At 46.3% G+C, this 57,671-nt stretch carries 54 protein-coding genes and 2 pseudogenes (1 of these 56 cut by a window edge); 28 read left to right on the plus strand and 28 right to left on the minus strand.

From position 1 onward, the window contains the following. The 5 genes from mrdA to IE165_RS06340 all read right to left on the minus strand — a co-directional run. Positions 1-1,081: the 5' portion of a penicillin-binding protein 2 gene (gene mrdA, locus IE165_RS06320; RefSeq protein WP_189625760.1), read on the minus strand. It extends 881 nt beyond the left edge of the window; only the first 1,081 of its 1,962 coding nucleotides appear in the window; the start codon lies at positions 1,079-1,081; its stop codon lies off the left edge, out of view. A gap of 25 nt (positions 1,082-1,106) precedes the next feature. Continuing rightward, a complete protein-coding gene (locus IE165_RS06325; RefSeq protein ID WP_189625761.1) occupies positions 1,107-1,634 on the minus strand; it encodes a rod shape-determining protein MreD in 528 nt (175 codons plus the stop codon). Further along, the gene (gene mreC / locus IE165_RS06330; RefSeq protein ID WP_189625762.1) at positions 1,627-2,463 is read right to left on the minus strand and encodes a rod shape-determining protein MreC; all 837 of its coding nucleotides are present in this window, start codon (positions 2,461-2,463) and stop codon (positions 1,627-1,629) included. Before mreC ends, IE165_RS06325 begins: the two co-directional genes overlap by 8 nt. Before the next feature lie 95 nt (positions 2,464-2,558). Further along, complete coding sequence (locus tag IE165_RS06335) at positions 2,559-3,581, minus strand: rod shape-determining protein (RefSeq protein ID WP_189625763.1); 1,023 nt, start codon at positions 3,579-3,581, stop codon at positions 2,559-2,561. Positions 3,582-3,731: 150 nt separating this feature from the next. Continuing rightward, a complete protein-coding gene (locus tag IE165_RS06340) occupies positions 3,732-5,393 on the minus strand; it encodes a M1 family metallopeptidase (RefSeq protein WP_189625764.1) in 1,662 nt (553 codons plus the stop codon). A 259-nt stretch (positions 5,394-5,652) separates the two neighbouring features. Here IE165_RS06340 and IE165_RS06345 point away from each other — a divergent pair, with 259 nt between their 5' ends. Then, the gene (locus tag IE165_RS06345; protein WP_189625765.1) at positions 5,653-5,817 is read left to right on the plus strand and encodes a hypothetical protein; all 165 of its coding nucleotides are present in this window, start codon (positions 5,653-5,655) and stop codon (positions 5,815-5,817) included. Between the two features lie 15 nt (positions 5,818-5,832). Here the strand turns inward: IE165_RS06345 and IE165_RS06350 are convergent, their stop codons facing one another. Beyond that, positions 5,833-6,570: a metallophosphoesterase family protein gene (locus tag IE165_RS06350; RefSeq protein WP_189625766.1), complete on the minus strand. Its 738-nt coding sequence runs from the start codon at positions 6,568-6,570 to the stop codon at positions 5,833-5,835. Between the two features lie 2 nt (positions 6,571-6,572). Next, positions 6,573-7,319, minus strand: a complete 747-nt coding sequence (locus IE165_RS06355; RefSeq protein WP_189625767.1) for a nucleotidyltransferase domain-containing protein — start codon at positions 7,317-7,319, stop codon at positions 6,573-6,575. Positions 7,320-7,628: 309 nt separating this feature from the next. Here IE165_RS06355 and IE165_RS06360 point away from each other — a divergent pair, with 309 nt between their 5' ends. From IE165_RS06360 to egtB, 3 genes are all read left to right on the plus strand, one after another. Then, on the plus strand, positions 7,629-7,868 hold the full coding sequence (locus IE165_RS06360) for a hypothetical protein (RefSeq protein WP_189625768.1): 240 nt from the start codon (positions 7,629-7,631) through the stop codon (positions 7,866-7,868). A gap of 122 nt (positions 7,869-7,990) precedes the next feature. Beyond that, positions 7,991-8,983 carry an L-histidine N(alpha)-methyltransferase gene (gene egtD / locus IE165_RS06365; RefSeq protein WP_229826388.1) on the plus strand — a complete coding sequence of 331 codons (993 nt, stop codon included), beginning with the start codon at positions 7,991-7,993 and terminating at the stop codon, positions 8,981-8,983. Between the two features lie 14 nt (positions 8,984-8,997). Further along, positions 8,998-10,158, plus strand: a complete 1,161-nt coding sequence (gene egtB / locus IE165_RS06370; RefSeq protein ID WP_189625769.1) for an ergothioneine biosynthesis protein EgtB — start codon at positions 8,998-9,000, stop codon at positions 10,156-10,158. Positions 10,159-10,168: 10 nt separating this feature from the next. Here the strand turns inward: egtB and IE165_RS06375 are convergent, their stop codons facing one another. From IE165_RS06375 to map, 3 genes are all read right to left on the minus strand, one after another. Continuing rightward, positions 10,169-10,675: a GNAT family N-acetyltransferase gene (locus tag IE165_RS06375; RefSeq protein ID WP_189625770.1), complete on the minus strand. Its 507-nt coding sequence runs from the start codon at positions 10,673-10,675 to the stop codon at positions 10,169-10,171. Positions 10,676-10,744: 69 nt separating this feature from the next. Beyond that, positions 10,745-11,212, minus strand: coding sequence for a GNAT family N-acetyltransferase (locus tag IE165_RS06380; protein WP_189625771.1), 468 nt, complete (start codon positions 11,210-11,212; stop codon positions 10,745-10,747). 261 nt (positions 11,213-11,473) lie between these two features. After that, entirely contained in the window at positions 11,474-12,235 is a 762-nt protein-coding gene (map, locus tag IE165_RS06385) for a type I methionyl aminopeptidase (protein WP_189625772.1), read from the minus strand. 95 nt (positions 12,236-12,330) lie between these two features. On the opposite strand from map, the gene IE165_RS06390 reads away from it, so the two are divergent. Both IE165_RS06390 and catB read left to right on the plus strand, forming a co-directional pair. After that, entirely contained in the window at positions 12,331-13,164 is an 834-nt protein-coding gene (locus IE165_RS06390; protein WP_189625773.1) for an AraC family transcriptional regulator, read from the plus strand. A gap of 2 nt (positions 13,165-13,166) precedes the next feature. Beyond that, on the plus strand, positions 13,167-13,802 hold the full coding sequence (gene catB / locus IE165_RS06395; RefSeq protein WP_189625774.1) for a type B chloramphenicol O-acetyltransferase: 636 nt from the start codon (positions 13,167-13,169) through the stop codon (positions 13,800-13,802). A 46-nt stretch (positions 13,803-13,848) separates the two neighbouring features. Here catB and IE165_RS06400 read toward each other — a convergent pair whose 3' ends face one another. The 4 genes from IE165_RS06400 to IE165_RS06415 form a co-directional block, all read right to left on the minus strand. Further along, on the minus strand, positions 13,849-15,390 hold the full coding sequence (locus tag IE165_RS06400) for an NAD(P)H-hydrate dehydratase (RefSeq protein ID WP_189625775.1): 1,542 nt from the start codon (positions 15,388-15,390) through the stop codon (positions 13,849-13,851). 202 nt (positions 15,391-15,592) lie between these two features. Then, positions 15,593-16,591, minus strand: coding sequence for a beta-ketoacyl-ACP synthase III (locus IE165_RS06405; protein ID WP_189625776.1), 999 nt, complete (start codon positions 16,589-16,591; stop codon positions 15,593-15,595). Between the two features lie 320 nt (positions 16,592-16,911). Beyond that, positions 16,912-17,967, minus strand: a complete 1,056-nt coding sequence (locus IE165_RS06410) for an endonuclease/exonuclease/phosphatase family protein (protein ID WP_189625777.1) — start codon at positions 17,965-17,967, stop codon at positions 16,912-16,914. 134 nt (positions 17,968-18,101) lie between these two features. Further along, on the minus strand, positions 18,102-18,737 hold the full coding sequence (locus tag IE165_RS06415; protein WP_189625778.1) for a peptidylprolyl isomerase: 636 nt from the start codon (positions 18,735-18,737) through the stop codon (positions 18,102-18,104). A gap of 186 nt (positions 18,738-18,923) precedes the next feature. On the opposite strand from IE165_RS06415, the gene mgrA reads away from it, so the two are divergent. Continuing rightward, the gene (mgrA, locus tag IE165_RS06420) at positions 18,924-19,958 is read left to right on the plus strand and encodes an L-glyceraldehyde 3-phosphate reductase (RefSeq protein WP_189625779.1); all 1,035 of its coding nucleotides are present in this window, start codon (positions 18,924-18,926) and stop codon (positions 19,956-19,958) included. A 58-nt stretch (positions 19,959-20,016) separates the two neighbouring features. Here mgrA and IE165_RS06425 read toward each other — a convergent pair whose 3' ends face one another. The 4 genes from IE165_RS06425 to IE165_RS06440 form a co-directional block, all read right to left on the minus strand. Beyond that, positions 20,017-21,753, minus strand: a complete 1,737-nt coding sequence (locus IE165_RS06425) for a thiamine pyrophosphate-dependent enzyme (protein ID WP_189625780.1) — start codon at positions 21,751-21,753, stop codon at positions 20,017-20,019. 172 nt (positions 21,754-21,925) lie between these two features. Further along, on the minus strand, positions 21,926-22,735 hold the full coding sequence (gene metQ / locus IE165_RS06430) for a methionine ABC transporter substrate-binding lipoprotein MetQ (protein WP_189625781.1): 810 nt from the start codon (positions 22,733-22,735) through the stop codon (positions 21,926-21,928). A gap of 32 nt (positions 22,736-22,767) precedes the next feature. Further along, positions 22,768-23,424 carry a methionine ABC transporter permease MetI gene (gene metI, locus IE165_RS06435; RefSeq protein WP_189625782.1) on the minus strand — a complete coding sequence of 219 codons (657 nt, stop codon included), beginning with the start codon at positions 23,422-23,424 and terminating at the stop codon, positions 22,768-22,770. Positions 23,425-23,438: 14 nt separating this feature from the next. Continuing rightward, complete coding sequence (locus IE165_RS06440) at positions 23,439-24,185, minus strand: methionine ABC transporter ATP-binding protein (protein WP_189625783.1); 747 nt, start codon at positions 24,183-24,185, stop codon at positions 23,439-23,441. 50 nt (positions 24,186-24,235) lie between these two features. Between IE165_RS06440 and IE165_RS06445 the strand changes: the two genes are divergently transcribed. From IE165_RS06445 to IE165_RS06455, 3 genes are all read left to right on the plus strand, one after another. Further along, positions 24,236-25,264 (plus strand): hypothetical protein, encoded by a 1,029-nt coding sequence (locus tag IE165_RS06445; protein ID WP_189625784.1) that lies wholly within the window; start codon positions 24,236-24,238, stop codon positions 25,262-25,264. Between the two features lie 198 nt (positions 25,265-25,462). Next, positions 25,463-26,170 carry a type 1 glutamine amidotransferase domain-containing protein gene (locus IE165_RS06450; protein WP_189625785.1) on the plus strand — a complete coding sequence of 236 codons (708 nt, stop codon included), beginning with the start codon at positions 25,463-25,465 and terminating at the stop codon, positions 26,168-26,170. A gap of 100 nt (positions 26,171-26,270) precedes the next feature. Beyond that, positions 26,271-26,516: a hypothetical protein gene (locus IE165_RS06455; RefSeq protein WP_189625786.1), complete on the plus strand. Its 246-nt coding sequence runs from the start codon at positions 26,271-26,273 to the stop codon at positions 26,514-26,516. An 88-nt stretch (positions 26,517-26,604) separates the two neighbouring features. Here the strand turns inward: IE165_RS06455 and IE165_RS06460 are convergent, their stop codons facing one another. Continuing rightward, complete coding sequence (locus IE165_RS06460; RefSeq protein ID WP_189625787.1) at positions 26,605-27,171, minus strand: YqgE/AlgH family protein; 567 nt, start codon at positions 27,169-27,171, stop codon at positions 26,605-26,607. Between the two features lie 238 nt (positions 27,172-27,409). Here IE165_RS06460 and pdxH point away from each other — a divergent pair, with 238 nt between their 5' ends. The 5 genes from pdxH (at position 27,410) to IE165_RS06485 (ending at position 32,924) form a co-directional block, all read left to right on the plus strand. After that, the gene (gene pdxH, locus IE165_RS06465; protein WP_189625788.1) at positions 27,410-28,063 is read left to right on the plus strand and encodes a pyridoxamine 5'-phosphate oxidase; all 654 of its coding nucleotides are present in this window, start codon (positions 27,410-27,412) and stop codon (positions 28,061-28,063) included. A gap of 3 nt (positions 28,064-28,066) precedes the next feature. After that, on the plus strand, positions 28,067-28,558 hold the full coding sequence (locus tag IE165_RS06470; RefSeq protein ID WP_189625789.1) for an NADH-quinone oxidoreductase subunit C: 492 nt from the start codon (positions 28,067-28,069) through the stop codon (positions 28,556-28,558). An 8-nt stretch (positions 28,559-28,566) separates the two neighbouring features. Continuing rightward, complete coding sequence (locus tag IE165_RS06475) at positions 28,567-29,754, plus strand: NADH-quinone oxidoreductase subunit D (protein WP_189625790.1); 1,188 nt, start codon at positions 28,567-28,569, stop codon at positions 29,752-29,754. A gap of 235 nt (positions 29,755-29,989) precedes the next feature. Beyond that, positions 29,990-31,327, plus strand: coding sequence for a dihydroorotase (locus IE165_RS06480; protein WP_189625791.1), 1,338 nt, complete (start codon positions 29,990-29,992; stop codon positions 31,325-31,327). Positions 31,328-31,424: 97 nt separating this feature from the next. Beyond that, a complete protein-coding gene (locus IE165_RS06485; RefSeq protein ID WP_229826390.1) occupies positions 31,425-32,924 on the plus strand; it encodes a M14 family zinc carboxypeptidase in 1,500 nt (499 codons plus the stop codon). 48 nt (positions 32,925-32,972) lie between these two features. On the opposite strand, the gene IE165_RS06490 is transcribed toward IE165_RS06485, so the two are convergent. Next, positions 32,973-33,821, minus strand: a complete 849-nt coding sequence (locus IE165_RS06490) for a TraB/GumN family protein (RefSeq protein ID WP_189625792.1) — start codon at positions 33,819-33,821, stop codon at positions 32,973-32,975. A gap of 220 nt (positions 33,822-34,041) precedes the next feature. Here IE165_RS06490 and IE165_RS06495 point away from each other — a divergent pair, with 220 nt between their 5' ends. The 3 genes from IE165_RS06495 to IE165_RS06505 all read left to right on the plus strand — a co-directional run bounded on the left by IE165_RS06495 (position 34,042) and on the right by IE165_RS06505 (position 38,123). Beyond that, positions 34,042-35,676 carry an ABC-F family ATP-binding cassette domain-containing protein gene (locus tag IE165_RS06495; protein WP_189625793.1) on the plus strand — a complete coding sequence of 545 codons (1,635 nt, stop codon included), beginning with the start codon at positions 34,042-34,044 and terminating at the stop codon, positions 35,674-35,676. 138 nt (positions 35,677-35,814) lie between these two features. Continuing rightward, entirely contained in the window at positions 35,815-37,602 is a 1,788-nt protein-coding gene (locus IE165_RS06500; RefSeq protein WP_189625794.1) for a DUF4091 domain-containing protein, read from the plus strand. 62 nt (positions 37,603-37,664) lie between these two features. Next, complete coding sequence (locus IE165_RS06505; RefSeq protein WP_189625795.1) at positions 37,665-38,123, plus strand: hypothetical protein; 459 nt, start codon at positions 37,665-37,667, stop codon at positions 38,121-38,123. Positions 38,124-38,172: 49 nt separating this feature from the next. Here the strand turns inward: IE165_RS06505 and IE165_RS06510 are convergent, their stop codons facing one another. Together IE165_RS06510 and IE165_RS06515 are read right to left on the minus strand one after the other, a co-directional pair. Then, positions 38,173-41,520 (minus strand): DEAD/DEAH box helicase, encoded by a 3,348-nt coding sequence (locus IE165_RS06510; RefSeq protein WP_189625796.1) that lies wholly within the window; start codon positions 41,518-41,520, stop codon positions 38,173-38,175. 40 nt (positions 41,521-41,560) lie between these two features. Next, entirely contained in the window at positions 41,561-41,788 is a 228-nt protein-coding gene (locus IE165_RS06515) for a DUF6965 family protein (protein WP_373297915.1), read from the minus strand. A 124-nt stretch (positions 41,789-41,912) separates the two neighbouring features. Between IE165_RS06515 and IE165_RS06520 the strand changes: the two genes are divergently transcribed. Next, entirely contained in the window at positions 41,913-42,755 is an 843-nt protein-coding gene (locus tag IE165_RS06520; RefSeq protein WP_189625798.1) for an aldo/keto reductase, read from the plus strand. Between the two features lie 40 nt (positions 42,756-42,795). Further along, entirely contained in the window at positions 42,796-43,647 is an 852-nt protein-coding gene (locus IE165_RS06525; RefSeq protein ID WP_189625799.1) for an NAD(P)-dependent oxidoreductase, read from the plus strand. A gap of 71 nt (positions 43,648-43,718) precedes the next feature. Here the strand turns inward: IE165_RS06525 and IE165_RS06530 are convergent, their stop codons facing one another. Further along, positions 43,719-43,928: a hypothetical protein gene (locus IE165_RS06530; RefSeq protein WP_189625800.1), complete on the minus strand. Its 210-nt coding sequence runs from the start codon at positions 43,926-43,928 to the stop codon at positions 43,719-43,721. Between the two features lie 168 nt (positions 43,929-44,096). Between IE165_RS06530 and IE165_RS06535 the strand changes: the two genes are divergently transcribed. After that, positions 44,097-44,624 carry a hypothetical protein gene (locus tag IE165_RS06535; protein WP_189625801.1) on the plus strand — a complete coding sequence of 176 codons (528 nt, stop codon included), beginning with the start codon at positions 44,097-44,099 and terminating at the stop codon, positions 44,622-44,624. Between the two features lie 163 nt (positions 44,625-44,787). Here the strand turns inward: IE165_RS06535 and IE165_RS06540 are convergent, their stop codons facing one another. Next, entirely contained in the window at positions 44,788-45,129 is a 342-nt protein-coding gene (locus IE165_RS06540) for a HopJ type III effector protein (protein WP_189625802.1), read from the minus strand. A 99-nt stretch (positions 45,130-45,228) separates the two neighbouring features. On the opposite strand from IE165_RS06540, the gene IE165_RS06545 reads away from it, so the two are divergent. From IE165_RS06545 to IE165_RS06575, 7 genes are all read left to right on the plus strand, one after another. Continuing rightward, positions 45,229-45,573, plus strand: coding sequence for a DUF6122 family protein (locus IE165_RS06545; protein ID WP_229826393.1), 345 nt, complete (start codon positions 45,229-45,231; stop codon positions 45,571-45,573). Positions 45,574-45,729: 156 nt separating this feature from the next. Continuing rightward, complete coding sequence (locus tag IE165_RS06550) at positions 45,730-46,884, plus strand: aldose epimerase family protein (RefSeq protein WP_229826395.1); 1,155 nt, start codon at positions 45,730-45,732, stop codon at positions 46,882-46,884. Between the two features lie 348 nt (positions 46,885-47,232). Further along, the gene (locus IE165_RS06555; RefSeq protein WP_189625803.1) at positions 47,233-48,789 is read left to right on the plus strand and encodes a discoidin domain-containing protein; all 1,557 of its coding nucleotides are present in this window, start codon (positions 47,233-47,235) and stop codon (positions 48,787-48,789) included. Positions 48,790-48,878: 89 nt separating this feature from the next. Then, positions 48,879-49,454: an RNA polymerase sigma factor gene (locus IE165_RS06560; protein WP_189625804.1), complete on the plus strand. Its 576-nt coding sequence runs from the start codon at positions 48,879-48,881 to the stop codon at positions 49,452-49,454. A 72-nt stretch (positions 49,455-49,526) separates the two neighbouring features. Next, positions 49,527-50,645: a FecR family protein gene (locus IE165_RS06565; protein ID WP_189625805.1), complete on the plus strand. Its 1,119-nt coding sequence runs from the start codon at positions 49,527-49,529 to the stop codon at positions 50,643-50,645. Positions 50,646-50,841: 196 nt separating this feature from the next. Continuing rightward, the gene (locus tag IE165_RS06570) at positions 50,842-54,234 is read left to right on the plus strand and encodes a SusC/RagA family TonB-linked outer membrane protein (protein ID WP_189625806.1); all 3,393 of its coding nucleotides are present in this window, start codon (positions 50,842-50,844) and stop codon (positions 54,232-54,234) included. A gap of 11 nt (positions 54,235-54,245) precedes the next feature. Further along, positions 54,246-55,904: a RagB/SusD family nutrient uptake outer membrane protein gene (locus tag IE165_RS06575; RefSeq protein WP_189625807.1), complete on the plus strand. Its 1,659-nt coding sequence runs from the start codon at positions 54,246-54,248 to the stop codon at positions 55,902-55,904. A gap of 213 nt (positions 55,905-56,117) precedes the next feature. On the opposite strand, the gene IE165_RS18625 is transcribed toward IE165_RS06575, so the two are convergent. From IE165_RS18625 to IE165_RS06590, 4 genes and pseudogenes are all read right to left on the minus strand, one after another. After that, a complete protein-coding gene (locus IE165_RS18625) occupies positions 56,118-56,252 on the minus strand; it encodes a restriction endonuclease subunit S (RefSeq protein ID WP_373297916.1) in 135 nt (44 codons plus the stop codon). 34 nt (positions 56,253-56,286) lie between these two features. Further along, positions 56,287-56,726 (minus strand): annotated as a pseudogene (locus IE165_RS18500) (PDDEXK nuclease domain-containing protein). A 23-nt stretch (positions 56,727-56,749) separates the two neighbouring features. Further along, positions 56,750-57,322, minus strand: a complete 573-nt coding sequence (locus tag IE165_RS18505; RefSeq protein WP_229826399.1) for a DUF1016 N-terminal domain-containing protein — start codon at positions 57,320-57,322, stop codon at positions 56,750-56,752. Positions 57,323-57,326: 4 nt separating this feature from the next. Next, positions 57,327-57,515: pseudogene (locus IE165_RS06590) on the minus strand (type I restriction endonuclease subunit R, EcoR124 family); the annotation flags it as partial. Between the last annotated feature and the right edge of the window lie 156 nt (positions 57,516-57,671).

Consider the following 57,671-nt stretch of genomic DNA (forward strand, 5'->3'; position numbering starts at 1 on the left):
CGAGGTCCGTAGCCCCGTGGACGTGCGTGCAGCGCATGATGGCACGGCCGCCACCATACCGATAGCCACCCGGACAATTGAACACCGTTTGCTCATTTATCATCCCTGCTTGCTGTGCTGTCAGCGCAGCAACGACTTTAAATACAGATCCCGGTGGGTATTGTGCTTGGATGGGACGGATGAACATGGGTTTGGTCTCATCGTTCAATAATTTCATGTAATTATTGCCACGTTGTCTGCCCACCATCATATTCGGATCGTATGAGGGAGCGCTAACAAAGGTCAATATTTCACCGGTAGATGGTTCAATGGCCACCACAGAGCCCATTTTTCCTTTCATTAACTTCTCGGCCAATAGCTGCATATCGCGATCGATCGTCGAAATAAGCCCTTCCCCGGAGACGGCCAAGGTATCATATTTACCTTCCATAAAAACTCCCTTCGGACGGTTCAAGGCATCTACCATCTGATTTCTTATGCCGCGCTGTCCGCGCAGAAGATCTTCGTAAGAACGTTCAATACCACTTCCACCAATATAATCTCCTGATCTGTAAAACCCTTTAGATCTTTCAATATCCTTCTCGTTGACTTCTTGGATGTAGCCTAGCAATTGCGGGGCGATACTATCAGGGTAGCTTCTCACCGTTCTGTTTTGTACGTAAAAGCCACGAAATTTATACAGGTGTTCTTGAAGCTGGGCATACGTTGTGGCAGAAAGTTGCTTCTCAAAGATAGATGCGCGATAGGGTGAATGATCACGTGCCTTATCCATTCTTGTTTTGTAACCAGGTACGTCAATGTCAATAAGTTGACAAAGCAATGCGGTATCAATATCTTTCGCTTCTCTTGGTGTCACCATCAAATCGTATACTGGCTCGTTTTGCACCAGCACTTTGCCATGACGATCGAATATGACTCCACGGGCAGGATAAACCACTACCTTTCGGAGGACATTGTTATTGGCAGAAAGTAGATACGATTCGTCGATGATTTGGATATAAAATAAGCGTATCACGATGACGATTGCCACGGTGATAAATATTCCTTGGATGACAAATTTACGTGCGAAAAAGCTATTCATGAACGTAAAGTCCTTATATTAATGTTTAGATACTATTGATGCGAGATTTTCTCTTGTAAACCAGCAAGCTCATTAAAAAGATCATGCATACTGTAAAGATACTACTTAAAACGATACTGGCTAAGGTGTAGAGAAAGTTTGTGAATGAAAAAACCTCGACGAGAAAAAGCGTAAGATGGTGGATCAACGTTCCGAGGAAAACGTAGGGAAGAAACCATTTGGTACCCATTTCGCCAAGGGAAGGCGTATTGAACGAATCTTTAATTTCAACCTCTAGCGTTATTTTATGAAAAAATGTGCGAAAGAGTGCAAGGGCGACACAGGCTGCTGCATGAACACCGATCGAGTCATAAAATGCATCCACCGTTAATCCTGTAAGAAATGCCAAGATAAACAGGAGGATATTCGGAAGACCTATTGGCAATAGCAGAATAAAGAAAATATAAGGAAATGTGGACGCCACGTTGTAGTATCCTATATTCTTAAAAAGTGCCACCTGCAGTAAGATGACCACAAAAAATCGGACGATATTGACGATGATAACTCTACCCATTGTCTTGGCTTGTCGTTTCTAATGTTTCTTTTTCTTCTACGAGCAAATCCCGAACGATGTAAACATGATTGAGGTTGCTGAAATTGGTGGACAGCCTGATCTTCAAGTCCAAAAAGCTTTCCCCAGATTTGATTCCTGTTTCAGCGATATCACCTACGTGGATACCAGCTGGAAAAAGGGAATAGCCAGAGGTGAACACTCGTTCTCCTTTTCTAACTTGGACGTGGTTTGGTACGTCTCGTACTGTCCCAAAACGTGGATCAATATTGTTTCCCCATACTAGCGATCCAAATACCTCTGAGCTGTCCAGTGTTACCGAAATTTTGGTGTCTGGGTGCAACAACGACTGCACGGAGCTGAAGTGCGCAGAGGTCTGTAGTACGATCCCAACCACACCATTGCTCGTGATCACGCCCATTCCCTTTTCCACGCCATCCGCAGCGCCCTTATCCAATGTCAAGTAGTTGCTCTTTTGATGCACACTGTTGTTTGCTACATTAGCAACAATAAATGCATATCGCCCTTGTTCGATCGAGTCCGCAATATATACCGAGTCTGCTGATGTGTCGGCTTGCAGAAGGTTTTGAATCTGTTGTCTCAGCCGTACATTTTCCGTTGCCAATTTGTCGTTGGCGTCGCGTAAGGAGAGATAACTTTTCCAAGAGTTAACCTGTTGGTAAAACGATCCGATGAGCACATTGGAAGAATTGATGAAGGAGGTGCGTTGGTAACTGTTGTGTTGGACAACAAGAGCTATCGACAAAGTGAAAAACAGGATAAACCAAAAGATAGCATTGTATCGAACAAGAAATAGCCAAAGGTTCTTCATGAATATCCGTTAATTACCTGTCAACAAATACGCGATATAGAATAGCTGTTGAACTATTTTCTATATCGCGCATGTCAAAAAACTATAAGAATGCGTTACTGCATTAAAAATTTAAATCGTCCAATGTTTTTCAAAGCAATGCCTGTACCTCTAACCACTGCCCGAAGGGGATCTTCGGCCACATGTACAGGAAGCTTTGTTTTCGCCTGTATACGCCTATCCAAGCCGCGAAGCAGCGCACCACCGCCGGTCAAATAGATTCCTGTTTGGTAGATGTCCGCAGACAACTCCGGCGGGGTGATCTCCAAGGCTTTCAGGATGGCTTCTTCAATCTTAGAAATAGATTTATCCAAGCAGTGAGCAATTTCTGTGTACGAAACAGTGATTTGTTTGGGAATACCAGTCATGAGATCGCGCCCTTGCACGGCAAAATCCTCGGGTGGTTCCTGTAATTCAGGAAGCGCTGCACCAACTTCGATCTTGATTTTCTCTGCTGTGCGTTCTCCGATCATGATATTATGCTGACGGCGGATGTATTGCACGATATCCGAGTCGAAGTTATCTCCGGCCACTCGGATAGATTGGTCACAGACAATACCCGATAGCGCGATGACGGCAATTTCTGTGGTTCCGCCCCCAATATCGATAATCATATTACCAACCGGTTCTTCTACATCGATTCCGATTCCTACTGCTGCTGCCATCGGTTCATGGATAAGGTAGACTTCTTTGGCTCCCGCAATTTCAGCAGAATCCCGAACCGCTCTTTTTTCCACCTCGGTGATGCCGGATGGAATGCACACAACCATGCGCAGGGAAGGGAAAAACCATGATTTTCCATTGTTAACCAATTTAACCATTCCACGAATCAAATGTTCGGCAGCCGTAAAATCGGCAATTACACCGTCGCGAAGTGGTCGTACCGTTTTTATATTGTCGTGTGTCTTGCCCTCCATCTGCATAGCCTGCCGCCCTATAGCGATCACTTTGTTGGTGGTGCGATCGAATGCAACGATAGATGGTTCATCCACTACTACTTTATCATTGTGTATGATCAGGGTGTTGGCCGTTCCCAAATCGATAGCAACTTCTTGCGTAAACCAGTTAAATAACCCCATTGAATGTATCTTGTCTTATTTCCAATTTTAATGCAAACCTAAATAAAAAAAATGGTTTTATCTATCTGTCGACTTGGAAAAAGTAACGCATGTTATAAATGTTTTCATGGCGGAAAATAACGAAAACATCATAACGGTAATTTTGCTTTTTTATTGTGTCAACGTGCCGATATAGTAATTGAAAGTATCGACATCAACATCCTTTAAATCGTTTACACTGATGGGTAAAGTGGAAAATTTATCGGTCACTAAATACCGGTTTCTTCCGCCTTCTTTTAGACCAATATGTACAGGCATGGTGAATTGCGGCGTCTCCGTAACCCATCGGCAAGCGAGTTTGCCATCCGGGGTTTTGCGCATCTCCAGGACAGGGATACTTTTGCGTTGGATGTATTGCTCAAAAACCGTCGTGAGATCTATCCCGCTCTGTTCGTTCAAATACTGCAAAATATCCCCATAGTCTACGGTTTTATGATAGAATTTTTCGTTCAGGCCACGCAAAATCGACCGCCATTTATCATCATCTTCGACGATCGTTCGTATCATGTTCAATAACACCCCACCTTTGGGATACATATCACCAGATCCTTCTTTGTTTACACCATATGGTCCTTGCATGGGTTTGTCATTCAATATCCCTTGTCGATTGCCGTGCACGTAGGCCAAGCTTGCTTCTTTGCCGTAGTGGTAATCGATAAAAAGTGCTTCCGAGTAGTTGGTGAAGCTCTCATGTATCCACATATCTGCCAAGTCGTTCGATGTGATGTTGTTGCCGAACCATTCATGTCCCGATTCATGTACGACGATGAAGTCCCATTTTAGGCCCCAGCCGGTGCCGGAAGCATCACGCCCGAGATAACCGTTTTGATATTTGTTGCCATAGGCCACTGCGCTCTGATGCTCCATGCCGAGATGCGCGGTTTCTACAAGTTTATAGCCATCTTCGTAGAACGGGTATGGACCAAACCAATGTTCGAAAGCGTCGAGCGTTTGCTTAGCGTTTTGTTGCAAGTGTGGAATTTTTGCCTTGTTTTCCTTTAATACATAGTAGTCTATGCTTAATGGGCCTTTTTCGCCGCTGTACTGTTCCTGAACGTGTGTATAGTCCCCGATGTTAAGGGCGATGTTGTAGTTGTTGATGGGGTTAGTTACTTTCCAGTCGTAGCGTGTATAGCCATTTTTTAGCTTGGTAACCTTTTGCAGTCTCCCGTTTGAAACATTCATCAAACCATTGGGTACAGCAACCGATACCATCATGCTGTCCACTTCGTCGGATTGATGGTCTTTGGTAGGCCACCATACACTCGCTCCGAGCCCTTGGCAGGCTGTCGCCACCCAAGGCTTACCATAGCTATCCGTTTTCCAATCAAAACCTCCGTCCCATGGTGCTCGTGTAGCAGCAATAGGATTTCCGGAGTAATGTACCACAAACGAATCAACCCGTCCTTTTTCAATGGTTTGTGGAAAGGTCACAAAAACAGCATTGTAAGCGCGTTCAAACGGTATGGATTCTCCCCGATAAAGGACTTTTTCTACGGAAAGATTTTCGAAAAGGTCAAACTGGAGCTTTGTGAAATCTGTAGTCGCCTTAAAGCGAAAGAGGTTACTGCCCGAAATAAATCGATTCTCAATATCTACTTTGACATCAAGGTGATAGTATTGGATGTCATAACAGGTCCGCAGAGGAGTCAAGGTTCCGCGTAACGAATCCGCTTTGCTGAAAAGCTCTTTCGCTTTCATAAGCTGTCCATACGAAGGCGAGCAACATGCTATACTCGCGATAAATGCTAGTGTTTGAATTATATACTTCATTCGATGTCTTGTCGATCCGATTTTTCAGGGTAAATATAGAAAATGGCGGCCGAAAAGGCACCGAACAGAAAGATATTTGGATAATATTTGCCTACAGTCTGTCAATATCTTGATACTAAATGTGGAAGGTTAGATCAATGCGGCCACATAATGCTTCGCATCGCAACAAAGAAACCCTCCCTTTCCTCTATTTCTTGACATAGGCCAAGTGAAATTGGCAAAAGGTGTTCTACATTTAAGGCAACCAAGTTTTTGACACATGAAAGATCAATTTATCAACGAAAAACTTAGCGGTCAACGCATAGCATCGGGAAGAGATGTGGGACGAAGACCGATTAGAAGAACGCAGAAACAGCCTAATAGGGAGACGGTATGGAAATCTCGCTATTTCATTATCCACCTACCATTCGGCTTTTTTTGGTAACGGATATGGGTGGCTTTATACCTCAATCATAAAAAAATCTTGTCCGGGCTGATGTGTTTTGAGAACCGGGAGTGCCACATTGTATACAGATAAATTTTCTGCGAGTGAACCCGTTAGCTGGCCGGCATGTGCATGTCCATGGAATACTGCGGATACTTGCCGCCGTAGCAGGGGTTCTGCCAGCAAGGAAGATCCTAAAAATGGGAAGATCTCCACGGGCTCCCCTTGCACGGTTTCTGCCGTGGGCGAGTAATGCAGAATGGCCACTTTGGGTATATCCGGATATTCTTGTTCCAGCCGAGCCAGTGATCGGTCGAGCCGCATGGATTCGTCCACCGATTCCTGTACAAATGCTTTCATGGCCTCTTCACCGAACATAGACAGCATATACCGATCAAAGCCACCGCCAAAGCCCTTCACACCGGCAAATCCGGTATCTCGGATAACAACAGACTCGCCATCCAAAAGTTGGAAATTGCTGGATAAAAGTGTTTGCCTGATCAGTTTTTGTCGGCCTTTCTCATAATCGTGGTTACCCAATACGCCAACGGCCGGGATATGCAATGAATGGAGCTCTTCAGCCAATATTTCAGCTTCTTCCTCATCCCCGGTATCGGTCAGGTCGCCGCAGATAAGCAGTACATCGGCCAAGCTTGATATTTCCTCGAAACAATTTTTCCACTTTCCCTTATCGTTTATCTTTACGTGCAGGTCGCCCACTGCCGCGATTTTTATTCGTTCACGTGTTGCCATGTTTAAACGGTTTTTATCGTATATGATTTATAATTCCATTCTCTTACATCGACTTGGTATTGTGTCTGATCGATCAATGGTCCTCGACACACCTTTTCTACCGGTGGCGGCAAGTCGTACTGTTCTTTGGCCCGCTCCAGCAGGTTCATGAATAGTTTCTGCGGGATGATATCCGCGTATTCGGAAGGGTACACGAATTGAAAACTTAGCAATTGGCTTAACAGCAAATGCCAATGTGCATCGATACGAAACAGCAGATGATCCCAATTTAGCTGCTTGCCATATTTCAGCAAGGTGTGATTGATATCTGCATTGTCGTTACGTTCCCTGTTCTGTACATAGAGCTTACACCAAATAAGTTCTTCTGCCGGTATGAAACGCACAGGGATATCCATAAAATGGCCATGTGCAGCACGTTCGTACCAAGAATCATCAACCGTGCATATGTGGTTTACGCTATCAAAGATAATGTCTATATAATGATCGTCCTTGTAAACTTTGGCCAGCCAACGTACATCGGTGTTCTCCACGCGATATCCTTGCTCGGCGAAGAACTTTAGTATCGGTACATATTCCGTACTTTTACAAAAGATGTCCAGATCTTTCGTAGGCCTAAAAATGCCAGTATAATGGAACATCGCGAAGGCTCCTCCCAGCATGTACGGAAGCCTGCTTTCGTGCAGCAATGTTAAGGCTTCTTTAAAAAAGGCTTGTGAAGCCAATTCTTCTTCTTTTTCCAATTCTTCCATACTCGTGTAGACGGTGTCTTTAGAAAGGATTAAAACCACTTCACCGTACAATTAATAACGATTTGTGTTCGGAATCGTTCATCAAACTTTGGATTTTGTATAGAGAAGACCAGCTGTCATCCGGGCTACTATATATCTGCGCCTTGTCATATCGCGGTGTGCGGGTTGGATTTTGCGTGCGGGAAGTACCCATAAGCACTGTTTAAATACTTGTTTTCGCCATTGTCGCTAACTTGTTGGCCGATTGTACGTCTTTTCGCAAAGGGACTACAGGAACGTTGTCCTATGGTTTTATCAATTATATGCAACATGAAAAGATTCACATGCACTTTACTTGCCAGTTTGCCCCTGCTACTATGGTCCTGTGGCAATGGAAATTCGGATACTGATACCGCTGATTCAGTGGAAAGCATGCCGGGGCCGGTCAGCGAAATGGATAAATCCCGCTACAACCTCAATTCAACAGATGAACCCCTCTATGGAACGACGGATACGTTAAAACAAGATTCGTTGGAACGTGCGGATTCATTAAAGAACACAAATCCATAATCCTCAAGGAGGTTGTGGGAGCTCTATTTCCCTACCGGTTATCAAAATATCCGGTTGGCGAGGTCTGCTTCGAGCAAACATTTCCGACAATAGATTGTCTCTTAACCAAAGACAAGGTACCTATGTATATGCGAAAAGAAGAGGTTGGTCGATATGATGTTGATCATCATCCTAAAGCTGGGACATTCTATGGGGATGTACTTGCGGGACTGAGTAAGGATCAAAAAAGCCTACCGGCCAAATATTTTTATGATGCGGCAGGTGACGCGCTTTTTCAGCAGATCATGCGTTGCCCGGAATACTACCTGACAAGATGTGAAGAAGAAATTTTTAAATTGAAAACCCGGGAGTTGCTTCGTTATCTTTTTAAAGATGGCGAAGCATTTGACTTGATTGAGCTTGGGGCAGGAGATGCTAGCAAGACTCAATATCTGTTGGCAGAGCTTCTTGCGCAAGAATTTCCTTTTACCTATCGGCCTATCGATATCTCTGGTCACATCATCGAGCAGTTGGAAGAACGCCTGAAGGCAGAGTTTCCGAAGATTGCGATCAGCTCTTTTCAAGGAGATTACTTCCAAGGCCTGGCAGATATACAGCGTACAGGAAATAATCCTAAAGTGGTGTTATTCTTAGGCGCAAATATCGGAAATATGTCGCGGGATGAGGCCAAGCTGTTCTGTATGAATATGCGTACCTTCCTCGACGCGGGCGATCGGGCTCTTATCGGCTTCGATCTGATGAAAAATCCACGTATTGTTCAAGCGGCTTACGACGACAGTGCTGGACTAACCCGGCAGTTCAATATGAATCTGCTGCACAGGATGAACCATGAGCTTGGCGCCGATTTCATGGAGGATCTATTTGAGCACTATTGTCAATACGATCCCCTTCAGGGGGCCTGCAACAGTTATCTTGTCAGTATCCTTGATCATACCGTTCACTTTCCCAACAAAGATATCGCTTTTGCCAGCGGCGAAGTGATCCATATGGAAGTATCCCAAAAATACCGTTTTGAAGATACCCAAGCATTGGCTGAGGAAGCCGGATTTAGACCCGTTCACGCCGTCTATGATCGTCGTGGCTGGTTTGTAGACGTAATATGGGAAGCGTTTTAAATTTGATGAATCACATGGAAACGACAGATTTGTTAAATCAATTTTTGGCGATCAGAAATCGATCGGAAGAGCTTTGCGCTAACTTGTTGACCGAAGATTACGTCGTTCAACCTGCCGAGTTTGTCAGTCCACCAAAGTGGCACTTAGGACATACGACTTGGTTTTTTGAAACGTTTCTTTTGCAGCAAAAACCGGGATATACGCTGTTTGATCCGCAATACAATTTTGTCTTTAACAGCTATTATGAGTCTGTTGGAGCGCGGGTGATACGCACCGATCGCGGAAACCTTAGTCGTCCAAGTGTTGCTGACGTATATGCTTATCGAAAACATGTAGATGTATGTATGTTTGACTGGTTGGATCAATGGTCAGCGCAGGAACCACTTCGCGATCTGCTTTTGTTAGGGCTGCAGCATGAGCAACAACATCAAGAACTCCTTCTCACGGATATTAAATATATATTAGGCCACAACCCGTTATTTCCACCTTATGATTTGGCTTACAAAGAGAAGGAAGATTTTTCTGGTAGCGCCAGCGCGTTTATACATGTACAAGAAGGGCTATACGAAATCGGGTTTACCGGTGAGGGTTTTTGTTACGATAATGAGCAAGGTCGCCATCAGGTTTGGTTGAACGGTTTTGACATGGCGGCTCAATTGGTGACCAATGCCGAATATTTAGAATTTATTGAGGCAGGGGGATACCGCGACTTTACACATTGGCACGCCGAAGGGTGGGATTGGGTAAGGAAAGAAGGTATACAGGCCCCGTTGTACTGGCACGAAATTGAAGGTAAATGGATGACTTATACCTTGGGAGGTTTACGGCACCTCGACCCAAATTCGCTGCTGTGTCACGTAAGCTTTTACGAGGCAGCGGCATTTGCATCTTGGAAGGGGATGCGGCTGCCTACAGAACAGGAGTGGGAAGTTGCCGCGGGGATATTTGATTGGGGGAGACGTTGGGAATGGACAAATAGCGCATACCTACCTTATCCAGGTTTTCGAAAAGCCGAGGGCGCTATCGGCGAATACAACGGCAAGTTTATGGTCAACCAAATGGTACTTCGAGGTGCATCGGATGCCACCCCCGCAGGCCATAGCCGTATGACGTATCGCAACTTCTTTCACGCGTCTACGCGATGGCAGTATACAGGTATTCGCCTAGTAAAGTGAGGCTAAAGAATCAGGGGACTAAGCGCTTGCCCAGTATCTTGAGACCATACTCATGGCCGTCCATTTCGGCAATGCGCGGGAAATTGCCCCAATCGGTAAAGCCAAAGCGGTAGAATAAATTTAAGCTTGGTATGTTGTGTGAGAAGATAAAGGCAAGCATTGTTTTGATTTGGAATTGTGGGGCGACGGTCAGCGTATGTTGAAGGATCTGTTTTCCATAACCGGCACCTCGCTTGTCCGCAGCTAGATATATACTTACCTCTACCGTTGCGTTATAGGCCGGCCTACCATAAAAAGATTGAAAGCTTACCCAGCCGATGGTATCTCCGTTTTGGTTCTCCACCATCCACAGCGGACGTCGGTTGGCGCTATGTTCGGCAAACCAGGCCAGCCTACTCTCGGCAGTGATCTCTTCGGTATCAGCCGTTACCAATCTAGAGGCGATTGTTGTGTTGTAGATCGCTACAATCTGGGCTAGATCCGATGCTGAAGCGTCCCGGTAAAGTAATGGTTCCATGTTTTCTAGTGTTGTCGCTGCAAATATATAGATCGTCTCGAAAAATCGACGGAGCGGTGCGCGGTTTATTTAAAAGGATCCGTACCGAACGTGATAAATCATCTTATACATATCAAATCCCGGTGCCCAGTAATCATTTTGGATGTCGATAAGTTCAAAGCCATTTTTTTTATAAAATTGGAAGGCAAGCTGTGAGGTGCGTACGCTGATGGCATCTATGTGTGTCATGCATCTAATAATATCCATGCGATGTTGCAGCATTTTTGTTCCAAAGCCTTTGCCATGCTGTGCAGGATGCACAAAATCCCAGCTTAGTTTCGCTATTTTATTCGCCTCGTGAAAGTTGATGCCGGCTGCCGCTACAATTTTTCCGTGTAGCTCCGCTACAAAGTAAAGTTCAGTTTCCAGATCAAGGTAGTGATCAAAGTCTGCAATTTCCTCTTCGGCAAAGTAGGTCGGTACCAGTAGGCGGAGGATTTCCAATAACGGCGTCTTATCCTGTGGTGCGTAAGGTCGAATGCTTATTTCTTTTTCCATGCGTTCAGCAATATTTTCTTAATCACACTTTTTCGCTGTGCCATCACTATTTCGTTGTAATGTATTAAAATCTGACCGGTTTTACAAACGTTCCATCCGCCTCATTGAGATCCCTTCATTTGCTTGAGGCTGAAGGCGATCATGCCTCTCAACCTAGTCGCATCGTCGTTATAAGCATAACAATATCTAGAGTAGCGACTATTTGGGTGCTATGGCCGAAGGAGTAAGTGGGTTGCTGCAGCATGGGCAGCATGCGGCAAATCAGGATAAATATAACATGGGGGTAATCACGATGGGCATTTTATCGGTCAGGACCAGCGTTACCTCATGTTGTACGGCATATCCACCTTTATTCCCTAGCATCGTAAAGCCATCAGCCTGCTCGACAGCTAGGGTGGAGCGTGTATTAAAAAAAGTTTCTATAGCGACCACCGAACCTTTGCGAAAGCGCCGTTTATCTGAGGGATCCCTAAAGTTTAAGATATCAGTTGGTTCTTCATGCAAGGCGTTTCCCAAACCATGGCCTCCAAGGTTTTTAATGACATGGAAGCCTGCTGATTTTGCACTTTTTTCCATGTAGGCGCCTACTTCATTTATGCGTATGCCCGCTCGCATACGGGGTATCAGCGCTTGCAAAGTGCGGAGCGAGCAATCCAGCAATTTTCGTTGAGGATACTTATCGTCGCCAATGAGGATGGACGCGCCATTGTCGGCCCAAAAGCCATTCCACTCGGCGGAAACGTCGATGTTCACTAAATCACCGTCCTGCAATATGATATCGTTGGCAGGAATGCCATGCGCGACAACATGGTTAACGCTGATGCAGGTATTCCCCGGAAAACCGTACGTTAGTCGAGGAGCAGAACGCGCACCTTTTGCCGTTAAAAAAACTCCGCCTAGCTCGTCCAGCTCCTTGGTGCTCATGCCCGGGCGCACCTGTTCCAACATGTACTGCAATGTTTCGGCTACGATGTGTCCCGCCTGTTTTAACATATTGAGCTCCTGCTCCGTGGTTACAATCATCTCTTTTTTATTGCAAAGATACCTCGACGGATTTAGCTGTAGGTAGTAAATTTTGGACAGCAACAGTACCAGCTAATTTGGTTATATTTGTTGCTATGCCTATACAGTGTTTAACATCCATTCGGTTTTCATTTGATCAAGATGGGAGACGACTGGCGGTCGATCCTCGGATGGCGCATTTTGTCGAGGGAATTTATCAGTTCGAGCTCCCTAATTTGCCCGAAGAGATCGCCCTTTTCAATGATGGGTTACCCGCATTAATCGTTCTTCCAAGAAATGATCTGGGCAGTATGTGCCGTGTTCAGCACCAACCCATTTCTTTGGGACCGATATGGTTTACGGCAGGCGCGATCAATCACAGCTATTGGTTGCCCCCCTGCGTGGCAGATGGTGAAAAATTGACCATCGTACGCTTTTTTCCATCCGCTTGGCAAGCACTTTTCGGGAAAACAGCGTTCATGCAGCCTTATGTGCATAGCCTTGCCACGTATCATGCTGAACTAGCACTTTTTTTTAATGAGATTTATCTGGCACCTTGTCTTGTCGCTGCGTTGGAGAGCCAGCTGCTGAAACTATGCAAGCTTTCTTCAGTAGATCATACGGCCTCAGCTTTTGATGAACTTGCAATTGCTATGCAGGCAGGAAACGCCCGCTCCAAGGCGGTTCAAGAGCGATCCCTACGATCTCATCTTCATCCTAAATGGGTGCAACGTCAATTTAAACAGCGTTTGGGAATGAGTCCGTATCAGTTTGAGCAATTGCAGCGCTTTCTTGCTGCTTATCAATGTCTTCAGGAAAACACCGTGTCTAGTCTACATGCTGTTGCTGATGTGTGCGGTTACTACGATGCCAATCATTTGGTTAAAGATTTTAATAAATATCTGGGCATATCGCCAAGGCAATATTTCAAAAAAAGCGTTCGCCACTAAATATGGAAAATCAGTTCGAAAGCCCTTTTCGAGGCAAAATTATCGCCGAGCACAATACCAATCCCAATATTATAGCGGGTAAGTTTAGCTATTATTCGGGTTACTACCATGGTCATGCTTTTGAAGATTGTGCCCGTTATCTCTTTCCTGATCGGGATGGTGTGGACAAGTTGATCATTGGAAGTTATTGTTCGATCGGAACGGGCGTTTCGTTTATTATGGCGGGCAACCAGGGACATCGCAGCGACTGGATTTCGAGCTTTCCGTTCTACTTTATGGACGAGGTTGACGGATTTGCCGATAGCTTAAATGGTTTTAAAGCAGCCGGCGACACGCGTGTCGGCAATGATGTTTGGATTGGTGCCGAGGCTATGATTATGCCGGGTGTGCAGATAGGAGATGGGGCCATAATCGGTAGCCGAACACTGGTTACTAAGGATGTAGAGCCATATGCTATCGTTGCAGGTAATCCTGCGAAAGAAATTCGGAAGCGGTTTGTAGCCAGCGATATTGATAAACTGTTGGAGATACGATGGTGGGATTGGGAAATGGAAAAGATCGCTGCCTCCATGGCCCTGATCTGCTCAGCAGACGTAGAAGGGCTATACCTTTTTCATTGCCTGTACGAACCTTTGTAAAGCGATGTCTAGTATAGTATTCCCGTATTCCCCTTTGCGGGGCATGCTAGCGGAGAGGCAATGCTGTATCGGGCAATAGATAGAACCATGCGGCTGAAAGGTGGTCGATTATATCTGTCGCCGTCATACTCTTTTGATGCACGGCTTTCGCCGCACAGTCGGCAGCCAATCCGTGCAAATACACACCGAGGATTGCGGCGTCATGCGGTGCGTAGCGCTGTGCTAAAAGTGAACCTATAATTCCCGATAATACGTCTCCTGCACCGCCGGTAGCCATTCCAGGATTCCCGGTCGAGTTAAAATGCAGCTGTCCGTCCGGAAATATGATCACCGTATTTGCTCCTTTAACGATTAGAATCTGTTGGTAGGTAGCCGTCCATTCCAGTGCCTTCTGAAGCTTGTCAAAATCGTGCTGCCACTTGCCGATCAATCGCTCCAATTCTTTGGGGTGTGGCGTTAGGATCGAAAAAGGAGGGAGCATGTGCAGCCAATCCTGCTGTGATGATAGGATATTTAAGGCATCTGCATCCAACAACAGCTTCGGTGGATCGGCAAGTTTTTCTAAGTCTTTCAGCAGTTGAAAAAGCGCTTTTCGGCTTTCTTCAGCGGTTCCCATCCCCATACCCACCGAAAGCGATTCGCCTTGAAGGGCTTCTTTGGTGAAGGTACTGATGCTACGTTCGTTTGGGTCTGTTTTTGCCAATGCTTCCGGTACGGTGGACTGTATGATTTGATAACCGCATTGTGGCACGTAACAGGTCACCAAACCGCAACCGCTTTTCATCGCCGCTCTGCCTGCTAACACGGTAGCGCCGATACTGCCATATCGTCCACCCGCAACCACTGCATGGCCAAATGTCCCTTTATGCGAAAATTTAGCCAGTGGCCTGACGAGCTTTTTGACATCGATCGAGGTCGTGTAATGTGCTGAGGTTTCTTTCTCGGCTATTATGCGCTGATCAAACCCCATATCCAAAAGCATGAAATCGCCTGTAAAACGGCCGTAACTCGGCAGCAGGAGCGGCACCTTTACAAAGCCCAACGTATACGTTTGGTTTGCTTCTACAACGATGGCATCAGTAGGCGTATGTTTGTCGGCCAATAAGCCAGAGGGAACATCGATAGCAAAAACAGGGTTGTCGACCGCATTGATCTGCTGGATTAACATCCGCCAACTTTCATCCAGCAAGCGAGACAAGCCGTGGCCGAAAAGCGCGTCTATGATAATGCTACCCTTTTCGAATGCCAGTCCGCTGTGTTTGTCTATTGCGATGATGTCAATACCCGCCTGCACCAGTCGCTGTTGATTGAGTAGATTTTCCGAGCTGTAGCTGCTATGTTGTAAAAGGTATATTTTTACTGCGTGGCCGGCCTTGTGCAACAGGCGTCCCAAGACCAATCCATCTCCCCCATTATTGCCAAAGCCACATAGTATTTCAGCTTTGCATCGGCATTCTCCAAAAACTTGCTGCAACGCGCCGAACAAAAGGCGTCCCGCACGTTCCATCAAAGCCGCTTCCGGCAGTTGTTCTTGTAGCTTAGTTTGTTCTTCTATGTCGAGGATCTGTTGCGTAGAGAGGATTTTCATAACGATCTGTTTCGTGCACCTATGGACTAAAATAACCAATGAGATCGATTAAAGTTTCCAAGATTTGGCCGCACATAGCTTAATTTTGATACAAGATACCTCCCCGGTAGCTGCGCCAAATTACCCCATGCCGGTGATTAAATAGAAAAAGCCTACGTTTTGTGCGTAAGCTTTGTCGTTGATTTATACCAAATATCACCTTTTAGATGGCCCAGCGAAGCAAGCTTGCTCCCCAAGAAAAACCGGCACCAAAGGCAGTTAGCATGAGCAGGTCGCCCTTTTGCAGCTCTTTGAGATTTTCCCAGATGCAAAGGGGGATCGTTGCTGCAATGGTATTGCCGAGGTATTCGATGTTGCTTAAAGTCCGTCCGGCGGCGATATTTATTTCTTTACCCACCGCATCGATAATGCGTTTGTTTGCTTGGTGCGGGATCAGCCAATCAACTTGATCAATAGCTAGGTTATTCCGTTTCAAGACTTGATTGCAGGCATCGCTCATGGATTGTATGGCTTGTTTGAACACCACCTTGCCGTCTTGTCGAATATATTTCTTTTCCAAAGCGATATTTTCATTGTCCTGGGCATTTAGCGAACCGCCGCCTTCAATATTTAAGTAGGCACGGCCATCACCGTTACTCTGCATAAACGCATCGATGATGCCAGTTTCCAACGAGGGCTCCAACCAAACAACACCTGCTCCATCGCCAAATAAAATATTGGTGGAGCGGTCATGCATGTCTACAAACGCACTGATATTATCAGCACCGACCACCAATACGTTTTTATAACGCTCGGTTTCTATTAGCGATGAACCCATATCCAAGGCATACAAAAAGCCAGAACAGGCTGCATTCATATCAAAAGCCCAAACGTTATTTAGTCCCAATTTTTTAGCAATGATATTTGCCGTGGCAGGCATCATGACATCGGGCGTTGAGGTGGCCACCAAAATTGCGTCGACTTGGTTAAGATCTTTGCCAAAGCGGGTGCAAAGGTCGCGGATAGCCATAACGGCCATATCCGATGTTGCGAGATCGCTGTCTAAGATCCGACGCTCTTTGATCCCTGTTCGTTTCACGATCCATTCATCGGAGGTGTCGCACACCTGTTCCAAATCAAAGTTCGTTCTTCGTTTCTGTGGCACATATCCACCAATACCAGTTATTGCTGCATATGGTCTAGAAAGGTAATTATCTTGCATGTGTATTTGATTCTCCTCAATAAAACTGGGCAAATGTACGTTTTTTTTATCGGACTCATGCTGATGCGAGCAACAGATTAAATTCCAAAGTTAAAATATCTGCCATAAAATCATCCCTGTTTTCTTCCGTCCCCATGCTATGTTGCCATTTGATTTGCTACCCACAGCATCGGTGAACGCTTTCTTTGCCGTAATGGGATATGGGAGACAGCTGTCTCCTATCATTCGCCTGATATCTGCTTTTAAAGCACTAATCGTTACTACCCTAAAAGCAATTTAGCTTTTTCTGAACAGCGTAAAGCAGCAGGAAACCCACTACGCTATGTTTCTGTATTGATTTTTTCTGCTGCTGTTTCCTTATCGTCCTGATCAGCTTCAAGCACGGCATCCTCCTGCTCGTCATCTGCTGCGTGTTCAAATTGTAGGTGCGCATAAATAGGGAAGTGGTCTGAGTCAAAATTGTCCTCTTTCCGGATGGATATCAACTTAAAATGCGGGGAGATAAAGGCGTGATCGAGTGGGAAGCGCATAAAAGGATAATGCGCATGGAAAGTGTTGAAGAAGCCGCGGCCGCGGCGAGGATCCAATAAACCACTTATTTTCAGGAAGAGGGTAGTGGTATAGCTCCATGCTACATCGTTCAGATCGCCCATCACCAATGTTGGCAGGTTAGATTTTTTTGCATCTTTCGCAATCAATAGCAGTTCCTTGTCTCTTTCTGTCGACCGAGGGTTCTCATTCGGTACAGGTGGCGTGGGGTGCACGGCGAAAACTTGTATCAATTGTCCGCTCGGCAATTCTACTTGGCAGCTTATCGACGGGATGTCCTCTTCTACAAGATATCGAACCTTCTCATTTTTGATCGGATATTTGGAAAACAATAACATCCCGTAGGTATTATCAATTGGCACTTTGACACGGTAGGCATACTTGTCATCCAATGATGCGGTCCCCTCGGCCCATTTGTGATTTGTTTCCAGCAACAGCACGAGGTCTGCTGCACAGCGTTCTACAACAGCGAGACACCCTGTGATGTTATTGTTGTCCTCGTATACATTCGAAATCAGTAGGGAAATACTGTTTTCGGGGCTGTGTTCATTTGCTTGCTGTACCTGTTTCTTCCCTAATATGGTAAAGGGTAAGATAAGGTAGATAAGATAAACAGCGTTGGCAAATATCAGTACTGCGACGATTGTAGTAGCGGTATCCATCGGAAGGTCGACAGCAAAATAAGCTGCAATCCATACAAAAGTTAAAAACAATTTTTGTATCCGAGGGTAGTCAAATACCCGAAAGGTCCAAAAATCGTTTCGGATAAGTGGGATTAAGGTGAAGCACAAGATTATGACTCCAGTAATAATTAAAGCGTCATGCATAATAATTGTATACGGTTTACAACATTAACCCGTCTTTGCATTGTTTGTTTAGATTTTATTGAAATTTAATAGACAGCCACGTGCTGGATAGCAGGTGGGAGGCCTTCGCGGGAATTCCAATAGATGGATCTTATCTAGCGGATTTCTTCCACCGTAAAATGGATTTCTTTCAAGGGATAGTCTGATTTGTCCGTTCGAACCTTACTAATTTCCAGCAAAACCGATAAGCCTTCGTACACCTCTCCGAAAACAGTGTAATCATTGTCTAACCGGGGTTGTCCACCGATTTGCAAATACGTGTTGCGCGCCTCCGTTGTGTAGGCAAACCCTTTCTTTTGTTCCAGAGCGTCCAGCTCTTCCGTGCTGACCGGCTTTCCCACAATGAAATACAGCTGGTTGAGAAACGACGCTTTTTCGGGGTTATCATCGCGTCCGGCACCAAAGGCACCAACCTTGTGGTAGGCGCGTGGATCGAATTCAGCGGCTAAGCGTGGTTTTCCAAGCTCGGGATGCGCTGCTTCACGCTTCGCAATGTCCGTATCGTGTTCTCCACCCTGCACCACAAAGTTCTCGATGACGCGGTTGAAAAGCGCATCACGATATACATCGGATTTAATCGCCTGCAAAAATAGCTCCCTATGCTTCGGCATAAAGTCATATAACAGGACTTTAAAAGAACCGTAGTTGGTTTTAAATAAAACGCGGCTGGTTTGAGCCGAGATTCCGTTGCAAACAAATAAAGCAAAGCAAACAAACAAGATTTTTTTCATAGATAATGGCGGTATTTCTCCCAAACATATCGAAAAAAATCGAAGGCAGGCAACTGGTTGAGAAATTTAATGCTTTCTACACAATTGGGATGTTAATTTGGTTGTTGTGCTGCCAGGAGAAGCTGTGCTGTGGCGTTGTTATTCTGCGTGAATTTGACTATTTTGCCATAAAAAATAGAGATTTTCATGAAATATGTAGCTAATCCAGATCGTTACCAGCAGATGCGATACAACCGTTTGGGCAAAAGCGGACTCCGTTTGCCTGCAATATCTTTAGGCCTATGGCACAATTTCGGCGATGACGTGCCGCACCAAACAAAGGTAGATATCTGCACCACTGCCTTCGATCTTGGAATCACACACTTCGATCTGGCAAATAATTACGGGCCGCCTCCAGGTAGTGCCGAGAAAGCATTTGGACGTATGCTGAAAGAGGAATTTGCTGGCTTGCGCGATGAAATGATCCTGTCATCTAAATCCGGATATTTGATGTGGGATGGGCCTTACGGCGAATGGGGGAGTCGAAAAAATATGATTGCCAGTTGCGACCAAACGCTGAAGCGCTTGGGTGTCGATTATGTGGATATCTTCTATTCACACCGATTTGATCCAGAGACGCCGTTGGTGGAAACCATGCAAGCGTTGGATCACTTGGTACGAGCTGGAAAAGCACTTTACGTCGGTATTTCTTCTTATAATGCAGCGCGCACGCGCGAAGCATATAACATATTAACGGAACTGGGGACACCATTTGTTATCCATCAGCCCAGCTATTCTATGCTAAACCGCTGGGTAGAGACCGATGGTCTATTGGATACCTTGGAAGAAGTTGGGTTAGGATCTATTGTGTTTTCGCCACTTGCTCAAGGGATGTTAACCAATAAATATCTACGCGATATACCGCAGGGAAGCCGTGCAAGTCAGGCCAAATCGTTATCTACAGACTTCCTGTCGGAAGAGAATTTGACACGCGTAAAAGCGTTGCATGAATTGGCCGAGCAACGTGGACAAACCCTCGCGCAAATGGCTATCGCCTGGGTGTTGCGTGATAAGCGCGTAAGCTCCGCATTGATTGGCGCCAGCAACGCACAGCAGGTGGTGGATTGTGTAGGAGCATTGGCGCATTTAGATTTCTCTGATCAAGAGCTTGCAGCGATAGACAGATACGCGCTGGATAGCCAGATCAATATTTGGACAAAGTCTGCAGAGCTCGATGCATAGCAGACAGCGTGTCTCTCCCTCTACAAGCAGATGGAGAGACACGGCCATGTCCAGTTGCTTAAAAAATTTCCTTCAGGTGTTTGTAGTTCGCTTTGATCGTGTCGAATACTTCATCCATGCGACCTCCCAGGATCATTTTCGCCATGCTTTCCGTCATGCCCAAGACCTGCTCTTTAGTGATATGAGCTGGCATTGCGAGGGCATTCGGGTTCGTGAAAACATTGAGCAGAAAAGGCCCGTCGAAAGAAAAAGCCTTGCGCAAGCCGTCTTCCACTGCTTCCGGATCATGTATGTTCATGGCATGGATACCCATGGCTTCCGCTACTTTCGCAAAGTCCGGATTTTCCATAGACGTTTCGTTGTCCACTAAGCCCGCCACTTCCATTTCGAGCTTTACCATCCCCAATGCCCGGTTATTGAATACGATAATTTTAATCGGCAGATTGTATTGTTTGATCGTGGAGAGGTCGCCTAACAGCATGGACAAACCACCATCGCCACAGAAAGCAATGACCTGTCTTGTAGGGTATGCTAAGGATGCACCGATTGCCATTGGCATCGCATTGGCCATGCTGCCATGGTTAAAGGAGCCCAGTAATATCCTGTTTCCGGTTTGGTGAAGATAGCGCGCACCCCACACGCAGGACATGCCGGTATCCACCGTGAATATGGTGTCATCGTTCGCCAAGGAGTTAATTTTGTCCGCCAGGAATTCCGGTTGGATTGCATCTTTTTCACCATTGCTCTCGACGTATTGGTGAAGCCTTTCCTGTACTTTTTGATGAAAAGTGCCAAAAGAATCCAAAAAGGAACGATCTTCTTTTTCCTCGAGAAAGGGAAGCAACGATTTGATGGTGTCTTTCACATCGCCCACTACACCTATGGTTAAATCGGCGCGTCGGCCAAGTCGGTTTTGTGCTAGGTCGATCTGGATGATCTTGTTGTTTGTGGGCATGAACGCATCGTAGGGCATATCGGTCCCCAAAAGAAGGAGGACGTCCGCTTCTTTCATCGCTTGGTAGCAAGATGGAATCCCTAATAAACCGGTCATGCCGACATCATAGGGGGATTCCAACTGTACATGCATCTTCCCGCGGAAACTATAGCCTACTGGAGCTTTCAACTTCGCAGCCAGTTCCGCCACTTGATTTTTCGCTCCTGCGCAACCAATGCCGCCATATATCGTAACGGTTTTTGCCTCGTTGAGCTCTTGGGCGATACGTTGAAGCTCGTAATCCGATGGACGAATGATGGGCTGGCACTTGTATACTTTTTTCGATGTATGCGGTTCCACGGCTTTGAGCTCTGATACATCGCCTGGCAAACCGATTACGCTTACTCCTTTTTGCGCGACGGCATGTTGTATTGCTGTTTGAAAAATCCGCGGTGCCTGCTCGGCTGTGGTTACTAGCTGATTGTAACCGCTGCAGTCATCAAAAAGCTTGTACGTATTCGTTTCTTGAAAATATGTTGTTCCCATTTGGTTGGTAGGGATTGTCGATGCAATAACCAATAGCGGTAGGTGCGAGCGATGTGCTTCATATACCCCATTTATTAAATGGATATGTCCCGGGCCGCAACTTCCGGCGCAGCAGGCAATTCCATCCAGCTCTGCTTCTGCGGCGGCGGCATACGCGCCAACCTCTTCATGGCGCACATGAATCCATTTTATGCGCCCATCTTTGCGGATAGCTTCGTTGAAAAAGTTTAAACTATCTCCGGTGACCGCGTATACCCGTTTTATACCTGCTTCGACTAGCATCTCTACCAATTGCTCTGCGACTATCTTCGCCATATCATAAGTGTTTACGATGAAAATTCTTTTTAGGAAAAACAGTCAGATATGGTTTTTGTTTCTGCAATTTAACAGCGAAGGAAAAGATGGCTAATTTGACGAAGGTAATACGCAAAAAAAAGTAAGCCCTCCTTCTGAAAAGCTTACCTCTTTTACCTATATCGTGGCTTACTTACCAGCCTTTAGCAGCGCCTCCTTTGAAGACCTCTTCTGCTTTCGTTTCCACTTCATCAGACTGATAGGCCTTCACGAAGTTTTTTACTTTTTCGTCTTCCTTATTGTCCTCACGGCTGACAATGATATTCACGTACGGTGATTTCTCGTTTTCTACAAAAATGCCATCCCGCTTGGCGATAAGGTTGTTGCTGGCAGCGAAATTATTGTTAATAATGGCCACTGAGACCTTGGCATCGTCCAACGTACGTGGTAATTGTGGCGCTTCGAGTTCCAAGATGTTCAATTTAAACCGATTTTCGGTAATGTCCTGCAATTTTGGCAAGATGCCGACACCGTCCCTCAGTGTTATCAGACCTACTTCCTGAAGAAGCAGGAGTGCGCGGCCGAGGTTGGTCGGATCATTGGGAATAACAATGGTGTCTTCGTTCTTCAGCTCGCTGATGTTTTTTATTTTTTTTGAATAGCCCGCCATGGGATAAACGAAGGTATTACCGACGATCGCGAACTGATAGCCTCTGCTCTCCGTCTGTACGTCCAGATACGGCTTTGTTTGGAAAACGTTGACATCGACATCCTTTTGTTGTAGCGCCTCATTGGGCATGACATAGTCGTTGAACGAAACAAGTTCAACATCCAGGTTGTATTTTTCTTTGGCAACTTGCTGTGCTGCTTCAGCTAGGCTGTACTCCGGTCCGGCCTGCACAGCAACTTTCAGAACTTTCGAATTGTCGTTGTTTCCGCCGCAGGATAGCATAGTGGCCATCAAAACTGCGGTTATTGTGCAGGTTGTTAAATTAAATTTCATACGTGTGCTATTGCTATTTCCCATTTTACTGTTTACTTCCTATGATCTACTCTTTTCGATAATCTATCGCCCAAAAACTGTATGCCGAATACAATGCCAATTAAAAGCAGAAGTACCATATTCATAATGAAGGCATCGTAGCCTACATAACCGTATTGATAACCGATATGACCCAGGCCGCCAGCACCCACTGCGCCCCCCATTGCCGAGTAACCGACCAAGGTGATCAGTGTGAGCGAGCCACTATTAACAAGTGCTGGTAACGCTTCCGGCATAAGCACGCGTCTGACTATTTGCACCGTAGATGCGCCCATGGAACGGGCAGCTTCGATAATACCGTAGGGGATTTCCAATAAGCAATTTTCCACCAAGCGCGCCACAAATGGTGCTGCGCCGATGCTCAGCGGCACAATGGCTGCCTTCATTCCAATCGAAGTGCCCACCAAGGCCCGCGTAAATGGAATCATCCACACGATAAGTATGATGAACGGAATGGAGCGAAAGATGTTCACAAAGAATGCGGTCGTTCGGTTTACCGATTTATTGGCGAGCAGTTGTCGTTCTCTGGTTAAAAATAGTATGATACCTAAAGGAAGACCCAGCAGAAAGCTAAAAAATCCGGAGGAGAAGGTCATAACCAAGGTTTCCCATGTTCCTTTAGCGAGTAGCCAAAATGTTGCTTCAGACATGATTCTTCTATATGCTAATCAATAATTAATGACGGATTTAACAATTCCTGTGTAATGGGCGATTTAGCATGGTTGAACAAATGTTCAACGCTGTTTTTCTCGACAATTTTTCCTTGAGAAATGACCGCTACACGATGGCAGATCGCTCGGACAACTTCCATTTGGTGCGTTATCAGCACAATAGTAATGCCGAGTTCGAGATTGATACGTTTTAGCAAAGAGAGAATTGACCGTGTAGTTTGCGGATCCAATGCACTCGTAGCCTCATCGCACAGCAGAATTTCCGGTTTTGAAGCTAAGGCTCGGGCAATGGCCACCCGTTGTTTTTGACCCCCGGATAGGCTCGCTGGGAAATCATATTTTTTATCCTTTAGATCAATTAATTCCAGCAGTTCGTCCACCCGAATTTCGATTTGGGCTTTCGGCATGTCGGTAAGGGTCAGCGGAAAGGCAATATTCCCATAGACGGTTTGGGAAGAAAGCAGGTTGAAATGTTGGAAGATCATACCTATTCTTCTGCGAATGTGAATCAATTGTTTGTCGGAAAGTGTTGTGACTGCTTGACCAGCTAGATAAATATCTCCCGCGGTAGGTCGTTCAAGTAGATTTATGGTACGTACCAATGTACTCTTTCCCGAGCCTGAATAGCCGATGATACCAAAGATTTCCCCCGTAGCTATCTCCAGCGAAACATTATCTAAAGCTTTTATCGCTTTGTCTTTTTTGTAAAAAACTTTATGAACCCCTTCTAATCTTATCATGAGTTATTCCGTGCTACCGTCTGATGATGTTCAGCCAGCGAAACAAGCGCATGGCGAATAACAGCAAAGATAATGTTTTTGGTGCGAAATTAGTCTATACAAAGAGTCGTAATTATGCACGGATGCGAGTAACCGCCTTTTGGCGTTTCGTGAAACCGTATGAACAAACTCCTGTTTGTCGAAAATCACGCCTCCGTTTGCGGTTTCTAGAAGATTTGAATATCTTGAGGCTTGATTTTGACGAAATGGGCATATTAGATTTTTTCAAGAAACACGAGCCAAGCGAACCATCGTTGGACAAAAAAGAGACGAGCGGTGAAACGCCAGATGACAAAGCGGGAGCTATCATTTCTGCAGGGGATGTTGGCAAGGGACAGGGTGCTTACTTGGGCAATCTTGCCCATACCGCTGTCATCGATCAATTGTTACGTGTCCCACGCAGCGACCGCGATGAAGGCTGGATCAGTGAATTTCTAGCACATGTGGCTACCGCCAGTTTCGCCTGTGGACAGCCTCAAGTTATCCAAGGCCCAGACAATTTTCCATATTTTCAGCTCTTTATTCCAGAAGCCAACAAAGCTTTCCAGTGCTACGTGTTGGAGCATATGCTTGACGACTTTTTGCTGGACAACGGTTTGGGGATTGCTTTAGAGCCAAAAGATGGCGAAGTAGAGTGGGTTTTATCCTATGGCGATTTGCTGCATTATGCCGTACATCGCACGTTTACCATTCCACAGGATCACTTATTCGGTAAGGGGAGCGAGGGAGACGAAGTGGTCGGATCGGATGAGCAAGTGTTGGTTGGCGCCCCGTCAGAGTCTATTTTGCCCCGTCGAGCCCGCTTAGTGATTCGCGAATTTTTGATTGCTCAGGGTATCAACGATCCGAAAGTGTGTTTGATTGATCGTTCGGCGTACGGAAAAGGACAGGATTTATTGTTCAATTTGACACCTTGGCAATTCGATAACGAGGCTCATTACCAAGCGGTGATGCGTGCACTGGGCTGGTTTTTACCTCGCTACTATTCGTATTCAGGGACAGAGGAAGCTGCCTTCAAAGACCACTTTGTTGCCCTGTAACGGTATATTTCCAAATAGATCAACGGGAAAAACTTTTTTTAAACAATCGTTCGTCTGGATCAGCCTGCGGTAAAGGTGTTTTTGTGCGTGTTTTTCAGCTCCGTTGTTCGTGTTGGAAAAAAATTTTTTTCTTTTCAAGAACGAACCTGTGCAAAGAAAGGTTCATGTAGTGTACTGTTAAAAAGAAAAAGGATACGTATGGCACACCGCGAAATACTTTTTATATTGAGCTCGCACGAGGATATGATCGATACCGATGCAAAGACAGGGATTTGGTTGGGGGAGTTCACCGATCCCTATTATGCCTTTTTTGATGCGGGCTACAACATCACCTTAGCTAGCCCTAAAGGTGGCACGCCCCCCATTGACCCGCTCAGTAAACTAACCGAACATCTTGCCGCATCCAATAAGCGCTTCACCAAAGACGAAGAGGCACAGCGGCTGTTCGCATCCACAGAAAAGTTAGAATCGATCGATCCGGCCCGTTTTGACGCCGTGTTTATCCCCGGTGGGCATGGGCCACTTTGGGATCTTGCAGAAGATCTATCTGTAGGACGTATCCTGACCCATTGCGTGCATGATGCTAAAATTATCGGCGCTGTTTGTCATGGTCCTGCCGCCTTACTCGCTATTGAGCGCACTATCTTTGGCTTCCTTCGCGGAAAAAAAATAACCGCATTTTCTAACCTCGAAGAAGGTATGGTGCTGCGCAATCAAAACGTTCCTTTTCTGCTGGAAACGCGCCTTCGCGAGCATGGCGCGCTACTGCGTTTGGCTAAGGTTCCGTTTATGTCGCATACCGTGGTAGACCACAATATTGTTAGCGGACAGAATCCTTTATCGGCACTCGCCACGGCAAAAAAAGTGATCGAATTGTTGCAAAAGCAATACGTCAGTGTGCTGTGACGATATAGATGGTCTCCTTAATTTTGTTTCACAGACGAAACAAAATGCAGGTAAAGCTATTAAACAGTGTAATCGATATTCTTTAATCGGAGGATAGCATATGATGCAATTCGTTAGACTAAATTACAAAGTGCTTCGGGAGTTGAAAAGTAAAGGGTACAATGCATTGCGTTCCTGCTCTGATGCCCACAGTGTTGATCCTTCTTGGGTTCCCGACGAAATCCATATCGACTTTCGTTCGTACGCTTACGTCAAGACAGAAGTGAATCAGTTTTTAGTGATTGAAAACGTCTTGCAGCACGTGGCGGAGGTAGACTTATCGGGTATGGTCTTTTTGGAGCGCTAAGGCAGCGACACGAGGTTGTGCTATCGATAGGATCGTTTAAAATTCGTTTTTTAAGTGGTACACGCACTTCAAATTCGGTGAAGTTGCGCTAATTTAAATCCGGTGTTTTCGGAAAGTTGGCCACATGGGCGAATTTTGGGCCAAGGTTTATCAGTGCTTGCTTCCACAAATCTTCGCCGTCTTTTACGAAAAGCAACTCGGCGGGAAATTTATTGTGTACCAACCAGCTATTTTGCGCTATTTCCTGATCTAATTGGCCAATATTCCAACCGGCATACCCTAAAAAAAACTTTATATGCTCTGGTTGCAACAGGTTGTCAGCAATAAGAGCCAGGGCTTGGTTGATATCGCCTCCGAAGTATATCCCGTCTATCAGCGGCCAGCTTCCCGCTATTTTTTCGCCCGCGGTATGAATAAAAAATAGGGAATCCACCTGAACTGGTCCACCGATGTACAGCGCAAATTCGTCGCCCGCCGCGTCGGGAAAAATATCCGAGAGTAACAGGGTGGAGCGACTGTTTAGCACCAGACCCATGGTTCCATTTTCAGGATGATGCTCGCATAATAAAATAACCGATCTATCGAAATTGCTATCTAGCATAAAAGGTTCAGCAAGCAATAAACTACCTTTTGTCGGTGCATGTATATTGAACATGGTACAATCGTTTAAGTGAAATACAGCAAACATACTGCCGTAAAAATATCAGCTATAAAGCGCGTTATCGAAGTGAAACGACAGACTCCACCGCTGCGATGTCTCGCGACTCGCAACCGCCGTTGCTAATCAGATATTAATATAAGCCAATTTACACAAATAAGCAATTTTTTATGTGCTTTGTCGGTAAAGCCACCGCTTTTGATTAAGTTTGCTGTGTATCAATAAGACTTTAACCATGTCTATTACGGATAAAAATATTGCGGCCATTCGGGCGGATTATAGTAAATTTTCGCTGGATGAGCGTGATGTATTGCCTCATCCGATTGCGCAATTTCGGAAATGGTTTGATGAGGCTGTGCATGCGGAGGTATTGGAACCCAATGCCATGGTGCTGTCCACCCTCAGTGAGGACGGCTACCCCTCTTCACGCGTCGTGCTACTGAAGGATATCAAACCTTCGGGTTTTAGTTTTTTTACCAATTACCATAGTAAAAAAGGAGAATCGATGGCCGCGCACAAACAGGTAAGCCTGTTATTCTTTTGGCCCGAGTTGCAGCGCCAGGTACGTATTGAGGGGCAGGCAGAGCAGCTTCCCTCGGACGACTCGGATGAATATTTTGCATCCCGTCCAAGAGGAAGTCGTGTGGGGGCTGTCGCTTCACCGCAAAGCCAAATTATTGCAGATCGTTCTGCGCTGGAAGCGCGTGTTGCAGAGGTGGAAGCGACCTATGTTGGGCAAGAAAGCATTCCGCGCCCGGCATATTGGGGCGGTTATCAGGTCGTACCCCTATTTATGGAATTCTGGCAAGGCAGGAGCAGCCGTCTCCACGATCGCATTGTTTACTTGTTTCAGGACGGCGCCTGGGTACGTCAACGTTTAGCACCTTAGGATATGGTAGAGCAAATCCAACATTTATTGCATGAAAAGTTCGGAGAAATGGCCGTCTTACGTGTGGATGCACAGCCCTTACAGCCGATTCTAGTGGTCAACTCCGAGTTAATCGTCGACATCTGCCTTTTTCTGCGCGATACGGAAGGTTGTTATTTCGATTTTCTTTCCAATATTTCCGCCGTAGACTATTTTCCGGAAAAACGTTTTGCTGTTGTCTATCATCTATCGTCCATCCCTTACCAAACGCAGGTCACCCTAAAGGTTGAAATAGATAATGAGCGTTTGCTGCACGAATTGCCCGTAATGCCCTCCGTGTCCAGCGTTTGGCGCACAGCAGATTGGCACGAACGGGAGGCCTACGATCTCATGGGAATTTTCTTTAGCGGGCATCCTGATTTACGACGCATACTGTTGCCTGATGATTGGGATGGCTATCCACTACGAAAAGACTATCAGGATGCAGAAACGTACCATGGAATCGCAATAAAGTAAGGTATAAGATGAATTATTCGGAAGCGTTAGAACGATACAAGCAAAAGATAGCGTCAGTAGGCGCGCAAGAGATGGTCATCAATATGGGACCTCAGCACCCCTCTACGCATGGTGTATTGCGTTTGGAGTTGATTACCGATGGGGAAATTGTAAGGGATATTATACCACACTTGGGATACCTACATCGCTGTTTCGACAAGCATGCCGAGTCTATGAGCTATGGCAAATCCATTCCCTTCACCGATCGCCTGGATTATTTGGCATCGATGAACAACAGCCATGCTTTTGTGATGGGAGTGGAGCGCATGCTGGGTATGGAGCAACGGATTCCGAAGCGCGTGGAATACATTCGTGTGCTAGTCTGTGAGCTAAATCGTATTGCGTCCCATCTGATAGCCATCGGTACGTACGGCATTGATATCGGTGCGTTTACTCCTTTTATGTGGTGCTTTCGCGACCGTGAACACATCATGAATATGCTGGAATGGGCCTCCGGGTCGCGCATGCTCTATAATTATATTTGGATAGGTGGGCTATTTTACGACTTACCAGTTGGTTTTGAGGATCGATGCCTTGATTTTGTAGCTTATTTCAGGCCCAAACTGGCTGAACTGGACGAGTTGCTCTCCACCAATCAGATATTTATTTCGCGTACGGCCAATATTGGTGCCCTGCCCGCCGATGTGGCAATAAACTACGGCTGTAGCGGGCCAATGTTGCGCGCCTCCGGGGTGAAATGGGACCTACGACGCATAGACGGCTATTCAGTATATCCTGAACTGGAGTTTGAGATACCGGTAGGAAAAGGGGAGATGGGTACGCTTGGAGACTGTTGGGATCGTTATAAGGTTCGTGTCGATGAAGTCAAAGAGTCACTAAAGATTATTGAGCAATGTCTACATCGCCTGCGTGGCGACTTCAAGCGAACGCCTGAATTTGACCCCAGGGCACTGGTTCCGAAAAAGGTAAACTTAAAATCACAGGAATATTACATGCGTGCTGAAAATCCGAAGGGAGAATTGGGATTCCATTTTGTGACCCAAGAGAAGACGGACATCCCTCGACGGGTAAAAGCAAGAGGACCAAGCTTTAACAATCTTTCGGTACTGCCCGAGCTGGGCAGGGGGCAGTTAATTGCGGATCTTATTGCCATACTGGGATCCATCGATATCGTGCTAGGAGAAGTTGATCGGTAGCTACAAATTAAACGTTGCAACTTGCAAAGTTGTACGGAAAGATTTACATTTGCAATCTCATAATTTAAGTTTATAATTGGTTAATAAGAAAGCCCGTAGTCGCCCGATTACGGGCTTTTTTCTTTTAAATGTTATGTGGTTTTATCATCCACGATTCGTAAATTCGTGGGCGTGCAAACCGAAAGGAAAGCACCTCATTATTTGTTTTTATTATCTGCTACATTATTAGTTTACTATGTCTTCAATTCTTATTAAATCTGCGCAAATAGTCAACGAGGGAAAGACGATTACAGCCGATGTATATATTAATCACGGTCGGATCGAAATGATCGCGGAGTCTATCGCACATCCAGCCGATCAGGTAATCGATGCGACAGGTCTCCATCTTCTACCTGGCCTTATTGATGACCAAGTCCATTTCCGGGAACCCGGATTGACCTATAAAGCAGATATATGGCATGAGAGTAGGGCCGCTGTGGCTGGTGGAACGACATCGTTTATGGAGATGCCCAATACGGTGCCCAATACATTGACCCAAAAGTTACTACAGGATAAATACGAGATTGCCGCCGACAAGTCTTTGGCCAATTACTCCTTCTTCATGGGGGCGGCAAACGATAATCTGGCGGAAGTGCTGAAGACCAATCCCCGCGATGTTTGTGGCATAAAGATCTTTATGGGGTCGTCTACTGGCAATATGTTGGTCGACAACGAGGATACCTTAGAAAAAATATTCCAAGAAGCGCCCACGTTGATTGCAGTGCACTGTGAGGATGAAGCGACAATCCAGAACAACATGGCCGATTTTAAGGCACAATACGGTGAAGAAAGTTTGACTCCCGCGATGCATCCGCTGATCCGCTCGGCAGATGCCTGCTACCTATCCTCTTCGAAGGCTGTTGAACTGGCAAAAAAACACAACACCAGGTTGCATATCCTGCACATATCTACCGCACGCGAAACACAGTTGTTTGACAATAGCTTGCCATTAACGGAGAAACGGATCACTGCGGAAGCCTGTGTGCATCATTTGTGGTTCTCAGATAGCGACTATGCACAAAAAGGAAATTTCATCAAATGGAATCCAGCGGTGAAAACATCGGCGGATCGGGATGCTATTTTAGCGGCGGTATTAGACGGTCATATCGATGTGATCGCGACAGACCATGCTCCACATACGTTGGAAGAAAAAACACAGCGCTATGCGCAGGCACCCTCGGGCGGACCATTGGTGCAGCATGCGCTGCAGGCCTTGCTAGATTTGGTGAAGCAGGGCAAGCTTAGCTTGGAGCAACTTGTACAGAAAACGGCACACAACACTGCGACGATGTTCCAAGTGGAAAACCGGGGGTTTATTCGGGAAGGCTATTGGGCTGATTTGGTATTGGTGGATCTACAAAAACCATATACCGTTAGCAAGGAAAATATCCTATCCAAGTGCGGTTGGTCTCCATTCGAAGGGCATACTTTCTCTTCAAGTATTGTCCATACCATTGTTTCCGGAAATCTAGCCTTCAGCGAAGGACAGCTTATCGAGGTAGGTGCTGGGCACCGGTTGTTGTTCAATCGATAGGAACCAGATGCTCGCGGCAGACCGAAGCCTATCAAGTTCTTTGCCGTTAAGGCGAATAATATAGAAACAATAAGGGATAGAACCGTGTTATTTCAGTATGATGAATAGAAACCTCTTTATCGTTGGCATACTGGCTATGCTACAGGCTTGTACGACACTGTCTCCAGAAACCAAATCAGACTATTCGAATGCTATGAAACTGGATTCCACGCAATTTAATGCCTTGCATGAACACTATCGGGAAAATGCCCTCTTGCATCGCCGATTTAAGCACGATGAGGTAGACTCCTTGGTGAAGAAGCACCGCGGAAATGCACTTTTTTCAATAAAGGAGATAGGTAAATCCTTTGAAAACCGATCAATCTATAAGCTTCAGTATGGAAAAGGAGGCACGAAAGTGATGCTTTGGTCGCAGATGCACGGCGACGAGCCGACAGCCACGATGGCATTATTTGACCTGTTTAACTTTTTTGAAGGTAAGGATGACGGCTTCGATTCCGTTCGCCAGTTGTTGAACGATAAATTGGACATCCATTTCATCCCCATGCTTAACCCGGATGGTGCAGAACGCTATACACGACGGAATGCACAGCACATTGATCTGAACCGCGATGCGCGAGTAGGGCAAACCGTTGAAGGTGCGCTTCTCCGTCGGATAGCGAAAGAGGTAAAGCCGAGCTATGGATTTAATCTGCATGACCAAAGTATTTATTACAATGTTCCGGGAACGAAGAATCCGGTTGCTATTTCCATGCTCGCACCGGCATACAACGAGGCACGTGAAGTGAACGAAGTTCGTCGCGGTGCCATGCAGCTGATAGTGGGCATGCATGCTTTGCTACAGCAATATGTGCCTGATGCGGTCGCTAAATATGATGATACGTATAGCCCCCGTGGCTTTGGCGACAACTTCCAAAGTTGGGGCGCGAGCACGGTGCTTATCGAATCTGGTGGCAAAAAAGGCGATCCTGAGAAGCAGGAGCTGAGGCGGCTTAATTTCGCGATCATCCTAAACGCGCTGATGGAAATAGCGCAGGGATCCTACAGGCAGTATGACCCCAACGACTATGACAAAATACCATTCAATGCGTCGCAAATGCACGACGTCGTGTTGCGTGGTATCGATCTTGGCACAGACAGTGTATCGTTAAAGACGGATATTGCCCTGCGCCGAACGGAGATGACCATGGGCCGCGATTATTTCGTTCGCGGGCATGTGGAGGATATCGGTGATCTGGATATCGCATACGGTTATGACGAGCTTGCAGCACAAGACTTGAAGTTTGTGCAGGGCAAAACCTATCCACAAACATTTGAGACGGTAGATGAGATTACGATGGATTGCGCCTGGAACTTATTGAAGGAGGGCTTTGTGGCTGTAAAGGTAAACAGTAAAGGTACCGACCATTTGCATGATTTGCCTTTGGTGGTGTTTACGCAATCTTCTTTTACGCCCACTGCACAAATAAGCCTGTTAGGTACAAGCAACTTTTTGTTGGCGAGTGGCGGAATGCTCAAGTATGCTGTTATAAATGGCTACTTGATCGATCTGTCGCAAAGGCCGAAAGCCAAGTTTTTTAAAAACAGGGTGATTTAAACGTATTACATGCGGTATGGAGCCATAGCACCATACCGCCTTTTTTTGCTAGTTTTTTACAGGGGTTACCATGTACCCCTTATCGCGCAATAATTGGATCACGCCATTTTTACCGACTAGATGTGCGGCACCCACTGCAAATACAAAGGACTTTTCCTGCATCATGTCCGGCATTTTCTGCAGCCATTCTTGGTTGCGAGCATCCAAAAGCTTTTCCTGTTTCGGGCCAGAAAGAAAGGCCGTATTCATCGTCATTGCCTCAATCTTTTGCAGGTTCTCGCTGAAATAGGCCGCTACTAAATCTTTTGTATAGGCTTTCGCATCAACCATAGAGGTTAGGTATTGATAGAGGTCTTCCGCCGTGAAAAGGCTATCCAAGAGGTCTATTTGGAAGGTGGCACTTTCTAGCTCCGAAACGGGCTTGCCACTAGCTTCGGGCAGATTCTTTAACTCATTTTCCATCATTTTGATATCTTGCATGCTTGCACAGTCAAATCCTTTGATGGCGAGAAGGGAAATTGCCACTGCGGGCGATACCTGATCGAAGATGGTCGGCGGGATGTCGTTCGCGACCAAAGCGCTGTCGATCGACTTTTTCTTTTCTGCAGAGAGGCTGTCAAAAAAAGTAGGTTTAGGCGCAATTTTGCTTTGCAGAAGTGTCATATTTTTCGGATTGCTTACATCCACTTCCACGGCTAGTGCATCGCTCGCAGCTAAAGCTGTCTGGACTTTTTCAGGGATACGGAAATCGGCACTGCAGGCCATGTGCAAGGTCCCAAATACGTAAGAGTCTTTTGTTAACCCATTGCCGGAAATTTTCCAAAGCAACGAGTTTTCCTGTGCGCCGGCCCAGATAGCTAGAAGCAGCGAGGCACAAATCAGTAAGATTTTTTTCATTTCCATGTTCGTTTAGGGGTTAGTCGCCATGTTGCAGGTTTTGTTACACTTTTCCCATTCTTTTGCAGAACGGATAAGCGATTGCCTTCAAAGCCACACGCCGAGGGTATTTTGATGTGGTGCTATTACCCTCAATATGAAGGCTAGTAGGTGGTAAATCGCTTCTTCATGCACGCTAACATAGTCTTCAAAATCCAAGAATAAAGCGTATCTTTGCCGCATGATTAATGTTTCAAATCTTAGCCTTCGTTTCGGCAAACGCGTGCTGTTCGAAGATGTCAATTTAAAATTTACCCCTGGAAACTGTTATGGAATTATTGGTGCCAACGGCGCTGGAAAGTCCACGTTCCTCAAAATTATATCAGGTGAGGTCGACCAAACGACCGGTTCTGTTTCCTTTACGCCGGGCGAGCGTATGTCGGTATTGAATCAAAACCATTACCAGTTTGATGAATTCAGTGTCTTGGAAACTGTTATGATGGGCAATCAGGAGCTGTATAAGGTGATGAAAGAAAAAGATGCCATCTATATGAAAGAAGATTTCTCGGATGCAGATGGCGAGCGCGCAGGAGAGTTGGAGAGTCTGTTTGCAGAGATGGACGGGTGGAATGCCGAAAGTAATGCCGCAACATTGCTGAGCAATTTGGGCATCAAAGAGGATCTCCATTACAAACTGGTCAACGAGCTGGACGGTAATGAAAAGGTTCGTGTATTGCTTGCGCAGGCGCTTTTCGGTAATCCAGATGTTTTAATTCTGGATGAGCCTACCAACGATTTGGATATCAATACAATCGCTTGGTTGGAAGATTTTTTGGCAGGTTATGAGGCTACTGTCTTGGTGGTATCCCACGACCGTCACTTCTTGGATCATGTATGTACCCACATCGTAGATATAGACTTTGGTAAGATGACGATTTATTCGGGTAACTATTCGTTCTGGTATGAGTCTTCCCAGTTGGCATTAAAGCAACGTTCTGACCAAAACAAGAAAATGGAAGACAAAGTCAAGGAGCTGCAGGAATTTATCCGGCGCTTCTCTGCCAATGCATCCAAATCAAAACAGGCTACCTCGCGTAAGAAAGCCCTCGACAAACTCAATATCGAAGATATCAAGCCTTCAAACAGGAAATATCCGGCCATTATGTTCAACCAAATGGATCGTGAGCCAGGCGATCAAATTTTGACGGTGGAAAACCTCCGTAAAGAGGTCAATGGCGAAACCTATTTCAAGGATATCTCCTTTATGATCAACAAGGGGGATAAGATTGCTGTCCTGTCCGAGAATTCGCTCGTAACGTCGGCATTTTACGAAATTCTTGCTGGTCGTGATAGCGACTACTCGGGCGACTTCAAGTGGGGGATTACCATCACGCCAACCGATATGCCTATAGAAAATGCAGCATATTTCGATGGGGTAAACGATAACCTCGTCGAATGGCTACGAAACTATACCACAAAGCCGGATGCGGACGAGCAATTTATCCGTGGGTTCTTAGGTAAAATGTTGTTTTCTGGCGAGGAAGTGATGAAGAAGGTGTCGGTGCTGTCCGGAGGGGAAAAAATGCGCTGTATGTTCTCGAAGATGATGCTGCAAGGTGCTAACTTCTTGATGTTTGACGAGCCAACCAACCACTTGGACCTCGAGTCGATCACCGCGCTGAATAATGGCATGCAAGACTTTCGTGGATCCATGTTATTCACCTCGCGTGACCACGAGTTGACCGAAACGGTAGCGAATCGGATCATCGAATTGACGCCAAACGGTATCATCGACAAGTTGATGACTTACGATGAGTACATTAACTCTGATGTTGTAAAGGCTCAACGCGAAGAGCTTTACGCGAAGAAAAAGTAAGGGTTATGGCATAATGAAACTATAGGGCTTTTTTGTAAAGCCCTATTTTTTTGGACAATCGTTTGCATGTGTCCGAGATTTGTTAGCGCTAGATTTTTTATTTAGTTTGGTGTTCTTACGAATTTATGATTGTAACCGATGGGCAATTTTTCTATTAAAAACTACTTCTTGCTGTGCTGTTTGTTGATATGTTTACTCCCGGCCGTGGCACAGGTGCCACAACCTTTGGCCCACGAATTTCGAGAATTGCCTGATCCGACAAAAGACACACTTGCTGACTGGACGGCAGTAGCCAATGGTTTGCAGCGATCATTCGTAACCGTTGATAAGCGTTTTGCAAAATCATTGCCGCCCGCTATTGTCGTCATGGAGGAAGAGTCGTTGACTGGCTGGCGGGGAGAGCGTTTATCTGCACAACTGCTGTTGTGGGCGACCGAGGATATGCCGGAAACGACGTTACAGATTTCGGATTTAAGAGCTGACGACGGGGCCTTGCTTCCGAGCGATGTGATCACGGCCCGTTTTGTACGCTATGTGATGACCGATGAATTTGCCGGAGGTTGTGGGCACCGAAAGCCCGAAGACTTTGCGTCGTCGCTTGTTGCAGATATGTTGGATGATTGCAAGAGCTACGATATAGAAGCACGCACTGCGCGGCCGGTGTGGATCACGGTGCGTATTCCCGCAGAAGCCAAACCTGGCCGTTACACGGGCGAAATCTCCATCAATACAGCAGGACAACATGTTAAGCCCCTGCGTTTACATGTGCACGTGCTGGATCAGCTGCTGCCCGAAGCCTCCGCTTGGACATATCACCTCGATCAATGGCAGCATCCTGCAGCGGTAGCACGGGTGTCCGGTACCGAGCTCTGGTCTGATGCGCATTTTGAAGCGCTCAAACCGGTCATGCAGCTCTTGGCAGATGCCGGACAAAAAGTGATTACCACCACGCTGAACAAAGATCCATGGAATGTACAAACCTATGATCCGTATGCAGACATGATCAAGTGGGTGAAAAATACGGACGGGAGCTGGAGCTACGATTATACCGTGTTTGATCGTTGGGTGCAGTTTATGCTTGATCTAGGAATCAACAAAATGATAAACTGCTATTCTATCGTGCCGTGGAACAATGAAATCCATTACAGCGATCAAAAAAGCAAAAAGATGGTCAACGTATCGGCCAAACCAGGCACCGCGATTTTCGAAGAGCTGTGGACCCCGTTTTTGACAGATTTTGTCAAGCACCTGCGTGCAAAAGGTTGGCTCGATAGGACAAATATTGCCACAGATGAGCGCTCGCGCGAGGAGATGGACGCGGCTTTCGCGCTGCTGAAAAAGGTGTGTCCGGAGCTTGGGGTGTCTTATGCCGATAACCAAAAAACCTACCAGCGCTATCCAGCGAGCGATGACATCAGCATTGCTTTTGGTCATCCTTTTTCCGACGAGGATCTCCAACGCCGCCAATCACGCGGACTGAATACCACTTTTTATATTTGTTGCAGCGATGGTTTTCCAAATCAGTTTACGTTTTCCGACCCGGCGGAATCGACCTATCTGGCATGGTATGCCGAGGCGGCTGGCTTCGATGGGATGCTGCGCTGGGCTTTTAATTCCTGGGTGGAAAATCCGCTGCAAGACTCGCGGTTTCGAACATGGCCAGCAGGCGACACCTATGTGGTTTATCCAGGTGGGCGCAGCTCCATCCGATACGAACGGATGTTAGAAGGAGTCCAAGATTACGAAAAAATACAGCTCGTAAAAGCGCAGTTGTCGCGCGCACATAGACAAGCGGAACGAACCCGTCTGCTTGATGCTATCCAACGACTGAACCAAGTGCAACGCACGCCATCATGGAACGCGGATCTGAATATGGCGAAGAAACTATTGAACCAATTGTCTGCGGAGCTGCCTGTGGAAAAATAACAGCTAGCTTTTTGGTACAGGATTTGTTCAATAGCTACCTAACTTCAAACAAAAAGTATACTATGAGAACATTTGCCTATCTTTTCGGCGCTATTTTTATTTGTGCAGCATGTGGTCACTCCGCAAGACAGGAGCAATTGCAAACTGATTCGCTGTCGGATTCTACCACGCTTACAGAAATCGATTATGCCGGGTCATATAGCTACGAACAATCGGGCGATACGGTGGCCTTGCACCTAACCATGCAAGGTAGCAAGGCGGTGGGCCATCTTACCTATGCTTGGAAAGAAAAAGACCATAACAGCGGAAGTTTTGAAGGTGAAGTGAAGTATGGTGTGCTGCTAGCCAATTATACCTTTAGTTCGGAGGGCCTTACGTCGGTACGTGAAGTGGCCTTTAAGCTGGATGGAAAAACGGCCACAGAGGGCTATGGAGATGTGGAGGAGCGAGATGGCAAGTTTGTTTTCAAGGATAGCAATGCACTTGATTTCAGTCAAGGATTAGTGCTCCAGAAGCAATAAATACAACACAGAGACACGCGAGAAGGTGTCTAATTGGCTGGCTGGCCTGCTATTGCAGTAGAGCCAGCCAATCTTGTTTATTGAACTGACGGATGATGTCGGTTTCCGCTTTCACCATTCCTCCCGCAAGAGCACGCTTCTTATCCTGCAGGCGTTGGATTTTCTCTTCGACCGTGTCGGGGCAGATCATGCGCACGGCGACCACCTTTTTCGTTTGCCCAATCCGATAGCTGCGGTCTATCGCTTGGTTTTCTACTGCCGGATTCCACCACGGGTCCACCAAAAACACATAGTCTGCCGCTGTTAGGTTCAACCCTACGCCACCAGCCTTTAAGCTTACGAGAAAAACTCGTTGCGTGGCGTCGTTTTGGAATGCCTCCACCACTTCCCCACGGTTTTTTGTCTTTCCCGTCAGGTAGGTGCTCGATATACGCGCCTTATCCAAGGCATCCTTTATGAGATCAAGCATCCCAACAAACTGGGAGAATACCAATACCTTATGTTCGCTGCTGATCGCCTGCAAGTGTTCGAGCAAAGCGTCTAATTTAGCCGATATATGGGCATCATAACCTTCTTTAAGCAGGACCGGCGCGTTACAGATCTGTCTTAGACGGGTGAGGCCTGCCAGTACGTGGATGCTGTTTTTTTTCCATTCATCCGCTGTTATGCCCTGCAGATAATCCCGCAGCTCCGCTTCATACCGGTTGTAAATTTCGCGTTGTTGTTCGCCCATTTCGCAGTAGATAACCACTTCTGTCTTTTCCGGAAGTTCTGTCGCGACTTGTTTCTTTGTGCGTCTCAAGATAAATGGAGCTGTTTTTTCCTGTAACGTTTGTGCACGTTTTCGATCTTCGAAGCGATCGATGGGTATGGCGTATGTATCTTTGAAAAATTGCTTGCTACCGAGTAAGCCCGGACAAGCAAATGAAAGCTGCCCATAGAGATCCAGGGTGCTGTTTTCAATGGGCGTTCCCGTCAGTACGAACCGAGTCCGCGCTTTGAGCAGCCGGGCCGCTTTATACCGCTCGGAGTTGGGATTTTTTATCGCTTGGGATTCATCCAGCACAAGGTTGTTAAACATAATTCTTTTTAACTTGCTGATGTCTGAAAGCAATAGGCCATACGATATCAATACAACATCATACTGTGTTAACCGGCTGTACGTTTGTGCTCTTGATGTCCCCTGTAGTGACACGACACGCAGTGTGGGGGCAAATTTTTCAAATTCCTGCTGCCAGTTGAAAATTAGCGATGTGGGAGCAATAATAAGGTGGGGGCCACACTGCCCCTGCTCGGCCAATAGCAATAGGTGGGCAACGATCTGTATGGTCTTTCCCAAGCCCATATCATCTGCTAGGCACCCACCCAGATTCAGCTGATCCAATTGATGCAACCAGTAAAGGCCGTCCAGTTGATAGGGACGTAGCGTTGCGTGGAGTGTTCGCGGACTGATGATTTCGTCGCGCTTTTTTATGCCGGCTAACCGTTTTTGCAGGCCAGCGGCTTCCGCACGGATTTCTTCGGGTATGCGCTCCTTCTCGAACAGCTCGTCGATCGGCATCGGGCCAATTTTAGGGATTTTCAGCAGATCGGCCTCGAGCACGGCAAACTGAAAGTAACGCGCTATTTTCGCGATCCACTCTTCGGGGATCATACCCACACTGCCATCATCCAGCGTGACGTATTTGCTTTTGTTTCGTATTGCCCGATGAAGCTGCGTCAACGAAGCCTTCTGCTTACCAAATGAGGCCGACACCTTCACGTTAAACCAATCGTGGCCGCTCATGATATCGATAGCAATATTTGCCTTATATGGATTTACCTTCGTTAAGCCCATCTCTTGGAATCCCAACAGGGTGATACCTTCATTTCTCCATGCTTCGAAAGCGTTCAAAAACCAGTCGCCTTCAAAAAAAAGCTGATGGTGCAAGTAGAAATAGTCCATCTCCTGCTGCTGCGCCTCGAAGTCGGGATGTTGATGAACGACGATATGCCTGAAGCGGTCTTCTGCATCGATAGCGCGATCGAGTTGGAACATGTTTCCGTTAGCATCGAGGCTTCGTATCTTTTTCTTTGAAGAAAGCGGAACTTCTATCGTACCATAACGCATAACAGGTGTGATATTGATGTAGCTGTTTTCTTGGCTAAAATAGATCAGGCGCTCTTGGCTGTTTTCAAAAACTTTTCTCTCGGTTGCTGTGGCAGGTCGCACATAGGCATAGTTGATATGCACCAGCTGTTCCAAGGGATCTAACGTATGGCGTACAAATTCATCGTACTTGGAGGCGTGCACCAACAATATTTCCGCATTTTTTTTGAAATATTCCAGAAGGCGTAGCAGCGCTAAATGACCGATCAAAAAGAATTGATCTTGCCTGCAGAAAAAGTAACGGTGCTGCAACGTCAGGCTCTTCAGTGGAAGTCGCTCATCGTTCCAAAGTAAATAAGCAGTTATTTCGTAGAACGGCTGTCGTTTAAATACGGATACTTCTATGGATGCGTCTAGTAAAGCTAACTTTATTTCGCGTAGGGACTTGCTGCTGATCTTTTCGGAGATTGTTCGATCATGGTAGTAGATTGGGAAGTTTTGCGCATATTGGCATAGCATACAAAGTGCGTCCAGCGTGTTGCTATCTAAGTCGTCGACATGCTGCTGTTGCTGCAAGCTCGACAGCGCCGCATAGCATTTGGCATCTGTGATATCGTTCGTTGTCCACAGTAATGGGCGCGGGTCTACCACATCAAACGGTGGCTTTAATTTCCCGCGGGGCGTGAAACCAACGTCTGCCATATCGATATGCAGCTGCTCGTAGAAGCGGTGCTTGCGTAATACAAGGATTCTTTTTTTCTGTGGCGCCGGTAGCACAGCTTTTCTGTGATTGTTTGCTAAAATAGTACGGAGCTCTTTTTCGGGGAGGTGGTTGTCTACAGCTAAAATATTTCCCTGTTTCGGATGCACCCGTAAATTCCCTTTATCATAGGAGAGGGAGAAGTAGTCATCCAGTGTAGATTCGTTTTCCAAGCCATATCGCTCGGCATGTGGAACAAAACAGGTGGTTCTAGCCTCCCGGTCGAAAAAAGGACGGTAATTTTTCTGCGTCATGAGCGCTAGCAGCACGAGCATCTCATGATAGCAGAGGTGTGGCTTCTGGATCGCACAGGAGCACGATATCGTCAGCGATTGATCATCTTGTATTACTTTTATCTGCTCATTCGTGCCCAACGAACCGCCCATGCCGAAAACACCTTGATCGATGCTTAAGGATATCACACGTATCAAATGTATATCGCTGCGCTGCGGAATAGCGCTCTGCTGGTAATGTGACAGTAAGGTAACCTCGCTCAAATGCGCAAGGTTGAGGTGTGGAAAACGATATGCCCCTGTTGGTCCCCGCATACGCTTATCTTAGCTGTGCCGTTTTTTCAGGTACATTGCTCTAGTCAGCTGCGTTTCCATTTTCATCCTTCGTGATTATGGCCTCTCTAAAGCGCATCAATCGGATATAAGCGGGCGATTTTTCAATGTCCTTTTTCCAAAGGTCGAGCATAATGAATTGCGTTTTTAAAAAAAGTTCCACATCAAAGACAACTTGATCTGGTGATATCGTTACCTCATCGGGGAAGCTTTTTCCCATTAATTCACGTTTCAATTCATCTATCGTCATAGCAACAAAAGTAGGAAATTAAGCAACGCTATTTACAATAGGATGGTCAAATTGCCGTAGTTTTCCGCTAAATTGCTTCGACTTATATGTATACGATGGTTCGTATCTTAAATTAACTATGTTTATGGAGTACATGACACTGAACGATGGACAACGAATTCCATTATTAGGTTTTGGAACCTATAAGGCCACCGCCGCAACAGGTGTTGAATCGGTACGGGAGGCGTTGAGGCAGGGGTATCGCTTACTGGATACCGCTGCGAAATATGAAAATGAAGAGCAGATAGGAGAGGGCATTCGCCTCAGCGGCCTTTCGCGAAAGGATATTATCGTGACGACAAAGCTATGGCGGGAAGATTTGGGCTACGCGCAAACCAAGCAGGCTTTTGATCGTTCTTTAAAAAAACTGGGGCTGCAATACGTGGATATCTACTTAATCCATTGGCCAGCAAATGCAAAAAATTACAGCAATTGGCGTCAAGCCAATGCCGATGCATGGCGCGCTATGGAAGAGTTGCAGGCCGAGGGCAAAATCAAATCCATCGGGGTGAGCAACTTTTGGCCCGAGCACCTAGATGCCTTACTGCAGACGGCCCGCGTGTTGCCCGCATTGAACCAGATCGAGTTTCATCCGGGCTATTGGCAACCGGAAGTAGTTGCCTACTGCCAAAAACGGGGTATAGCAATCGAGTCTTGGTCCCCCTTAGCGCGCGGGAAGGTCTTCGGTCATCCTGTATTGGAGGGTCTTGCCCAAAAGCATGGCAAGTCTGTGTCGCAGTTGTGCTTGCGCTGGGTCATCCAGCATGGTGTTTCGGTTATTCCGAAAACTACTTCACCGGAAAGGATGGCCGAAAACTTGGATATCTTCAATTTTAGCTTAACTGACGAGGAGATGCGCCAAATCGATCATCTTCCGGAAATGGGGTTCAGTGGCGAGTTGCCAAACAATTGGCCAGATCGCGTTTAGAGGGGGCTGCATATTTTTTTATTTAATTTTTAAAAAGCACATGAATAACGATCGAATTGGTTTTATCGGATTAGGAAATATGGGACATCCCATGGCAAAAAGCCTGGAAAAGGCCGGTTGCACGCTTACTGTATACAACCGTACGGCCGCACGAATGGACGGTTTTGAAGCAAGCACCCGTGTTGTGGACAATATAACCGAGTTGCTGTTGCACAGCGACATCATTTTCACTATGTTAACGGATGACGTAGCCGCCAAATCGGTATACGAGCAAATATTGATACATGATATTGCGGGAAAGCTATTTGTGGATTGCAGTACGATCTCGCAAGATTGCTCTATCCATATCGCGCAGGCCTTGACCGTCAAAAAGTCGTCGCTGTTGGATGCGCCGGTGGCTGGTAGTACAGAGCCTGCACGGGATGGAACGCTGTTGTTTATGGTTGGAGGCGATCAAAAAGACCTCGACAGGGTAGCGCCTTATTTATCAATCATGGGAAAAGACACTAAATACCTGGGCAAGAACGGGCAGGGGTTGGCAGCGAAAACAGCCGTAAACTATTTCCTGTCTATCCTGTACCAAGGGTTGGCGGAGATGACCTTGTTTGCTGATTCTTTGGGTCTCGCGCGCGAGGCTATGCTGGATATAGTGAACGCAAGTGCCAGCGGTAGCGGGGCTACTAAAGTAAAAACGCCGCTGCTCATTGCCGAAGATTTTTCACCAGCTTTTGCACTCGATTTAATGTTGAAAGATGCCGAACTGGCGGCAGATTTAGGCGCCCGTTATCCTGCAGGTACGGCTGTCTTAAACACATTGAAAGATGCCAGCGCAAACGGTCACGGGAAGGAAGATGTAATCGCTGTGATTGAAGAGCTCAAGAAAAAGAGTTGATATAAAGTAAAGCCTGGCGAGCTGCCCCCCAGGCTTTACTTTGCAGGTTAACGATGGTGGAAAAATCGTTATTAATCCCCGTGATAGCCTATCTTTTTGGTAGCCAAAAAATGATTGATGTCGTTTCTCATCTCGTCACTGACGTGGTGAGATCCCACGCGTGCATTAAAATTTCCGTCTTCAAAGAGGGTCACGTCGACCATGGTCGTCACGCCTTCGGCATCTATCACTTCCAATACCAAGTCATTTTCGTTTCGTTCGTTTACCTTTATTTGATGCATAGCTTTTTTTCAAATAGAACGCAAAAGACGGCGAAAGCGTTTTTTTGTGTGGTATCTGCTGAAATTAGTAGTATATTAGTGGGTTGCATAACGGGACGTTTCAGTAACAGTCGCATCGCGGTTGGTCGGGCGTGGCGATAGGCTTCAACTTATATCAAATACCCACATATGAAGTTTAATTTTACGCTTTTCATGCTTATATCGGTTTTACTGCTCACCACTTGCTCAGCCTGCAGCAATAGCGTGGACGACGATCTGGGCGAATCGACTAATTACATGAAAGTTACCGTGGACGATAAAGAAGAGATATATTCGGATGTTTCGGCGCGTTGGCTGGAGGACGGAAGAAGCTTGGAAATTACCGCTACCAAAAGCGGCTCATCTTGGATCAGTATTACGGTATTGGCTCCGGACAAGCGGGTTGCCGCAGGCGTATATGCGCTGAATGATGCATCCGGCTTTGATATCGTAGCCATACATCAACAGCTTAGGGGGGATGCACAGCTTAACTTTTCAGCGGTCCGCAACATGATTTCACCAACTGCGACATTTGCAATGAAACTAGAGAAACTGACCGATCGGGCAGTGGAGGGCTCATTTTCCGGCAAGCTCATTATCTTGCAGGGGCCCACGGTACTCCATCAAGTAGCACTAACAAAAGGCTCTTTTAGCACGGTGATACGTTCAAATAACTAAAAAATTCCCTATCTCACGACCGGGAATTTCCTACTAGATATACTCCACCTGAAGTGGATAATTTTGACGCACTTAAAGCTAACAACTATTTTTTATATTCACAATATTTTGAATATAAAATTTGTTTATGGCTTAACCTCCAGCTTTTCAGGCGCAAGTTCTCCTATTTCGGCTGCAGCGCATTGCCTTTGAAATGTAAGCCATCCCATCCGTATCGCATAAATTGCCTGATATTCTGATGCTCTTGCGCATCGGGTGCGTCCAACACCGATTGATAGTGCTCTGCAAATAGCAATAAGGTGTCTGCCGAGGATAGGCCGTTAAGTTTTGCAAAGGCGAATACTTTCGCACTTCCCTGGTTTTGTTCGGCGGCGTTTTCCAGCGCTCCATTCGTAAAGGCTGTCGGCGTATGCAGGTAGCGTGCCTCGATGTAGGAGATGACTTCCGCAAACTGTATTGTTCTTGCCCGCGCGCCCGCGAGCAGCTGGTCTAATTTTTCTGACATGAGCTATTGCGATAAAAATATTGCTGTATTGCACGGTAAAAATATTCATAATTTCGGAAATTAGCTATGCTTCTATGCTGGTATGCCTATCTTTGGCCTATGGAAGCATCAGCGATTGTACAGACAGGCATCCACTATGGGCTGCATTTTCTAGCCCCCGCAGGGATAGCGTATATTTTCTATCGCGATCGATGGAAGGCTGTTTGGCTCATCCTGTTAGGCACGATGCTGGTGGATCTCGACCATCTGCTAGCTGATCCTATTTTCGATCCCGGACGCTGCAGCGTAGGGTTTCATCTGTTGCATTCCTATGTGGCCATCGTAGCTTATGCGCTTGTATTTTTAGTTGCAAAGCGCGGTTCCATCTTGCACATTGTTTCCGTTGGTTTGCTGTTTCATATGCTGACCGATTTTATCGACTGCCAAATGGGAACCCTTTTATGACGCAGCACACATTTATTTCGCGATACTTGGCCTATTTATCTCCTGATGAAGCTACATGTGCGAAAACGAGCAGTAATCTTCGTGGATTTTAGCCGATAATTCGTACATTGTATTTATTAACGCGAATAACCAAAAAAATTAAACCGTGATTCCATCATGAGCAATATAATGTACAATCCAATGGCTTTCATCGCACTGTTATTTTTTTTCGGTAGCTGTGAACCCGAAAAGAATGAAGTAACAACGCGCTCGGGATTGGAGAAATCCAACTTTGACAGCGTGGTAAATGGAGATTCTACCCATCTTTTTGTGCTGCGTAACGGGCAAGGCGCAGAGCTCTGCGTTACTAACTACGGCGGACGTATCGTATCCCTTTGGGTGCCTGACAGGGCAGGAGTATTCCGAGATGTGGTGTTGGGTTTTGATCGTATTGATGAATATACCGACAAACCATCCTCTTTCGGAGCCACCATAGGCCGGGTGGCCAATCGCATCGATCACGGGCAGTTTGTGCTCGATGGCGATACGGCTCACTTGGAGATCAACAGTGGCGAACATACCATCCACGGCGGTTCTGCTGGTTGGCAGAACCAAGTATACCGGGCAACGCAACTTTCGGATAGCACTTTGCTGCTGCGCTATAGCTCGCCAGATGGTGAAGGCGGTTTTCCCGGAAAAGTGGATGCCGAGGTGCTGTATACCTTGACGCACGACAACAGTGTAGCGATCCGGTATACTTGTCAAGCCGATCGGAAAACACCCATCAACATGACCAATCACAGCTTCTTCAACCTATCGGGGAATCCGCTCAATACGGTGCGTAAGGACAGCCTTTACGTTAATGCGGATCGATTTACACCGCTACGTCCGGATTTAATCACTACAGGCGAACTTTTGCCGGTGGCCGGAACGCCCTTTGATTTGCGCATGAAAACAGCAATAGGCGATGCGCTCGACAAAAGACAGCAAGCCGCCAGCGATCAACTGGATATTGTGGGGGGCATAGACCATAATTTTGTGCTGCAAACCAACGGTGATGTGCATACGTTGGCAGCAAGCCTCTATTCGCCCGAAACGGGTATAGGTATGGAGGTTTATACCGATCAGCCGGGACTACAGGTTTACACCGGCAATATGCTGGATGGATCGCGGATAGGAAAGGCCGGTGTGTCCTACAATAAGCAAAGTGCGATCTGTTTGGAATCCCAGTACTTTCCAGATGCGATCAATAAGCCGCATTGGCCTTCAGTAGTATGGTCGCCTGCGCGTGCCTACCACCACCTGTGCATCTATAAATTTACTGCAAGCTAAAGCCATTCGGCCGCCCTCTAGGCTGGGTGGGATCGCCAACCATGGTTATGCTGCTCGCTGCGCGGCATAAGTCCCCAAACTGCAACAACATATGTTGTTATGCGCGCTATGCGCATCGCTGTCTATGTTTTTTAACTAAAAAAATGACATGTGTTAATTAGCGCAATCGATTGATTGACTTTCTGTGTAAAATATATTTGCAAAAGTAGTTTATATTTACTTCGTCGGTGACGTATGGGTTAATCTTAACCAGCTTATACTGTTCGATCCTAGCGGATTTGACGCTTCGGGAATGCGATCAAGCTGTTGGAAAGATGATCAATTTATAAATTTAAAGGATATAAACTTATGAAAAGCAACTATTTCATGGTGCTGCTCAGCCTATTAACGATCTCCTTAAGCTACAGCTGTCAGCGGGAGATACAGCAGATCGAACTTCATGCCGTGGAAACCGGCTCGTTGGTGTCCGGACTTAATAATGTCAACGTTGTTTATTTTATTCCATCCGATTTGGACACAGTGCCCGGCTATAAGGAACGAATAAACGGCGTGATGGTGTATACCCAAAATTTCATGGCCAAATGGATGGGGCATTGGGGCTATACAAACAAGTATATCGGACTCCCGGTCGATCTGCAGGGGAAGGTCAAGTTGGATGTCATTCGTGGCACACAACCGAAGTCCAGCTATCCGTATGAGGGCGGGGCGGGCGCCGTTATGGATGAAGTCAACGCGTATTATACATCTCATCCTAACGAAAAAAGCAGTGATCACATATTGGTCATTATGCCTGCTTACTCATTCGGCTCGAATGGTGATCCCAGTGGTGGACCTTTTTACGGAATTGGCCGCTGGTGTTTCGCATTGGACTATCCGGGACTGGATACGTTAAATTTCGGTTTGGCGAACGATAATTTTGCAACCAAATGGATCGGCGGTCTCGCGCATGAATTGGGTCATGGCATCAACCTTCCACACAACGGAGGCGCGCAATCCGAGAATCTCCAATTCGGTACCACCCTTATGGGCTACGGCAATGGAACCTATGGAAAATCACCCACCTATCTATCTCCTGCGGATGCCGCTATCCTCGCTAATGCGCAACCATTTAGCCAATCCGTGCGCACGGATTGGTACACCTCACCGGGCTTTCAGTCCAATAAGCTGTATGCGAAATATGAAAACGGCGATATAGTGGTATCTGGGAAATTTACCTCCCAAAAACTGGTAAAGAATATAGCCTACTACCACCGAAACAAAGGGAATGATAATGGAGGATACAAATCAGTCACGTTTGCCAGCAAGCCGATCGGGGTCGACAGTTTCTATATGCGTATGCCAGTTGATGATTTTCGGGATAAAGGAAATACCAATTATGAATTCACCATACGGTTCGTACACGAGAATGGTAGTATCAGCAACATTGTGAATGACTACTCCTTCGCAAACGGCGTTCCCGTGATCAATTTTGGCGATCGCCCAGCCTATAGTAAAGCCAATTGGAGCATAAGCTCTTTTAGCTCGCAGGAGACGGCTGCCGAAAATGGTTTGGCCAGCAATATTATTGATAATGCAGCCAATACTTTTTGGCATTCCCGTTGGTCGAGCAACGCCAGCAGTTATCCGCACGAGATTGTGGTCAATATGGGTGCGAGCCTGGAAGTAAACCGCTTCACTTTTAGGCAACGAAATTCTAGGCAGATAAAAGACCTTGAAATATGGATAAGTGCCAACGGTACAACATGGACTAGCTTAGGCAACTTTGCATTGGCCAGTAGTACCTCTCCGCAGGACATCATCTTGCCTGCAGTTCGTACTTTCCGCTTTTTTAAATTGCAGATGAAATCTGCACATGACGGGCAGCAATTTGGTGCATTGGCAGAAGTGGATACCTACAAGGATTAATCTGTACATACCAAAGGTAATTTTTAGTGCAGGGTCGTTTCTCCGCATTTTGAAACGACCGTATGCTTATATTTTGATTAAGTCTTACGATGGAACAACTCTCGGATAGTGTTTTGGCGACCTATTTATCCCAAGGGTCAGACGAGGCGTTTACGGAAATCTATAACAGATACTGGTCGGTTATGGTTCTTGCTGCAAGAAACCGAACAAACGATGATTATCTAGCGGAAGAGATGGTACAAAATATCTTTTTAAATTTATGGCGCAACCGTCAGCGCATAACCGTCAAAGAATCTTTTCGTCCGTATTTTTCTGTAGCCGTAAAATATGAGGTGCTCAATCACTTCTCGCGTCGTAAAACGCGACTCAGCTATTTGGATTGGCTGGGAAGGCAGCCCGTGACTACCGCTTCATTGGACGATATGCTGGATTATAAGTTGTTGCAGGAACAGATCGAAAAGACGGTTTGCCTGTTGCCCGAGAAATGCCAGCTTGTTTTTCGCTTGCGCGTGGAAAAGGGCTTTACGCAAAAAGAGATTGCGCAAGAGTTGGACATGGCAGAAAAAACGGTCGAGGCACATTTAACAAAAGCCCGGAAATTGGTGCGCCAAGTACGGGCTACCTCCAGATCCCTGACGCTGATGCTCTTTTTGCTGGATCTCTAAAAAAAGTAACAAAAAGACTAAGGGATATCTTGGGCAAAGCAGGTACTATATCTAAAGCGAACTATATAGACTATGCCCAAAGAAATAGCATCAGAAAGACTGAAGTACCTTTCCAGACGATGGATAGATCAGACCATCAGCCCGGAAGAACGTGCCGAGCTTCATGCTTGGTACCACGATAACTTTAACGATAGCTTGGTGGAAGATATGGATGCCCGCGTGCTTGCGGCTTGGCAGGAGCGTGCCTTCGTCAAGCTCCAAAATAGCAAGCGCCGCAGGCAAGTTTTTCCATCTTGGGGTCTTAAAAGTACGGCGGCTGCTGCTGTCGTGTTGCTCGGTTTTGGGCTTTGGTGGTTTGCTATACGGCGTTCGCTCCCTGATGTTGTCATCCATCCCGGACGCCCATATGCCATCCTATATGATGAACGTGGCAAGGAGGTTGCTATCGATTCTATCGCTTCCGAGCAGCTGGTTGCCATAGGTGGTGCCCAATGGAAAAAGTCTGCTGACGGATCATTGTTGTATGTGTCGAAAAATGATGTGGGCGAAAACGCTGCTACCAATATCCGCACACCCAAAGGTGGCGAGATAAAGGTGCAGTTGCCGGACGGCACGCTGGCGTTCCTCAATGCCGACTCTAGGTTACAGCTGTCGCGGTCTTTCGGCGCTGGCAAAAGAGAGGTGCAGCTTATTGGTGAAGCCTATTTCGAGGTGCAGCATGATGCTAGCCGCCCATTTCTGGTGCACACGACATCCTCGACCGTTCGCGTCTTGGGTACGCATTTTAACGTAAGGGCTTATCCCGCACAGCCTGCGGTAGAGACGACACTTGCTTCGGGATCAGTAGCCTTGAAACGCAAGGACAACGGACTGATCACCATGCTTCGTCCCGGAGAGCAAGGCTCCGTCACTGATGCCGAAACGAGGGTACAATCGGTTGATTTAAAGCAAGTGCTGGCCTGGAAAAACGGCGACTTTGTCTTCGAGCAGGAGACGTTGAACGATGTCATGCAGGAACTCGCGCGCTGGTATGATATCAGCTATGATTTCGAAGATCATGCGCTGATGGACCAGCGTCTATGGGGGATTTTGGATAGACAGGCTAGCTTCGAAGACATGTTGGAGATGCTCAACGCCAGTAAGGTTGCCCGTTTTGAACAACAAGGAAGGAGGGTACACGTGAAATATTAAGGGAAATGTGTACATCGAGCCCAAAAGACTGCTCCCCACATAATTACACCGTATCAAATTAAGCTGTATCAACAGCTTCACGCTAACTAAATTTTAACAAACTTATTTCTACATCATGATGAAAGAAAAGAATCACCGGCGATGCTTTTCGAAAGCACGCTCGTACCCAATTTTTCAATCTAACAGACTGTTTCTGATGCTCCTCCTACTGATTTTTTCCGGCTTGAAACAATGTTTTGCCTATAGCCAGTCGGTGACGGTGCAACACGAAAACATATCGCTGACCGCGTTTATGCACTTGGTGAAACAGCAGACAGACTATAACGTGATCGCAGCAAAGGATACCAAACTTGCGGGAAAAACATTGCATAACGTCTACTTCGACAATAAACCCTTGGTCGAGGTATTGGATAAGGTACTGCCTCCCGTGGGGTTAGGCTATCGTTTGGAAGGCAAATTGATCGTTCTATCTGCGGTGGCACCGCCCCCAGCTTCCGGAAAACCGGGAAGGGAAACGCTTGCTGCGCGATTGGTACAGGAGAAAATAACCGTAAGCGGTACGGTGCGCGACTCGTTGGGTAGCCCATTGACCGGGGTTTCCGTGATGGTGAAAAATCGCCGATCGGTAGCTACCTCGTCGGATGCGGAGGGCAGGTATGTGCTTGAGATCAATAAGGGCGAAACGCTCCTGTTCACGTACATGGGCTACCGATCAGAAGAAGTTGCCAATGTCGATCGTACGCATGTCGATATGCGCATGCTGGTCGATCCGCAAGGCTTGGACGAGGTCGTCATTGTGGCCTATGGAACCCAAAAGAAGGCAAATTTAACCGGCGCTGTTGCTTCTATTGATGCCAAGCAGTTGGTTAATAGGCCCGTCACATCGACCCAAAATGCATTGCAGGGACTTAACGCCGGCGTGACGGTTTTGCAAAGACCGGGCGATGTAAATCGCACAAGTGGTGGAACGGCGGGTAATACAGGAGGCATAACCATCAGAGGACGAAGTAACTTAGGGTCACCCTCGCCCATGTATATTATTGACGGAATTCCGGCTACGGCGCAAGAATTTGCATCCATCAATCCAAATGACATCGAAAACATGTCGGTATTGAAAGACGCTTCCTCGGCGGCGATGTATGGCTCACGGGCGGCCAACGGTATCATAACAGTCACGACAAAGCGGGGGAAAGGGGATCGGGTGGTGTTGAGCTTTAACGGTAACTATGGCTTGCAGTCAGCAACTAGGCTGCCGAACTGGACGAACGCTGTGGACTATGCGACGCTTTACAACGAAGCCATGGCAAATGCCGGCAGAGATCCCTTGTTTAGTGCAGAGCAGATCCAACATTTTCGCGATGGCAGGAATCCCGATCTTTATCCCAACGTCGATTGGTACAAAGAGGTATTGCGGGAAACCGCTCCCCAAAGCGACTTGAACCTAAACCTCATTGCGCCAGGCAACACAACGGATTACTATTTGGGGCTCTCCCATCTCCATCAGTCTTCGTTGATCCCAAACAAAGACCAAGGACGTATTGTCGCAAAACTAAATACCACGACGCGTGCGATTAAAGATCTTTTGACGATCGGAACCAACTTTTCTTTTATAAAACAGGATTTTGACCGCGATGGCGCCGATCTGTCTTGGACAGAGCTCAACCGATCGCTCCCCACGCAGGTACTGCGCCAGTCCAATGGTAATTGGGGCTCGGTCAATGCTGGTGTCGTCAACGGCGATATCGCCAATCGTAACCAATTGCGCCGACTAGAGGAGGGAGGCAGCGGATGGAACCGGGATAATTACCTGCAGACTGCTGCCAACGCTACCTTGACCCCTGTAAAGGGTTTGTCCATCAACGGTTTGGTGTCGCTAAAGTATACCAATATGAATGAATGGTCTTTTAATGCGCAGATGGATCCGATCCTAAATTTTTTTACGGGAGCTCCAGCAACTAATATTACGCCGAATGACATGCGGGAATATTGGCGAAAACGCCAAGAGCTGCTGCTACAGGGAACGGCAGATTATGAACGCACCTTTGGACGTCATTTTGCCAAAGCGACTATCGGCGTAACGCAAGAGAGCAACATTTACCGACAGGCCTTCCTCGGAAGGCGAAATTTTCCCAACAATGACATGACGACCATCGGTAGCGGTTCCACCAATCCTTCTGATATATTGTCGGATAGCGATGGCATGGCAAACCGTACCGTGCAGGAAGAATGGGCCATGCGGTCCTATTTCGGACGCGTAAATTACGCTTATGCAGATAAATACTTGTTTGAAGGTGCCTTGCGGGTAGACTATTCTTCCCGTTTTCGCCCGGATTTACGAAAGGCGATATTCCCTGCTTTATCGGCCGGCTGGCGCATCTCGGAGGAGAATTTTCTACAGGACATTTCTTGGATGGATAACCTGAAGCTGCGCGCGTCGTGGGGGATCTTAGGCAACCAGGATGTAGTCACGATTGGTAACTACTTTTCATTGCTGAATACCGGTTATGCCTACAGCTTCGGTGGAAATGCGCTTGATGGCGCTTGGCAAAACCAAGGTACCAATCCGCTTGCTACTTGGGAGGAAGTGACGATGAGCAACATTGGTTTGGATGTTACCTTATTCAACGGGAAATTAGATATTGTGGCCGAATACTACGTGAAATCTACCGATGGCATACTCATGCGGCCTCCGATATTGGCCACGTACGGATTGGGCAGACCCCCGAACTACACTGAAGTACCCTTTCTTAACGCAGCGAAAACACGCAATAGGGGTGTGGAATTGACCATCAACCACCGCGGTGCGATTGGTCCCGACTTTCGGTACAGCATCGGAGGTAACTTGTCGAAGATAAACAATGAGATCTTAAGCCTCGGAGGGCAAAGGGAACGCTTTAATTCCTACTTTATCGAGCGGGTGGGCGAGTCCGTAGGCTCCATTTATGGGCTTCGCGCAGACGGACTTTTTCGTGACCAAACCGAAGTTGATAACCATGCTAGGCAGAACGCAAATACACGTCCCGGCGATATCAAGTTCCGAGATATCAATGGTGATGGGATTATCAACGCGCTAGACCGGGAAATTATTGGTAACGACGTGCCTTGGTTCAATTACGGTTTCAACCTATCGGCAGCTTATAAAGGATTCGAATTGGATGTGCTGACGTATGGCGTACCGAATGTGCAAACATATATCACAAACGAGGCTTCGCAACCATTTTTCAATGGTGCGGGTGCAAAAGAGGAATTCATGAACCGCTGGACTTCGGAGAATCCAGATCCAAATGCCAATTTCCCTAGGATGCTGATTTCTCAAGATGCTACCCATAATTACCAAGAATTTAATTCTTTTTGGGTATTCAGCGGTTCCTATTTCCGCATCCGTGCCCTCACATTGGGCTATTCGTTTAACAAAGAAACGATCCAGCGCATGCGGATGAGCAGTTTGCGTGTGTTCACCTCGGCAAACAACCCTTTTACATTTATGGCGGACAAAAGACTGGCCGATTATGATCCGGAAATGACATCCGGAAGAGGTGGCTATCCCGGTATAAAAACATGGTCTATTGGTATAAATGCAAGTTTTTAATTGATAACGTTATGAAAGTTACTCTATATAAGTATATCGGAATTTTAGGTGCCGTCTTGATGTTTTCTGCCTGCAACAAGGCTTTTTTGGAACGGCCGCCGTTAAACCAAGTGTCGGAAGTGACGTTCTGGAATCGTGCGGAAGATGTATCGCAAGCTGTAAATGGCGTGTACAGCCAGTTGGGCGGAGTTCCTATCCACGATGAAGGGGCAACGGATAATGCCCACGCGCAATATCCCTGGGAGAGTTACGCGACGCAATTGTCGGCAGGTAGCCTGACGACGAATGTGGAAGGCAACTGGAACTTCATCGCGATACGCCGGTGCAATTACTTTTTGGAAAATGCAGACCGTGCTGCTCCCGTGCTTGATGCTGCGCTGTTGAACCGTTTTAAAGCAGAAGTACGTTTTCTACGTGTCTATTTCTACGCGAACCTGGTCAACAAGTATGGAGATGTGCCTTTGCTGACGAGCACTTTGGCTATTGATGAAGTTAATGTGCCGCGCACTCCCAAAGCGCAGGTTGTTGATTTTATGTTGACCGAATTGGAGGAGATTGCAACCCTTTTGCCGGAAGAATATACCGGCGGAACTGATAATCAACCCGGTCGCATCACGCGGGGTGCCGCCTTGGCCATGTCCGCACGTATCAACCTCTACGAAGGAAATTGGACAGCAGCGGCTGCAGCTGCCCAGCGTGTGATGGCGTTGGGATATAGCTTGTTCACGATTTCTTCCGAAAATGAACTCGATAGGCCAGATAACTATGCTGCATGGGTGGATTTTGCCAATGAAGCTGATTCCATCAATTTTAAAATGGGACTGCGGAGTTATGAAGGCTTATTCCATCAGGCCAACGAAGGAAATGCCGAAGTGATCTTAGACCGACAGTACATCCCGCAGGTAGATGCCAATTCGTTGAACACTTTCTTGCCGGCGGGCAATATGAATGGTTGGAGCTCGGTCACGCCCACGCAATCGTTGGTTGATGCCTACGATCATTATCGTACAGGTATGCCTATCGTTCCGGTCTCTCGGGAGCAACGGGCCACATGGTACAGCAGTCAGGATGCACGCTTTAGCGATGAATACCGCAATCGGGACCCGCGTTTCTACGCTACAGTCCTGTTTAATGGTGCACCATGGAATTTCTTTCGCGAGAACTTCGTTTTTCAGTGGGCGCCCGGTGCATCAAACATGTCGCAAACGGGCTATAACTTTCGGAAACTCGTCGATCCTGCAGCTTTCCGCGCAAGGCCGGTGCTGGACAACCATGCCAATGGCATCCTTATCCGTTACGCCGAGATGCTGTTGACCTATGCAGAAGCCGCCAACGAAGAAAGTGGACCATCTGCAGCGGTTTATGCGGCGTTGGACCTTATTCGTCGTCGGGCGGGGATGCCTCCGGTCAATCGAGTAGTGTATAGTTCGCAACAAACCTTACGCAACTTTATACGCAACGAGCGGCGTGTTGAACTTGCGTTGGAAGGACACCGCTTTATGGACATCCGCCGATGGCGTATTGCATCCCAAGTGATGGTCGACATCTACGATCTGAACAACAGCGTCGCGCAGAACCGCACGTGGAATGATCGATTTTATCTGTTGCCCGTACCTCAGTCGCAAATAGATCTCGCACAAGGTGTGCTGACGCAAAACCTTGGCTACTAACTGCATGCTGTAAACAAAAAAAGTCCCGTGTCTCGCGACAGGGGACTTTTACTCTTTTTTTAAATATATGAGCTAATCCAAACTAAATCATGTAAGGAACGCCGCTTCAAACAAATAGTTTTGTGAACGAAAAAAAATTATTTTAAATTTTTCAGAAAAAAGTCGTATCGGTTGAATACTAGACTTTTATATAGATAATTAAGTCTGACTACTCTAGTTAATATCTGCGGGAGAAGCAAACAATTTTTTTACACCATAATTTTCTATTTCTTTCGTATTCGGTGTACTTCCTGTAATTATCTCTGCGACTTCTACCAATGTTTTTTCTTCCCATTCATCCTCATTCACAAACTCAGGAAAACGCAATTCAGGGTATCAATTTTTATTCTTGTTCACTTTCTCCTTCTGTTGCGTTTATTTCATTTAATACTAATGCTTGCAATTCATCTTTTGGTAATAGCAACTGATATTCGGCTACACCAATGGGTTTATTAATGTCCTGCAAAGCAATTTCTACATCCAAGTGATCTTTATCGGCACAAAGTATAATGCCAATAGATGGGTTCTCGTTTTCGCCTCTCTCCAATTTATCCAATAGGGAAAGATACAAGTTCATTTTGCCTACGTATTCGGCTTTAAAACTACCAATCTTTAATTCAATAGCCACCAAAGACTGTAATCCTCTGTGGAAGAAAAGCATATCTACAAAGTATTCTTTGTTGTTGTATTCTAATCGGTATTGATTACCTATATATGAAACCCTTTACCTAATTCCAATACAAAAGCCCTGATTTTGGTTATCAACCTGCTTTCTAATTCCAATTCTTTTAAGGGTTGTGTAATACCTAAAAATCCGAGGTTGTAAGAACTTTTAATACTTCGTTGGCATATTCGGCACTTATTTCAGGTAATGTATTCCTGAAATTATTGATTTTTAGTTGGTTGTCAGCACTGCTATAGCTGTCCATTTTAATGGCGTTGAGCAATAAATCTCTTGACCAGCCTTTTGTAGCGACTTCATTAGCATAAAACGCAACAGCAGAAAGCGATTGGACTTTGTCTAATAACAACAAATTATGCCCCCACGGTAAAACTGCTACGCTATGTAGCAGTTTTGTATCTGCTTGATAATAACGTTCATAAAAGCGCTTCATATTCCACAAATTACGTGGGGATAAACCCATATCGGGAAATTCATTTTTGAGGTCAATAGATAATTGCTTTACAACACCACTACCGTAACCTTCTTCTAATTGTTTTTCAAAGAGTAGTTTTCCCAAATTCCAATACACGGAATTTGCAGTACTGTTTACCTGCTTTGCAATTAGCGTTCGGGCGGTATTAATTTGGCTTATCGCTTGATTTAAAATCTCCCGATAATCCGAAGTATTTATATTTATTTGAGGCTGATTACTCATTTTTTTATTTATTATCATAAGCAGCCAAACCACTTATTTCTCTACCTTGAGTCAGTTTTTTTAATTGAGACACAAGGTCTTCCGTTAATGACAATTCTTTTGCTGTGCGTTCTTTCCAGCTTAAATCTAAAGGCTCCAACAAATCCGTTAATTTTTCTCCGTCAAAAATCATACGGCTAATAATCGTATCTACAAATGTTTTAACTGTTCAAAGATAGTCAAATTACACTGTCCAATAGTGTAAAATGTCACAATATTATAGTGAAAGGTAAAGCTATTTTCTAGCACTGAGTATCAAAAAAGACAAATGTGCTCGACCATACGTTTGAAACATTATTACTCATTCACT

The sequence above is a fragment of the Sphingobacterium griseoflavum genome (assembly GCF_014653155.1).
Classification (GTDB): domain Bacteria; phylum Bacteroidota; class Bacteroidia; order Sphingobacteriales; family Sphingobacteriaceae; genus Sphingobacterium; species Sphingobacterium griseoflavum.

What these genes read in the sequence shown, in the direction of transcription:
- IE165_RS06325 (WP_189625761.1), bottom strand. Translation starts at nt 1,634, where the DNA reads ATGGGTAGAGTTATCATCGTCAATATCGTCCGATTTTTTGTGGTCATC.
- mreC (WP_189625762.1), bottom strand. Translation starts at nt 2,463, where the DNA reads ATGAAGAACCTTTGGCTATTTCTTGTTCGATACAATGCTATCTTTTGG.
- IE165_RS06335 (WP_189625763.1), bottom strand. Translation starts at nt 3,581, where the DNA reads ATGGGGTTATTTAACTGGTTTACGCAAGAAGTTGCTATCGATTTGGGA.
- IE165_RS06340 (WP_189625764.1), bottom strand. Translation starts at nt 5,393, where the DNA reads ATGAAGTATATAATTCAAACACTAGCATTTATCGCGAGTATAGCATGT.
- IE165_RS06345 (WP_189625765.1), top strand. Translation starts at nt 5,653, where the DNA reads ATGAAAGATCAATTTATCAACGAAAAACTTAGCGGTCAACGCATAGCA.
- IE165_RS06350 (WP_189625766.1), bottom strand. Translation starts at nt 6,570, where the DNA reads ATGGCAACACGTGAACGAATAAAAATCGCGGCAGTGGGCGACCTGCAC.
- IE165_RS06355 (WP_189625767.1), bottom strand. Translation starts at nt 7,319, where the DNA reads ATGGAAGAATTGGAAAAAGAAGAAGAATTGGCTTCACAAGCCTTTTTT.
- IE165_RS06360 (WP_189625768.1), top strand. Translation starts at nt 7,629, where the DNA reads ATGAAAAGATTCACATGCACTTTACTTGCCAGTTTGCCCCTGCTACTA.
- egtD (WP_229826388.1), top strand. Translation starts at nt 7,991, where the DNA reads ATGTATATGCGAAAAGAAGAGGTTGGTCGATATGATGTTGATCATCAT.
- egtB (WP_189625769.1), top strand. Translation starts at nt 8,998, where the DNA reads ATGGAAACGACAGATTTGTTAAATCAATTTTTGGCGATCAGAAATCGA.
- IE165_RS06375 (WP_189625770.1), bottom strand. Translation starts at nt 10,675, where the DNA reads ATGGAACCATTACTTTACCGGGACGCTTCAGCATCGGATCTAGCCCAG.
- IE165_RS06380 (WP_189625771.1), bottom strand. Translation starts at nt 11,212, where the DNA reads ATGGAAAAAGAAATAAGCATTCGACCTTACGCACCACAGGATAAGACG.
- map (WP_189625772.1), bottom strand. Translation starts at nt 12,235, where the DNA reads ATGATTGTAACCACGGAGCAGGAGCTCAATATGTTAAAACAGGCGGGA.
- IE165_RS06390 (WP_189625773.1), top strand. Translation starts at nt 12,331, where the DNA reads ATGCCTATACAGTGTTTAACATCCATTCGGTTTTCATTTGATCAAGAT.
- catB (WP_189625774.1), top strand. Translation starts at nt 13,167, where the DNA reads ATGGAAAATCAGTTCGAAAGCCCTTTTCGAGGCAAAATTATCGCCGAG.
- IE165_RS06400 (WP_189625775.1), bottom strand. Translation starts at nt 15,390, where the DNA reads ATGAAAATCCTCTCTACGCAACAGATCCTCGACATAGAAGAACAAACT.
- IE165_RS06405 (WP_189625776.1), bottom strand. Translation starts at nt 16,591, where the DNA reads ATGCAAGATAATTACCTTTCTAGACCATATGCAGCAATAACTGGTATT.
- IE165_RS06410 (WP_189625777.1), bottom strand. Translation starts at nt 17,967, where the DNA reads ATGCATGACGCTTTAATTATTACTGGAGTCATAATCTTGTGCTTCACC.
- IE165_RS06415 (WP_189625778.1), bottom strand. Translation starts at nt 18,737, where the DNA reads ATGAAAAAAATCTTGTTTGTTTGCTTTGCTTTATTTGTTTGCAACGGA.
- mgrA (WP_189625779.1), top strand. Translation starts at nt 18,924, where the DNA reads ATGAAATATGTAGCTAATCCAGATCGTTACCAGCAGATGCGATACAAC.
- IE165_RS06425 (WP_189625780.1), bottom strand. Translation starts at nt 21,753, where the DNA reads ATGGCGAAGATAGTCGCAGAGCAATTGGTAGAGATGCTAGTCGAAGCA.
- metQ (WP_189625781.1), bottom strand. Translation starts at nt 22,735, where the DNA reads ATGAAATTTAATTTAACAACCTGCACAATAACCGCAGTTTTGATGGCC.
- metI (WP_189625782.1), bottom strand. Translation starts at nt 23,424, where the DNA reads ATGTCTGAAGCAACATTTTGGCTACTCGCTAAAGGAACATGGGAAACC.
- IE165_RS06440 (WP_189625783.1), bottom strand. Translation starts at nt 24,185, where the DNA reads ATGATAAGATTAGAAGGGGTTCATAAAGTTTTTTACAAAAAAGACAAA.
- IE165_RS06445 (WP_189625784.1), top strand. Translation starts at nt 24,236, where the DNA reads ATGGCGAATAACAGCAAAGATAATGTTTTTGGTGCGAAATTAGTCTAT.
- IE165_RS06450 (WP_189625785.1), top strand. Translation starts at nt 25,463, where the DNA reads ATGGCACACCGCGAAATACTTTTTATATTGAGCTCGCACGAGGATATG.
- IE165_RS06455 (WP_189625786.1), top strand. Translation starts at nt 26,271, where the DNA reads ATGATGCAATTCGTTAGACTAAATTACAAAGTGCTTCGGGAGTTGAAA.
- IE165_RS06460 (WP_189625787.1), bottom strand. Translation starts at nt 27,171, where the DNA reads ATGTTCAATATACATGCACCGACAAAAGGTAGTTTATTGCTTGCTGAA.
- pdxH (WP_189625788.1), top strand. Translation starts at nt 27,410, where the DNA reads ATGTCTATTACGGATAAAAATATTGCGGCCATTCGGGCGGATTATAGT.
- IE165_RS06470 (WP_189625789.1), top strand. Translation starts at nt 28,067, where the DNA reads ATGGTAGAGCAAATCCAACATTTATTGCATGAAAAGTTCGGAGAAATG.
- IE165_RS06475 (WP_189625790.1), top strand. Translation starts at nt 28,567, where the DNA reads ATGAATTATTCGGAAGCGTTAGAACGATACAAGCAAAAGATAGCGTCA.
- IE165_RS06480 (WP_189625791.1), top strand. Translation starts at nt 29,990, where the DNA reads ATGTCTTCAATTCTTATTAAATCTGCGCAAATAGTCAACGAGGGAAAG.
- IE165_RS06485 (WP_229826390.1), top strand. Translation starts at nt 31,425, where the DNA reads ATGATGAATAGAAACCTCTTTATCGTTGGCATACTGGCTATGCTACAG.
- IE165_RS06490 (WP_189625792.1), bottom strand. Translation starts at nt 33,821, where the DNA reads ATGAAAAAAATCTTACTGATTTGTGCCTCGCTGCTTCTAGCTATCTGG.
- IE165_RS06495 (WP_189625793.1), top strand. Translation starts at nt 34,042, where the DNA reads ATGATTAATGTTTCAAATCTTAGCCTTCGTTTCGGCAAACGCGTGCTG.
- IE165_RS06500 (WP_189625794.1), top strand. Translation starts at nt 35,815, where the DNA reads ATGGGCAATTTTTCTATTAAAAACTACTTCTTGCTGTGCTGTTTGTTG.
- IE165_RS06505 (WP_189625795.1), top strand. Translation starts at nt 37,665, where the DNA reads ATGAGAACATTTGCCTATCTTTTCGGCGCTATTTTTATTTGTGCAGCA.
- IE165_RS06510 (WP_189625796.1), bottom strand. Translation starts at nt 41,520, where the DNA reads ATGCGGGGACCAACAGGGGCATATCGTTTTCCACACCTCAACCTTGCG.
- IE165_RS06515 (WP_373297915.1), bottom strand. Translation starts at nt 41,788, where the DNA reads ATGACGATAGATGAATTGAAACGTGAATTAATGGGAAAAAGCTTCCCC.
- IE165_RS06520 (WP_189625798.1), top strand. Translation starts at nt 41,913, where the DNA reads ATGGAGTACATGACACTGAACGATGGACAACGAATTCCATTATTAGGT.
- IE165_RS06525 (WP_189625799.1), top strand. Translation starts at nt 42,796, where the DNA reads ATGAATAACGATCGAATTGGTTTTATCGGATTAGGAAATATGGGACAT.
- IE165_RS06530 (WP_189625800.1), bottom strand. Translation starts at nt 43,928, where the DNA reads ATGCATCAAATAAAGGTAAACGAACGAAACGAAAATGACTTGGTATTG.
- IE165_RS06535 (WP_189625801.1), top strand. Translation starts at nt 44,097, where the DNA reads ATGAAGTTTAATTTTACGCTTTTCATGCTTATATCGGTTTTACTGCTC.
- IE165_RS06540 (WP_189625802.1), bottom strand. Translation starts at nt 45,129, where the DNA reads ATGTCAGAAAAATTAGACCAGCTGCTCGCGGGCGCGCGGGCAAGAACA.
- IE165_RS06545 (WP_229826393.1), top strand. Translation starts at nt 45,229, where the DNA reads ATGGAAGCATCAGCGATTGTACAGACAGGCATCCACTATGGGCTGCAT.
- IE165_RS06550 (WP_229826395.1), top strand. Translation starts at nt 45,730, where the DNA reads ATGAGCAATATAATGTACAATCCAATGGCTTTCATCGCACTGTTATTT.
- IE165_RS06555 (WP_189625803.1), top strand. Translation starts at nt 47,233, where the DNA reads ATGAAAAGCAACTATTTCATGGTGCTGCTCAGCCTATTAACGATCTCC.
- IE165_RS06560 (WP_189625804.1), top strand. Translation starts at nt 48,879, where the DNA reads ATGGAACAACTCTCGGATAGTGTTTTGGCGACCTATTTATCCCAAGGG.
- IE165_RS06565 (WP_189625805.1), top strand. Translation starts at nt 49,527, where the DNA reads ATGCCCAAAGAAATAGCATCAGAAAGACTGAAGTACCTTTCCAGACGA.
- IE165_RS06570 (WP_189625806.1), top strand. Translation starts at nt 50,842, where the DNA reads ATGCTCCTCCTACTGATTTTTTCCGGCTTGAAACAATGTTTTGCCTAT.
- IE165_RS06575 (WP_189625807.1), top strand. Translation starts at nt 54,246, where the DNA reads ATGAAAGTTACTCTATATAAGTATATCGGAATTTTAGGTGCCGTCTTG.
- IE165_RS18505 (WP_229826399.1), bottom strand. Translation starts at nt 57,322, where the DNA reads ATGAGTAATCAGCCTCAAATAAATATAAATACTTCGGATTATCGGGAG.